The 57,671-nt window shown below is 41.3% G+C and carries 50 protein-coding genes and 1 riboswitch; of the genes, 11 read left to right on the top strand and 39 right to left on the bottom strand.

What is annotated here, in order from left to right:
- Nucleotides 1-544: 544 nt before the first annotated feature.
- From MTBBW1_RS17785 to MTBBW1_RS30015, 14 genes are all read right to left on the bottom strand, one after another.
- Nucleotides 545-976 carry a Crp/Fnr family transcriptional regulator gene (locus tag MTBBW1_RS17785; protein WP_186441446.1) on the bottom strand — a complete coding sequence of 144 codons (432 nt, stop codon included), beginning with the start codon at nucleotides 974-976 and terminating at the stop codon, nucleotides 545-547.
- Nucleotides 977-1,353: 377 nt separating this feature from the next.
- On the bottom strand, nucleotides 1,354-3,165 hold the full coding sequence (locus tag MTBBW1_RS17780) for a Na(+)/H(+) antiporter subunit D (RefSeq protein ID WP_080805476.1): 1,812 nt from the start codon (nucleotides 3,163-3,165) through the stop codon (nucleotides 1,354-1,356).
- Nucleotides 3,158-3,400 (bottom strand): hypothetical protein, encoded by a 243-nt coding sequence (locus MTBBW1_RS17775; RefSeq protein ID WP_080805582.1) that lies wholly within the window; start codon nucleotides 3,398-3,400, stop codon nucleotides 3,158-3,160. Before MTBBW1_RS17775 ends, MTBBW1_RS17780 begins: the two co-directional genes overlap by 8 nt.
- Nucleotides 3,401-3,680: 280 nt before the next feature.
- On the bottom strand, nucleotides 3,681-3,827 hold the full coding sequence (locus MTBBW1_RS29665) for a hypothetical protein (RefSeq protein ID WP_245809458.1): 147 nt from the start codon (nucleotides 3,825-3,827) through the stop codon (nucleotides 3,681-3,683).
- The gene (locus tag MTBBW1_RS17770; RefSeq protein ID WP_245809457.1) at nucleotides 3,827-5,164 is read right to left on the bottom strand and encodes a monovalent cation/H+ antiporter subunit D family protein; all 1,338 of its coding nucleotides are present in this window, start codon (nucleotides 5,162-5,164) and stop codon (nucleotides 3,827-3,829) included. Before MTBBW1_RS17770 ends, MTBBW1_RS29665 begins: the two co-directional genes overlap by 1 nt.
- Nucleotide 5,165: 1 nt before the next feature.
- Nucleotides 5,166-6,758: a complex I subunit 5 family protein gene (locus MTBBW1_RS17765; RefSeq protein WP_080805474.1), complete on the bottom strand. Its 1,593-nt coding sequence runs from the start codon at nucleotides 6,756-6,758 to the stop codon at nucleotides 5,166-5,168.
- A gap of 18 nt (nucleotides 6,759-6,776) precedes the next feature.
- On the bottom strand, nucleotides 6,777-7,262 hold the full coding sequence (locus MTBBW1_RS17760; protein WP_080805472.1) for a cation:proton antiporter subunit C: 486 nt from the start codon (nucleotides 7,260-7,262) through the stop codon (nucleotides 6,777-6,779).
- A 3-nt stretch (nucleotides 7,263-7,265) separates the two neighbouring features.
- Nucleotides 7,266-8,090: a hydrogen gas-evolving membrane-bound hydrogenase subunit E gene (gene mbhE, locus MTBBW1_RS17755; RefSeq protein ID WP_080805469.1), complete on the bottom strand. Its 825-nt coding sequence runs from the start codon at nucleotides 8,088-8,090 to the stop codon at nucleotides 7,266-7,268.
- Nucleotides 8,087-8,332 carry a Na(+)/H(+) antiporter subunit B gene (locus tag MTBBW1_RS17750; protein WP_080805467.1) on the bottom strand — a complete coding sequence of 82 codons (246 nt, stop codon included), beginning with the start codon at nucleotides 8,330-8,332 and terminating at the stop codon, nucleotides 8,087-8,089. The genes mbhE and MTBBW1_RS17750 overlap by 4 nt, the downstream gene beginning before the upstream one ends.
- 11 nt (nucleotides 8,333-8,343) lie before the next feature.
- Nucleotides 8,344-8,685: a monovalent cation/H(+) antiporter subunit G gene (gene mnhG / locus MTBBW1_RS17745; RefSeq protein WP_080805465.1), complete on the bottom strand. Its 342-nt coding sequence runs from the start codon at nucleotides 8,683-8,685 to the stop codon at nucleotides 8,344-8,346.
- On the bottom strand, nucleotides 8,682-8,948 hold the full coding sequence (locus MTBBW1_RS17740) for an MrpF/PhaF family protein (protein WP_245809456.1): 267 nt from the start codon (nucleotides 8,946-8,948) through the stop codon (nucleotides 8,682-8,684). Before MTBBW1_RS17740 ends, mnhG begins: the two co-directional genes overlap by 4 nt.
- A 17-nt stretch (nucleotides 8,949-8,965) precedes the next feature.
- Nucleotides 8,966-9,481: a Na+/H+ antiporter subunit E gene (locus tag MTBBW1_RS17735; RefSeq protein WP_080805463.1), complete on the bottom strand. Its 516-nt coding sequence runs from the start codon at nucleotides 9,479-9,481 to the stop codon at nucleotides 8,966-8,968.
- 642 nt (nucleotides 9,482-10,123) lie between these two features.
- Nucleotides 10,124-12,271, bottom strand: a complete 2,148-nt coding sequence (locus MTBBW1_RS17730) for a peptidase U32 family protein (RefSeq protein ID WP_080805461.1) — start codon at nucleotides 12,269-12,271, stop codon at nucleotides 10,124-10,126.
- Complete coding sequence (locus tag MTBBW1_RS30015; RefSeq protein ID WP_080805459.1) at nucleotides 12,264-14,267, bottom strand: DEAD/DEAH box helicase; 2,004 nt, start codon at nucleotides 14,265-14,267, stop codon at nucleotides 12,264-12,266. The genes MTBBW1_RS17730 and MTBBW1_RS30015 overlap by 8 nt, the downstream gene beginning before the upstream one ends.
- 885 nt (nucleotides 14,268-15,152) lie before the next feature.
- Between MTBBW1_RS30015 and MTBBW1_RS17720 the strand changes: the two genes are divergently transcribed.
- Nucleotides 15,153-15,356: a prevent-host-death protein gene (locus MTBBW1_RS17720; RefSeq protein WP_080805457.1), complete on the top strand. Its 204-nt coding sequence runs from the start codon at nucleotides 15,153-15,155 to the stop codon at nucleotides 15,354-15,356.
- Nucleotides 15,325-15,594 carry a Txe/YoeB family addiction module toxin gene (locus MTBBW1_RS17715; RefSeq protein WP_281255654.1) on the top strand — a complete coding sequence of 90 codons (270 nt, stop codon included), beginning with the start codon at nucleotides 15,325-15,327 and terminating at the stop codon, nucleotides 15,592-15,594. Before MTBBW1_RS17720 ends, MTBBW1_RS17715 begins: the two co-directional genes overlap by 32 nt.
- Before the next feature lie 266 nt (nucleotides 15,595-15,860).
- Here MTBBW1_RS17715 and MTBBW1_RS30010 read toward each other — a convergent pair whose 3' ends face one another.
- The 3 genes from MTBBW1_RS30010 to MTBBW1_RS17705 all read right to left on the bottom strand — a co-directional run bounded on the left by MTBBW1_RS30010 (nucleotide 15,861) and on the right by MTBBW1_RS17705 (nucleotide 18,221).
- Nucleotides 15,861-15,983: a hypothetical protein gene (locus tag MTBBW1_RS30010; RefSeq protein ID WP_281255653.1), complete on the bottom strand. Its 123-nt coding sequence runs from the start codon at nucleotides 15,981-15,983 to the stop codon at nucleotides 15,861-15,863.
- Between the two features lie 106 nt (nucleotides 15,984-16,089).
- Nucleotides 16,090-16,428, bottom strand: coding sequence for an STAS domain-containing protein (locus MTBBW1_RS17710; protein WP_080805454.1), 339 nt, complete (start codon nucleotides 16,426-16,428; stop codon nucleotides 16,090-16,092).
- A gap of 62 nt (nucleotides 16,429-16,490) precedes the next feature.
- Nucleotides 16,491-18,221: a bifunctional sulfate adenylyltransferase/adenylylsulfate kinase gene (locus tag MTBBW1_RS17705; protein WP_080805452.1), complete on the bottom strand. Its 1,731-nt coding sequence runs from the start codon at nucleotides 18,219-18,221 to the stop codon at nucleotides 16,491-16,493.
- Between the two features lie 134 nt (nucleotides 18,222-18,355).
- Between MTBBW1_RS17705 and MTBBW1_RS17700 the strand changes: the two genes are divergently transcribed.
- Together MTBBW1_RS17700 and MTBBW1_RS17695 are read left to right on the top strand one after the other, a co-directional pair.
- The gene (locus MTBBW1_RS17700) at nucleotides 18,356-19,681 is read left to right on the top strand and encodes a hypothetical protein (RefSeq protein WP_080805449.1); all 1,326 of its coding nucleotides are present in this window, start codon (nucleotides 18,356-18,358) and stop codon (nucleotides 19,679-19,681) included.
- Nucleotides 19,682-19,698: 17 nt separating this feature from the next.
- Nucleotides 19,699-20,487 carry an MlaA family lipoprotein gene (locus MTBBW1_RS17695; protein ID WP_080805447.1) on the top strand — a complete coding sequence of 263 codons (789 nt, stop codon included), beginning with the start codon at nucleotides 19,699-19,701 and terminating at the stop codon, nucleotides 20,485-20,487.
- A gap of 307 nt (nucleotides 20,488-20,794) precedes the next feature.
- On the opposite strand, the gene MTBBW1_RS17690 is transcribed toward MTBBW1_RS17695, so the two are convergent.
- The 5 genes from MTBBW1_RS17690 to MTBBW1_RS17670 form a co-directional block, all read right to left on the bottom strand.
- Nucleotides 20,795-23,467 (bottom strand): response regulator, encoded by a 2,673-nt coding sequence (locus tag MTBBW1_RS17690; RefSeq protein ID WP_080805445.1) that lies wholly within the window; start codon nucleotides 23,465-23,467, stop codon nucleotides 20,795-20,797.
- Nucleotides 23,468-23,539: 72 nt separating this feature from the next.
- Nucleotides 23,540-24,454, bottom strand: a complete 915-nt coding sequence (locus MTBBW1_RS17685) for an AEC family transporter (RefSeq protein ID WP_080805443.1) — start codon at nucleotides 24,452-24,454, stop codon at nucleotides 23,540-23,542.
- Nucleotide 24,455: 1 nt separating this feature from the next.
- Entirely contained in the window at nucleotides 24,456-25,184 is a 729-nt protein-coding gene (locus MTBBW1_RS17680; RefSeq protein WP_080805441.1) for an amino acid ABC transporter ATP-binding protein, read from the bottom strand.
- 65 nt (nucleotides 25,185-25,249) lie between these two features.
- The gene (locus MTBBW1_RS17675) at nucleotides 25,250-25,921 is read right to left on the bottom strand and encodes an amino acid ABC transporter permease (RefSeq protein ID WP_080805439.1); all 672 of its coding nucleotides are present in this window, start codon (nucleotides 25,919-25,921) and stop codon (nucleotides 25,250-25,252) included.
- Between the two features lie 294 nt (nucleotides 25,922-26,215).
- Nucleotides 26,216-26,962 carry a glutamine ABC transporter substrate-binding protein gene (locus tag MTBBW1_RS17670; protein WP_080805437.1) on the bottom strand — a complete coding sequence of 249 codons (747 nt, stop codon included), beginning with the start codon at nucleotides 26,960-26,962 and terminating at the stop codon, nucleotides 26,216-26,218.
- Between the two features lie 506 nt (nucleotides 26,963-27,468).
- Between MTBBW1_RS17670 and MTBBW1_RS17665 the strand changes: the two genes are divergently transcribed.
- Entirely contained in the window at nucleotides 27,469-28,209 is a 741-nt protein-coding gene (locus MTBBW1_RS17665; protein WP_080805435.1) for a PAS domain-containing protein, read from the top strand.
- A gap of 1 nt (nucleotide 28,210) precedes the next feature.
- On the opposite strand, the gene MTBBW1_RS17660 is transcribed toward MTBBW1_RS17665, so the two are convergent.
- The 16 genes from MTBBW1_RS17660 to MTBBW1_RS17580 form a co-directional block, all read right to left on the bottom strand.
- Nucleotides 28,211-34,663, bottom strand: a complete 6,453-nt coding sequence (locus MTBBW1_RS17660) for a DEAD/DEAH box helicase (protein WP_080805432.1) — start codon at nucleotides 34,661-34,663, stop codon at nucleotides 28,211-28,213.
- Entirely contained in the window at nucleotides 34,660-36,126 is a 1,467-nt protein-coding gene (locus MTBBW1_RS17655) for a BREX system ATP-binding domain-containing protein (RefSeq protein WP_245809455.1), read from the bottom strand. The genes MTBBW1_RS17660 and MTBBW1_RS17655 overlap by 4 nt, the downstream gene beginning before the upstream one ends.
- On the bottom strand, nucleotides 36,114-37,418 hold the full coding sequence (locus MTBBW1_RS17650; RefSeq protein WP_080805428.1) for a BREX system ATP-binding domain-containing protein: 1,305 nt from the start codon (nucleotides 37,416-37,418) through the stop codon (nucleotides 36,114-36,116). The genes MTBBW1_RS17655 and MTBBW1_RS17650 overlap by 13 nt, the downstream gene beginning before the upstream one ends.
- Before the next feature lie 99 nt (nucleotides 37,419-37,517).
- Nucleotides 37,518-38,357 (bottom strand): hypothetical protein, encoded by an 840-nt coding sequence (locus MTBBW1_RS17645; RefSeq protein WP_080805426.1) that lies wholly within the window; start codon nucleotides 38,355-38,357, stop codon nucleotides 37,518-37,520.
- Between the two features lie 91 nt (nucleotides 38,358-38,448).
- The gene (locus MTBBW1_RS17640) at nucleotides 38,449-38,781 is read right to left on the bottom strand and encodes a type II toxin-antitoxin system HicB family antitoxin (protein WP_080805424.1); all 333 of its coding nucleotides are present in this window, start codon (nucleotides 38,779-38,781) and stop codon (nucleotides 38,449-38,451) included.
- Nucleotides 38,782-39,394: 613 nt separating this feature from the next.
- Nucleotides 39,395-40,537 carry an adenylosuccinate synthetase gene (locus tag MTBBW1_RS17630; protein WP_080805422.1) on the bottom strand — a complete coding sequence of 381 codons (1,143 nt, stop codon included), beginning with the start codon at nucleotides 40,535-40,537 and terminating at the stop codon, nucleotides 39,395-39,397.
- 114 nt (nucleotides 40,538-40,651) lie between these two features.
- Nucleotides 40,652-41,071 (bottom strand): type II toxin-antitoxin system VapC family toxin, encoded by a 420-nt coding sequence (locus tag MTBBW1_RS17625; RefSeq protein WP_080805419.1) that lies wholly within the window; start codon nucleotides 41,069-41,071, stop codon nucleotides 40,652-40,654.
- The gene (locus tag MTBBW1_RS17620; RefSeq protein ID WP_139786806.1) at nucleotides 41,062-41,325 is read right to left on the bottom strand and encodes a hypothetical protein; all 264 of its coding nucleotides are present in this window, start codon (nucleotides 41,323-41,325) and stop codon (nucleotides 41,062-41,064) included. Before MTBBW1_RS17620 ends, MTBBW1_RS17625 begins: the two co-directional genes overlap by 10 nt.
- A 281-nt stretch (nucleotides 41,326-41,606) precedes the next feature.
- Nucleotides 41,607-42,464, bottom strand: a complete 858-nt coding sequence (locus MTBBW1_RS17615) for a hypothetical protein (protein ID WP_080805415.1) — start codon at nucleotides 42,462-42,464, stop codon at nucleotides 41,607-41,609.
- On the bottom strand, nucleotides 42,436-42,843 hold the full coding sequence (locus tag MTBBW1_RS17610) for a hypothetical protein (RefSeq protein ID WP_080805576.1): 408 nt from the start codon (nucleotides 42,841-42,843) through the stop codon (nucleotides 42,436-42,438). The genes MTBBW1_RS17615 and MTBBW1_RS17610 overlap by 29 nt, the downstream gene beginning before the upstream one ends.
- 76 nt (nucleotides 42,844-42,919) lie before the next feature.
- Nucleotides 42,920-43,696 (bottom strand): tryptophan synthase subunit alpha, encoded by a 777-nt coding sequence (gene trpA / locus MTBBW1_RS17605; RefSeq protein ID WP_080805571.1) that lies wholly within the window; start codon nucleotides 43,694-43,696, stop codon nucleotides 42,920-42,922.
- A complete protein-coding gene (trpB, locus tag MTBBW1_RS17600) occupies nucleotides 43,689-44,915 on the bottom strand; it encodes a tryptophan synthase subunit beta (protein ID WP_080805412.1) in 1,227 nt (408 codons plus the stop codon). The genes trpA and trpB overlap by 8 nt, the downstream gene beginning before the upstream one ends.
- A 15-nt stretch (nucleotides 44,916-44,930) precedes the next feature.
- On the bottom strand, nucleotides 44,931-45,677 hold the full coding sequence (locus MTBBW1_RS17595; protein ID WP_245809454.1) for a GntR family transcriptional regulator: 747 nt from the start codon (nucleotides 45,675-45,677) through the stop codon (nucleotides 44,931-44,933).
- A 154-nt stretch (nucleotides 45,678-45,831) separates the two neighbouring features.
- Nucleotides 45,832-46,182 (bottom strand): type II toxin-antitoxin system RelE/ParE family toxin, encoded by a 351-nt coding sequence (locus MTBBW1_RS17590; RefSeq protein WP_186441444.1) that lies wholly within the window; start codon nucleotides 46,180-46,182, stop codon nucleotides 45,832-45,834.
- A 1-nt stretch (nucleotide 46,183) separates the two neighbouring features.
- A complete protein-coding gene (locus tag MTBBW1_RS17585) occupies nucleotides 46,184-46,420 on the bottom strand; it encodes a hypothetical protein (protein WP_080805408.1) in 237 nt (78 codons plus the stop codon).
- A 292-nt stretch (nucleotides 46,421-46,712) separates the two neighbouring features.
- A complete protein-coding gene (locus MTBBW1_RS17580; RefSeq protein ID WP_080805406.1) occupies nucleotides 46,713-47,246 on the bottom strand; it encodes a VPLPA-CTERM sorting domain-containing protein in 534 nt (177 codons plus the stop codon).
- 37 nt (nucleotides 47,247-47,283) lie between these two features.
- Nucleotides 47,284-47,358: riboswitch (cyclic di-GMP riboswitch) on the bottom strand.
- 325 nt (nucleotides 47,359-47,683) lie between these two features.
- Between MTBBW1_RS17580 and MTBBW1_RS17575 the strand changes: the two genes are divergently transcribed.
- From MTBBW1_RS17575 to tyrA, 6 genes are all read left to right on the top strand, one after another.
- A complete protein-coding gene (locus MTBBW1_RS17575; protein WP_245809453.1) occupies nucleotides 47,684-49,144 on the top strand; it encodes an MFS transporter in 1,461 nt (486 codons plus the stop codon).
- A gap of 52 nt (nucleotides 49,145-49,196) precedes the next feature.
- Nucleotides 49,197-50,678 (top strand): efflux transporter outer membrane subunit, encoded by a 1,482-nt coding sequence (locus tag MTBBW1_RS17570; protein WP_186441442.1) that lies wholly within the window; start codon nucleotides 49,197-49,199, stop codon nucleotides 50,676-50,678.
- A complete protein-coding gene (locus tag MTBBW1_RS17565) occupies nucleotides 50,675-51,982 on the top strand; it encodes an efflux RND transporter periplasmic adaptor subunit (protein ID WP_080805402.1) in 1,308 nt (435 codons plus the stop codon). Before MTBBW1_RS17570 ends, MTBBW1_RS17565 begins: the two co-directional genes overlap by 4 nt.
- Entirely contained in the window at nucleotides 51,979-55,227 is a 3,249-nt protein-coding gene (locus tag MTBBW1_RS17560; RefSeq protein ID WP_080805399.1) for an efflux RND transporter permease subunit, read from the top strand. The genes MTBBW1_RS17565 and MTBBW1_RS17560 overlap by 4 nt, the downstream gene beginning before the upstream one ends.
- 117 nt (nucleotides 55,228-55,344) lie before the next feature.
- Nucleotides 55,345-55,800, top strand: coding sequence for a cyclic nucleotide-binding domain-containing protein (locus MTBBW1_RS17555; protein ID WP_080805397.1), 456 nt, complete (start codon nucleotides 55,345-55,347; stop codon nucleotides 55,798-55,800).
- 43 nt (nucleotides 55,801-55,843) lie between these two features.
- A complete protein-coding gene (tyrA, locus tag MTBBW1_RS17550; protein ID WP_080805396.1) occupies nucleotides 55,844-56,992 on the top strand; it encodes a bifunctional chorismate mutase/prephenate dehydrogenase in 1,149 nt (382 codons plus the stop codon).
- 38 nt (nucleotides 56,993-57,030) lie between these two features.
- On the opposite strand, the gene MTBBW1_RS17545 is transcribed toward tyrA, so the two are convergent.
- Nucleotides 57,031-57,600 (bottom strand): single-stranded DNA-binding protein, encoded by a 570-nt coding sequence (locus MTBBW1_RS17545; RefSeq protein WP_080805394.1) that lies wholly within the window; start codon nucleotides 57,598-57,600, stop codon nucleotides 57,031-57,033.
- Nucleotides 57,601-57,671 lie beyond the last annotated feature (71 nt).

Raw genomic sequence — 57,671 nt, 5'->3', positions numbered from 1 at the left:
GCATCAATACCAGTAATGTTGAAAGTCGTAATGGGAACTAACAATAAGTCAACAAAAGTCTTGAGAGAAAGAGTCAATGTTACTCAAATTATGGCAAAAGTTTCTCATTACTAATGTCCTGGCACAGTGCCCAAATAAACGACAAATAATTTAAGACTCTGTTGATTAAGTCCTGTTTCGAGAAATATAACCACAATATAATGGTATTTAAAATTTGCTTAAAACTTCCTTAATCCGTGGCACAAAATTTGAGTGTGTCTGAAATCATTGAAAAAATTCCATTTGTTACTTCACCTGCGAGGTGAAAGCTAAAATCAAGTTTTCTTAATAATTTCAGTATATATCAAAAATCGTGCCACGGATTAAGGTACTTTATATTGTGGTGAATTTCAATAAATAAGCATTAAATCAACATGATCTGGTTTTTACTGAAGTCCTGTAAAAATCAAAAAAAGCTTAATAACTCTATTGTTATATTAATATACAATCGCCTGAATAATTCATAAACCAGCATAAACACTTTAACAACAAGCAAGTATTAAAATTATTCTTTAGGAACTTTCTGGTCATATGATTCCAGTCCATGAATATCTGGATGGGTCCTAAGGGACCTTAAAAACTGTTCAGTTCTCAGCACCCATCTTTTATTTAAAACCCTTGCTGTCTGCTTCATTATTCGGTAACCAAGGGAGTGGTCTTCTTCCATTAAAGCAAGGAGTGAATTCCTGTTTATAACAAAAATTGTGGCACTCTCATTACAAATCGCAGCCATTGAACGTACATCTCGGTTCAAAAGTACAGATAATCCAAAAGACTCTCCAGGATCAATGGAACTTACGGTTACCATTATATCTTCGGAAAGCTTTTGCTCAAGAAGAACCTTGCCAGACTTGACCATGTAGAAATCTTCAGCAGGGTCACTTTCTGCAAAAATAATCTCACCACTGTTTACCTCCAGAACCTCGGTAATAGGCATGAGCTTTTCCAGCATTTCGTCCGTAAGGGACTGCATGAATTCATTTTTTTTAAGTCTGATTTTCTTATCATTTACGATCCTCTCACAAAGCTGTTTCCTGTCAGCATATTACTTTCCCGTGCATTAAGGAATAGACATTATATCGGTTTTCCATAACTTATTGATTTTATTGAAATGGCATTTTAGCCACATCTAATAAAATCAAACACTTAGCCTAAATCGGTATAATGACTAATGAATCCCAAACAAACTCTCCCCTTTCCCCAATACGGCCAAAAAAAAACGGACGATGAGGTAACGGCAACATTATTTAAGATCGGGTCATAAGATGAGAGATTAATCTCATTTGCAAAAAAACAGCTCAATATTTACTTAAGTTAAAGAAAAACGTATAATACAACAATAAACAAACCTGCACAAGCTGCAAAAATGCCCACAGGAGATGTTCCATGGCTGAAATCTGATTCAATCCGCTCTGAACTTAAGCCAGCCATATTGGCCGAAGATTCATTAAAAGAAGTGATTTTACCGTTTTCCCCCCCTCCTTTATTCAAAAGAACAGGCAACAGCAAAATAGATACAATCTTTGATGTGGCAGCCGTGGCAAAATTGTTTACAGCTCCTGTAAATTTTTGAACAAAGATAAGGTCACAAAGTTTATTCAATCCATTAAGGATGTAGGAGACAGTCTCATCAAGAACTTTGAGAGGTTTACGGTAAAACCAGTCAGCATCAATGTTAATTGCCCGCATTTCAGCAGGGTAAATACCTGAAAGCAGCAGCAGAGTAAACGCAAGGGCTGAATAGAAAAGAAGTTCTGTCTGGGTCATTACATGGGATAGTGTGTAAGGCTCATAAAGGGCAGGATATGGGAGAATACTGTAAAGAGGCTTATAAAAAGTCCCATTAAAAATACAGAGAAATGCTGCCATACCCATGGCTATCAACATGTGCCTTGGAGCCTCTTTTACCCTGTGGCCAGCATCATGCCCGAAAAATGCAAAAAACGGTATCTTGATACCAGCATGGTGAAACACACCTGCCGAGGCAAAAAGAAGAACAAGCCATACAAAAACCATATGTTTGTCTCCGGCTGCCGACATTACCATTGATTTACTTACAAAACCGCTAAACAAGGGGAATGCAGAGATTGAGGCTGCACCTACAATACAGAAGGCTGCTGTCCAGGGCATTGACTTGTAAAGCCCTCCAAGGTCAGTGGCATTTATCTTGCCTGTCCTATATATCACAGCCCCCATGGACATGAACAATAGCCCCTTAAACAGAATATCGTTGAAAGCATGTGCAACAGCACCATTTATGGCAAGCTCAGTGCCTATTCCAATCCCGACAACCATAAATCCTACCTGGTTAACCAGACTATAGGCCAGAACACGCCTGAGGTCATTTTCAATAACAGCGTAAAAAATAGGAAACGCAGCCATTGCAACCCCTATCCATATCAGAAGTTCTGTTCCCGGGAATGCACGGGCAAGTGCATAAACAGCAGTTTTTGTTGTAAAGGCACTTAAAAAAACTGTTCCGCCAATGGTTGCTTCAGGATAGGCATCGGTAAGCCATGTGTGCAGAAACGGCCAAGCACAATTAACGCCAATACCCATAAAAATAAACCATGAGGCAGGATCCGAAAGTCCTATTAGATTAAACTCAATGGATCCTGTCTGGATGACACGCATAACAATACCAGCCAACAAGCTTAATCCACCAGTTGCATGGACAAGAAGATACCTGAACCCTGCTGATGCTGATGATTTAGTACCCCTTGCCCATATAAGCATAACAGAGCCAATGGTTAATGTCTCCCAAAATACGAAAAATGTAAACAGATCTCCAGCAAAAATAGTACCAATTGCTGCACCGGCATAGACAAATCCGGCAACATACTCAAGGTTTTTCTTTACATGGAGAATATAAATAACCGTAATAAAAGAGACAATATGAAAAATATAACCAAATGCAAGACTCAATCGATCTATTCGTACAAGGGTCAACTGATAGTCCATAAAACCAACATGCATCATGGTACCAACCGGTATAGTTAAAAGGTTCAGAAAACCTATGACCGGAAGCAGCACCACATACACAGAACGTTTTTTTTCGCTTAGAAAGGGAATAATAAATGCGCCGATTATAAATATCATTGCAGGTGGAATACAGTTATTACTCATAATAATCTTCCTTTCTCTTAACAAGCGGACGAAGAACAAAACGTGAAACAAGAACAAGCAGCACGCATGCCACAAATCCATATACTGCATAAAAAACAGGCCAATGTTCCCATGGGAAATGGGCATGCTTATGAACAAAAAAGTCAAGAATAAATAGAATCAAAACCGAGCTGAAAAAAATAATCAGCAACAGTTTAACATTTCTGGGATTGTCAAAAATATGTTTTTTTTCCATGATCAGCAAATATACCTTTAAATATATCTTTTTAATTATGATGCTTGCAAAAATTCCAAATACCAAAATTAGTTCGATAATTTCAGCATTAACACCGAAGCATTGAGATATTACTTTAAAAAACTCTCAAAATAGGATTTTTTACCTGTTCATCAATTATATGGAGCTGATAAAAACAATGGCAAGGTAGATAAGGCCAGCAGCAAATACTACCTGAAAAACCGGTTTATATCCGGGTACGGCATCATGTGACAATTCATATTTTTCTTCATGCATTTTTTTACCCTCCCATAATGGTTTGAACGGCAAGAGAAGCAAGTTTCAAAAACGGCTGGGGATAGAAAAAGAGAAGTACAGATATTGATGCTGTTATTACAAGGGGTACAACGCACCACAAAGGAGCCTCATCAATCTTGTTTTCAAACATCATCTCCTCTTGGCTGCAGAAAAAAGCATTGTAGAAAACCGGAAAAAATATGCTGCATTCAAAAAAGAGCTGCCCAGTAAAACAAACAGGAAGGCAATATTACCACTTTCAACTGTCCCCAGAACAAGATACCATTTGCTTATAAATCCACCACATGGCGGAAATCCAACAACACTGAGAGAGCCGATGAGAAATGCCGTCATGGTAATAGGCATTCTCCGGCCGATCCCCTTCATCTTGCTTATGTACTTGATGCCTGTAGCGCAAAAAATAGCACCAGCGCAGAAAAACAGGGTTATTTTTCCAAAGGCATGCATCGCAATATGAAGCATCCCTCCTGTCATTCCCGATTTTGTTAAAAGCGCAATACCCAGTACTATATAGGAGAGCTGTCCTATAGTTGAAAATGCAAGGCGGCGTTTAAGCTCATCCTGGGAGAGTGCTATAAGGGACGCGACAACAATGGTAATGGAAGCAAGAACGCAGACAATACCGTTAATACCGAAATCTGATAACAGAGTTGTCCCAACAATACCGGTAAAAACTCTGACAACACTGAACGCACCAACCTTTACAACTGCCACAGCATGCAGAAGAGCACTTACAGGTGTTGGAGCAACCATGGCTGCCGGCAGCCAGGAGTGCATAGGCATTATCCCGACTTTGGCAAAACCAAAAAGAAACATTACAGTCAGAAGAAGGGCAAGGCCGGAATTAATATGACCTGCCATTACTCCCTGGGCAGCAAAATCAAGGGTGCCGGTAAAATGATAAGTTATCATCATCGCGGGCAGCACAAGCCCAATTGACCCCCCAAGAATATAAAAAAGGTATTTCCTGCCCGAGCTTCTAGCCTCTTTATCCTGATGGTGGGTCACAAGAGGAAAGGTTGCAAGGGATAACATCTCGTAAAAGAGGTAAAGAGTCAGAAGATTTGCAGAAAAAGCAACTCCTATTGTTGCAGAAATAGCAACAGCAAAGAATGAAAAGTATCGAGTCTGACTGTGTTCATTCAGGGATCTCATATACCCTATGGAATAAATTGATGTCACAATCCAAAGTGATGAAGCGACAATGGCAAATAGAAGCCCAAATGCATCCACCTTGAATGTTATACCAATATCCGGCAAAACCTGAACAAGGGTAAAAGTTAAAACATTACCATCAAGCACCAAAGGCAACATTGACAGAACCAGCAACAATTTTATTGCTGCCGCTCCAAATGTCCATGCCTCACGTATATTCTGGGATCTGCTTGAGACAATACCTGGAATGGCCACAAGAGAGACAAGAACAGCAAAAAGCGGTTTTACAGAGAGTATGGTTTCCATTGACATGCTAAATAATCCCCGCCGGTATGGCAAAATGAATGATATTGTTTACAATGCTCCCTGAGTAAAGCCCCAGGATCAAAAGCAGCACACACACCCCAAGAAAGGGAACCAGCATGGGAAGAGGTGGCTCCTTTATAACAATTGCACCATGATCATGGGAATCACTGCCGGAATATTGTTGTGCAGATTCAATAACACCAGGATCAACAATAGTCTCTCCATGATGGGATTCAACCTTATCCTCTTCATCTCCAGCATGATGATGGCTTTTGAATGGCTCAAAAAGCGCAATCTCAAAAATTCTGAAAAAAAGCACAGCGTTGATAAGAGAGCTGAAAATCAAAGCTCCCACAAAAAGATACTGCCCCGCAGCAATCCCACCAGAAATAAGATACCACTTACTGAAAAAACCGCAGGTGGGCGGGACACCGACAACTGAAAGTGCTGCCAGTGTAAAACCGGCCATAGTAAAAGGCATCTTTGCATAAAGGCCTTTTAAACTGCTCTGTTTTTCATCTCCGGTTTTCCATATAAAAATACCTGCTGCCATGAAAAGAGCCAGTGTCATTGCGGCATCATTTACTATGTGCAAAATTGCCCCTGATACCCCCATCCGGTTCCCAAGAAAGAAACCTCCTACCATATAGCCAACTTCAGCAATAATAATGTAAGAGAGCATACGCTTGAAATCCTTCTGGGCAAGTGCAGAAAGAGAGCCAAATATAATGGAGGCAACCGCAATAGCAACCATAATATCCGTAGGATCAATATATCCGAAGGTATATTCAGGAGTAAACAGTGTCAGGCATATTCGCACCATAATATATATCGTAACTTTAGTTGTTAAAGGTGCAATCAAACCGGCTGAAACAGTCGAGGATTCTGAATATGCCCCTGGCAACCATCCATGAACCGGAAAAATTGCCATTTTTACAAGCAACCCTGTAAGACAGATAATAAAAGCGAATAAAATAGTTGAAGAGTTCATCATTGAGGGAATAATGGTGGCAAGATCTGCCATGTTCAGTGAGCCTGTGGCAATATAAAGATATCCCACCCCAAGAAGATAAAAGGTGGCTCCAATGGTACCAAGAAAAAGGTAATTAAGTGTTGCAAGAGGAGCTCTACTGCTGCCAAGTCCTATCAATGCATAACCTGAAAGGGAAGCAATCTCGAGAAGAACATAGAGATTAAAGGCATCTCCTGTTGCCGTCATGCCCACAAGACCTGCTGTAAACAAGACATAAAGCGCGTTAAATGCCCCTTCCTTATTCTTGAATTCAGTTTCAACTGCCTGTCTGTTTCCAATCAGATTCACAAAGGCAACAAATGTTATAACAACCAGGACCATGGCACTTAAGTGGTCAATAACATACACAATGCCCACAGGTGCAGGCCATCCGGCCATCTGATATTCAATAGCAACTCCGGTGGCAACCACCTGCGCAAGCAGTAGGACAGAAGATATAAATGAAATTAAAAGTGCAATCACAGCAATGTAAAAAGGCGCTTTCCTGTTGAACCAGCCTGCTCCTGCCGCAACAAGGGAAGCAAGGAGGGGCACAATGATCACAAGCGCAGGAAGATTAGAAGTCATATGATCGGTTCCTTAAAATTATCCGTTCCTTAACTGTTGATTGATCTCGTCTTCCTCCAGGGTTCCATACTCCTTATAAACCTTCATTGCCAGTGCAAGCGCAACACCAAGTGTTGCAACTCCAACAACAATAGCTGTAAGCATGAGAACATGGGGAAGAGGGTTAATATAGTCCATAGCCTTGACAGCAGCTTCACCTGCGTGGGCAACAGCATGTGCAGCCTGCTCTGCTACTTCCTGGGTTCCATGAGCAGCAGCGTGCGCTCCATGGGCAGCAAGCGCTTCTCCTCCATGATCTGAGCCATGATGGAGTATGGGAATGGTGGCACCTTTTTTATAGCCGATTGAGACATAAAAGAGGATTATTGCGGTCTGAAAAATCGTCATACCCACAATTTTCTTCACAAGATTGTTTTTTGCGATCAGTGCATAAAGCCCCACCATCATCAGAATGACATATGCCCAGTAGTCTGCTTTTGCAACAATAAAAGAGAAGAGTTCCATAAATTAAAGCCCCTCATCCTGTTTGCCTGCTGAAGACAGGTTGTAATAGATCCAGATCATGACAGCCATGACAGCCATGGCAACACCTATCTCCACAATGAGAATACCATGGGAACGTGCCATTATGCGATCCGTTCCAAGCAAAGGCCCAAGAGCACTGTAGTTAAGGAACTGTTCACCTATGAATAGACACAATGCACCAGCTCCTGCATAGATAAAAACACCAGTGGAGCTTAAAATCGCTGCTGTTTTCTCTCCAAAACGCTTAATGGCAGCGCGCAGATTACCAGATATGGCAAACAAAATAACAGATGCACCAAGGAGAACTCCACCCTGAAAGCCACCTCCTGGACTGTGATGACCATGTGCAACAACATAAAGCGCAAAAAGCTGAATAAAATGGATCAAAAGACGACAGGTAAAGTTAATAATAAGGTCATAGGGCACCCAGCTTGAATCAATCCGGGTGAATACATTGGAACCCTTAGGATAGCGATCCCCTTCAACACGGATGGTCACTCCCGTGGGTTCATGCCTGTAGTATCTGTGAATACTGTCTTTTCTGGGAATTCTCAAAAGAAGAAAACATGCAAGACCTGCTGTAAGAATAACCGTGGTCTCAAACATGGTATCATACCCCCTGTAGTCTGCAAGAACAGATGTCACAATATTGGGGACAGCAGTATCTTCAATTGTATGTTCAATAAAATAGGGGGAAAGATGGGTTGATGCTGGAGAGTTTACATCCCCCCAGTCAGGGAAATCCGATGTGAAAAAAAGAAGCAGCAGACCACAAATAGTTATGGTGATCTTTCCAAGTATCTTCAATCCTTTGTCCTCCTTGTTGTATGAAAGACTGCGGCCACGCAGAAGACAGTACTGACACCTGCACCCACGGTTGCCTCGGTAAAGGCTACATCCACAGCCCCCATAACCGCCCAGAGCAGGCAAAGAAGAAAGCTGTATGCTCCAAGAAGCACGGCAGCACTAAGCAGATCCTTAACGGTAATGGCGGCCACTGCGCTGACGATCACCAGTCCCAGAATAATTAAATCAATGGGCCATATCATTTTAATTCACCTCATTTTCCAGCTTCGCTGCCCCGTTTTCGCCAGGGTTTCATGCCGGCACGGATACCAGCATCAACAATGGCATGGGTTGCTGTGGGGCTTGTAATAAATATAAAAACCACAATAAGTATTATTTTTAAGGCTGAAAGAACGTTGTTCAATGTCAAATCATGAATAATATAAAGAGCCATTCCTCCCATGGTAAGCATAAGTCCCATGGTATCCAGCATACCAGCTGAATGAAGCCTTGAATAAAAATCAGGTAACCGGATCATTCCGATACTGCCGCCGAGAAAAAAAACAAGGCCGGCAAGTATCATGATTCCGGAGACAAGGGAAGTTAGAATAATCATGATTCCATCTCCTCGGTCAATCCTTTTCGCTTATGAAAATAACGGGATGCCGCAAGCACTGCTATGAAGTTCAGCATAGCATATGCAAGCGCAATGTCTATAAACATGTCAACCCGCTTATATATGAAACCTATCATGATAAGCAAAGCAGTTGTCTGTGTACCTATTGCGTTGACACCCATAAAACGGTCAAGCACGGTTGGCCCCATAACAGCCCTGTAAAGAGGTATGATCATAAACAGGGAAAGAAGAATCGCTGACAATAAAATTAAAGTATCCATCATTCACCAAAAAGTTTTGCAACCTTTTTCTCCATGTCGCCAGGAAGAGCAGCTGCGGATTCGTCATCAATGGCATGAATCACCATATCGCCGTACATGTTGAGAGCAACGGTGATCGTGCCAGGGGTCAAAGTAATTGAGTTTGCAAATGTAACCAATCCTACAGTATCCTTTATTCTGCTTTTAAACTTTATAATCTTTGGATTAATCCGCTTATCCATATCAGGGCTTAATACGAGAACAAGAACATGAATATTGGCAAGAATTATCTGCCATATAAGCCATGGAATATAGATCACAAAACCTGACCATAGCCTTACAAGACGGGAAATCTGTGGCGGAACAATGAGAAGATCCGATGAGGTTGCCCAGCAGATTAGCAGACATGAAATAACCCCAAGGGAGAGATGAAATGCATCAAATTTACCTGAAAAAATGCACCAAAATAGAAAAAGGATGAGAAAAGTGATACTGAATGTGGTAACAAATGCGGCTTTTTTTAGTTTTGTTTTCAATCGTTAAACTCCATCTTAACTTAAGATTTTATCTGCAGGATAAACAAAATTACCGCAGTCTGGAGACAGGAAATTTACACGAGTATGAGTCTAAATATCATGTCTTCCGGCTGAGTTCCCCTTTGCACTCCAAAGCAGACAGTAAGACTTTCAACTCTTCGATTGTGGCGGTGAACCGCCATGTTGGTTATAAAAAAGTCCCCGTCTTTTAAGGATCTGTAGGACTTTCATGCTTCGTTGTGGCAGATGGATCTGCCATGGCCTTTATATGGCAGGTAAAAAACTGTCAAGAGCAGTTAATCTTGCTTTATGTTATCCATAAGACTCGCTTCATGCGAAATAGTGCGAATTAAGATAATGCACATTTAGACAGTGTTTTTTCAGCCTTGATAACTATTAACAAAATTTAATAAAATCACTCGCAGGAGAAACGAAAAAGTACATCCGGAGAAGATGCTTAAATTCACTTATTTAAAAAACCACAAAAGGTCAAGTACTATTTTTTATTTTTTTATTATAGCATTCCAGATAATTAAATTTCCCGATGTGCATGTAGGGGCGTGGCGCTTGGTGTTCTTACATGCAAGATGTTTATCTGGAAATCTATATTAACCAGCCCATTTAAAGGAATGGCTGATATTTCTACAAAAGGCCTAACTCCCAGTTCCACATACCCTGGCGTTTTTTCATATTAAGATTTTTTGGTACAGTCTCTTCGATTTTAAGGAAAAGTTCATACCCAGCTTGTTCAAGCTTCTCCTTATTTGCAGAGAGATCAAGAATCCAGTTGGGATAAACCCAGAAATCATGCTCTTTTTTTGTGACCCAGGCATCCTCTCCTTTGGGGCTTTTAAAAGGTCGATCAAGTTCAATATCCTCGGAGGCAATTCTAGAAATTGCAAGAGGCCAGTTGCCTTCAACAAGCACCCCAAGGGGAAAGTCAACCATGGATGGAAGTGACAAAATGTCCATACCACCCGGCTCTGGCGAGACAAAAGCCCCTGAAAAACCGGTCTGCTTCAAAAAATCAATGGAACAGGAATTTGCAATATTGCAGAAAGGGCCTGCCCATAAATTAAACTGACTCAGTTGATATTCCTTGCCGGCACCCATGCTTTTTCCACAACCTTTTTGTATGTTGTGCAGATATTCAAAAAGAGGTATCTGCCAAAGCATATTCAGAACAAAATTTCTGGCTCCAGCAGAGATGACATCACCAATTGTCTTAAGCAGATCATTTTGATTCTCAGGCCAAATAACCGGAGGAAGAAACCACCATATATCCTTAATTTTAGATGGGGAGCAGCGCTTTACTGATGCAGAGGAAAGCCATAATGCAAAAGCATGTCCAGGTTTTTTTTTAGACTTTACCCGAGATTCTTGACCGAAACCGAAAAGAGTCAAATCAATAGATAGAGCATTGTATTTGCGCTCTTTCTGACTCAAAGAGATAGCACCTGCATTTCCACCTCCTACTGGGCTGAGCTTCTCTTGTGTTCCGCTCCTGAAATTTTTTTTACCTTGCATATCAGCACCAGAATCAAAGGGACGTGTCATAACTACATTCTGGGGTCTAATATCAGGAGAACTAAATTTTTCAAATTCATTTTCAAGTCCTTTAATAAGCTCCCAAACATCTTTTTCTCTTCTGTCAACTATAAAAACAGGAGTCCCTTTCCTGAATTTTCCGCCTTTGCTCCCCTTAAGAACAAAAGTGCCTTTTTTAGGCACAGAGCGGTTAACCCGCTGTACAGAATGAAATGAATCATCTTCATAACCTATTCTGAGAAGATCATCCTTTAAAAGCGCTTCCCTAGTGACAAGATAAGAGTTATCCCCCAGTTTGACACGGCCGGCAAAAAGGCCGGAACCTGTTTCCATATCTTTTTTAAGGGGGTTCTGAGGTCTCTGGGAGAGAAGATTATAATGGGTTGCAGGTCTGCCCATTGCATACTCAAGAAAAGAGAGTGCAATTTTTTTCTTTTGTGGATCATGGCCATGATCCCTGAGCATTTTATACGCCTTCACAGTATAAAATACGTAATGTGGGCTTTTTTTTCTACCTTCGATTTTCCATGTTGTAACCTGGGGAATATCCTTTAAAACCTTTACAAGAACATCCGCAGAGAAATCAAGGCAGGAGAAATATCTTTCAGAAGAGTTTGCGCCTGCACCTTTCTTCTGCTTATAGATTCTCCGGCAGGGTTGAACACACCTTCCACGAAGCCCGCTTCTGCCTCCGAACCAACTGCTCCAGTAACAACGACCGGAAACTGCATAACACAATGCACCATGTATAAAAATCTCAAGGTCAATGTCTGAAGGAGCGTCAGAAGCCATCATCTTAATTTCGTCAATTGTAAGTTCCCTTGGCAACACAACACTTGAAAATCCTGCTTTTCTCGCTGCCTCAAGTCCCATTGGGAAGGAGCAGTTGGCAAGGGTGGAGAGATGGATATCACCTTTAAAGCCACATTGACGGGCAACATCCACAAGTCCAGGATCCTGTAGAATCAATGCATGGGGACGAACATACTTCGCAAGCTTTGCAATAACCCTGGCACTTTTCTCAATTTCGGTCTGTTTTACAAGGGAGTTAAAAGCGACATGGAGTTCGACATTATGGCTCCTTGCAAGTGCATTAAGCCTTGAAAGCTCATCCATGCTGAAATTTTTAGCTTCCATGCGGGCTGAAAAATTTTTAAGCCCACAGTAAACAGCATCTGCACCAGCGGCAACAGCAGCAAAAAAAGAGTATATATCCCCTGCCGGGGCAAGTATTTTAGTCATTTTTTCGGGGTTTCCTGCTTACCCTGTTTCTCGGTTTTTCCTGTACACTCTGTTTTTGTTTTTTCTTCTTTTGGGGAGTACTAACCTTGCAGATATCAAGGGTTTGTCCGGCCACCTTGGCTTTCTTGAGAATTTTGAAAATTGCGTCAGGCATACCATCAGGAAGATCCACTGTGCTTGAGTGTTCTGATATTGTGATATTACCTATAAACTTTGGTTCAAGACCAGCCTTTGATGCAATTACACCTACAATTTCCCCTGGCTTGACATCATGCTCATGTCCAACGGCAATGGAAAAGCGATTCATACCCGTAGGAATAGGGATATCTTTCTCTTTTCTCTTTCTCTCAGCCCTTGGCCCTTTTTTTTCTTCATGGTTCAGGATATCATTTTTTTCATGAGAAACACTTTTTTTAGGCAGTATTGTTTTCTCACTTTTTTCCGAAAGTGTTGTTCTCTCATTTTTTCTTGGTGGTGCTGTTTTCTCACTTTTTCTTGTTGGTGTTGTTTTCTCGCTTTTTCTTGGTGGTGTTGTTTTCTCGCTTTTTCTTGATGGTGTTGTTTTCTCGCTTTTTTCCGGAAGAGTTGTTCTCTCAACGCTTTCTGGAAGTAATGCTTTCTCAATATCCACAGCAAGGGGCTTGTCTTTATGAAGAATTGCGGCAAGCGCTGCTGCAATATCAATTGCAGGCTCATCCCTCTCCTGTCTGTACTGATCAACAATATCGCGATAAAACGAAATATCTTCAGAAGATAGAGCATCGGTAATTCGCTGCTTGAAATCAGCTATACGTCTATCAGCGATATCTCTTGTGCTGGGAAGATTCATCAACTCAAGTTTCTGGCGTGTGGCCTTCTCAATGACTCTGAGCATCCATCTCTCCCGTGGGGATACAAACAAAATAGCATCTCCCTGACGCCCTGCCCTTCCAGTTCTGCCAATACGATGGATATAACTTTCCGCCTCTGTTGGAATGTCATAGTTTATGACATGGCTAACACGGTCAACATCAAGCCCCCTTGCTGCAACATCTGTTGCAACAACAATATCTATTTTGCCTTTTTTAAGGCGGTCAATTGTTCTTTCCCTTGATTTCTGGGCTATATCACCATTTAGTGCTTCAGTTGCATATCCCCTTGCTTCAAGTTTGTCCGCAAGCTCAATTGTAGCGGTTTTTGTACGTACAAACACCAGCATGGCATCAAAATCTTCTGCCTCAAGGATACGTGTCAATGCATCAAGTTTATGGACTCCTTTTACCATCCAGAATCGCTGGCGTATTGTATCTGCCGTGGTTGTTCTAAGCTTTATGGTAACTTCTTCAGGAGATTTAAGATATTGCCTTGCAATGGCCCTTATGGCAGGTGGCATGGTGGCTGAAAAAAGTGCCATCTGATGATCATCAGGTGTCTGCTCAAGTATCCACTTCACATCATCAATAAAACCCATACGAAGCATTTCGTCAGCTTCATCAAGAACCAGACATTTAAGGCTGTCAAGCTTAAGCGTACCTCTTCTCATGTGATCCATCACCCGCCCAGGTGTTCCCACAACCACATGGACGCCACGCTTTAACTGCTTAAGCTGTATCTCGTATGACTGCCCACCATATATGGGAAGAACATGAAAATTTTTAATTCGGGCAGAATAGGCTTTAAAGGATTCTGCAACCTGTATGGCAAGCTCCCTTGTAGGAGTTATAACAAGCACCTGTGGAGCTTGTTCTTTTATATCAATTCGGCACAGGAGCGGCAGCGCAAATGCTGCTGTTTTACCGGTACCTGTCTGGGCCTGCCCCAGGACATCCCTTCCTGCCAGAACATGGGGAATAATACGTGACTGTATAGTTGTAGGGGTCTCATAACCCTGATCTTTAACGGCTTTGAGAACCGGAGCTTCAAGCCCCATTTCAGCAAAGCCAAGGATATCAGAGGATGAATCAATGCTATGAGAATGTGACTCATTACTGCAAGTAGAAGTTTCTTCGATGGACATCTATAGTTATAACCTTATTCTGCTATGAGCACAGCCATATTTGCCAGCAGGATTCAAGGATTCCCTGAATCATTTAAGATGGTCAACCTGTAAAGGAAGAGAATCTTATTCAAATATCTGGCAGCACCCATAAAATAAAAAAACAGCCGTTACAAACCGGCTACGAGCATATATAACTCGGCATAAAAATTTTTGATTATAACAACTTTCTAAAAAAATGTAAAGTAATTCTTCAGAGCAAACCCAGGGCAAACTCATTAAGATGGAATCATAGTCATTTTCCGGTGTACTCGAACTTAAAATGCTCCACCTTTGGCATAAGACGATTCAGGTCAACATGTTGGGTTGTTTTGTGAACAACCTGTTTTTAAAGCCACAACTTCTTCTTATGTTAATCCTGTTTTCATGGATATTGTTTTTACATCAAGAGCATCAATGAGGTTCTTTGCTATTCAATACCTTCGCCAATTAAGATGCCCATTTTTGTGGATGAATGCAGCCTAGATCAGCGTGGTTCATTTGTAATTCTTCAAAAGAACTGGCATCTTTCATATCATCCCCAAAGTAGTTTACACTTTTTTTAGGAAGAATGCCGACAGATGGGAATGTGTCCCTGAAAGTGTAAAGCGGTAAATGAAACATGCCAAAGAACTTACAAATTGTTTAGGAAAATTCTGGCTTAAAAACTCCAAATAGTGCATAATTTTTGACATGAGGAACTCCTTCTTATATTATTGTGTCTCTCAATTCAATATTATCAGATTTGTTCCTCTTCTTACATGGATTTGTGCTTTTAACTCATTACCTCTCTAACATTTTTGGCGAAATTATTGCATAAAGCGCCATAAGTTTGAAGAACTGGCACACAGTTGAAGGAGAACAACAATGAACCATATCCAGTATATTTCTGACGAGCAGAACAATATCACAGGCGTTATCGTGCCCATTGTTCTGTGGAGAGAAATTGAGTCAGAAAAAGAAACCGCCTACCTGCTTAAAAGTGCTGCTATGAAAAAGCGGTTGATCGACGCTAAAAACCGCACGGAAGGAATCCCCTTTGATAAAGCTTGTAAAGACTTTGGAATTTGATCAGGCCGGGTTTGAAGACCTTGCCTGGTGGATTGAGAAGGACAGAAAAAAAGCCAAAAAAATCGTTAAACTCATCAAGGAAGTCCAGCGCCAACCGTTTGAGGGAACGAGTAAGCCCGAACCCCTTAAACATGAGCTGAGCGGCTGCTGGTCACGGCGGATTGACCGGGAACACCGTCTTGTCTACCAGGTACTTAATGAAAAAATCAGGATACTGGCCTGCCGGTATCACTATTGAATCACCAACTTCAAGGGAACCAGCCGCACCGGAAACTTACTGGTTTATAAGAAAGTCCCCGTCTTTTAAGCCTCTAAAGGACTTTCATGATTCGTTGTGGCAGATGGCTCTGCCATGGCCGTTATAACGGATTTGGGGGGGGCGATTTAATATACTGAAATAACTGCATTGCATCGTGCCTCATTTCTCTTGATTTTGAGTTCAAATTACTATTTGGGGTGCAATAACATTGAAATACAAACAATTATATGTTACATAAAATCACATTAAATAGCCCCAATAATCAATCCTTTTATTGACATAATTGACACCCCCCCAAATCCGTTATAATCAGCCATTTTGGCTATCATATCAGCGATAGTTATTACTAACGCTGCTAATGCAGCCACACCAGCGTACTCTCCCGTTGGAACAATAAGGTTGACAGGGTTATTTTGACCTGTGTTGATTCATGCCACCTTGCACAACTATCAGAGGACTTAACTCATTCAAACATCAAGAGTTGAATTCAGCAACAGCCTCATCAACTGTATCAAATATTTTAAGCAAGTTTGAAAATCCGGAAATTTCAAGGACATCAGCCACACCCTTCTGAGCATCTGCAATGTAAAGATCTCCACCATCTTTTCTGGCAGCCTTCAATATTGTAAGAACAACCCTCAGTCCCGCACTGCTCATATAGTCAACACCACTTAAATCAAGCACAATGCTTTTATTGCCACTCTGAACCTGTTCATTCAAAACTGTTGTAGCACTATCTGCTGTAATTGCATCCATTCTGCCTGTAACACTGACAATGCTAATTGAACCAGACTGCTTAATATTTACGTCCATTATTCATCCTTTCTTTTTAATTTGAAAAACTCATTAAACATTTGAAAAATATAGATTAATAATCACAAATAACCTTTTTGTCCCACAAAAAGAAGAATTTCATGGGCTGCTTCATCTGGTGTAATATTTGTCGTATCAATTGTGATTTCATTATTCTCAGGAATCTCATATGGATCATCCACACCAGTGAAGCCCTTTAAAAGCCCTGCCCTTGCCCTTGCATACATCCCTTTACGGTCACGTTTTTCACACTCATCAATGGGTGTGGAGACATGAACCTCAAAAAAACCTCCATACTCTTCAATGGATTCCCTTATTTCAGCCCTGGTCTTTTTGTATGGTGCTATTGGCGCACAAATTGCCACGCCTCTGTTTTTTGTAATTTCAGTTGCAACAAATCCTATCCTTCTGACATTTATATCTCTGTGTTCCCTGGAAAAATTAAGCTCACTTGAAAGATTTCTTCTTACAATATCACCATCTAAAAGGGTGACAGGCCTTGTACCTATCTCCATGAACTTGGCATAGAGAACATTTGCAATGGTGGATTTTCCCGCACCGGACAATCCTGTAAGAAATATGGTCAGACCCTGGCCTGAAGGGGGTGGATAGGATTTTTTAAGCTCCTCCACCACTTCAGGAAAAGTTGCCCATTCCGGAACATGCTTACCTGCTCGGATCCTCTTTCTGATATCTGTGCCTGACAGAAAAATTGTTTCACTTTTTTCCGGCACATTATCTTCAAAACGATACTCATCCTCAAATGGCAGATATACCATTTTTTTGAAAGATATAACCTTAACCCCCACTTCAGGAGCAGCTTCATCTGCAAGGGCGGCAGCATCCTCACTGTTATAAAATGGCGTTCCATTACTGTTAATACCAGGACTTGAGTGGTCATGGCCGATAATAAAATGGGTGCACCCGAAATTTTTTCCCATAATCAGATGAAGAAGTGCATCTCTTGGGCCTGCCATACGCATTGCCATGGGTAAAAGATTAAGAAGAAATGAATCAGGCGGATAGTGAGAAGAGACTTTTCTGTAGCACCTCATACGTGTAAAATGGTCAAAATCCCCTGGTTTTGTCTCACCTGCAACAGGAAGCAGCAGCAGATTTGCACCTGATTTCTGCATGGCTTGAATGGTCATCTCAAACTGTGGCCTGTGGATGGGATGGCGTGTCTGGAATCCCACAACCCTTTTCCAGCCAAGCTTTGCGAAAATAGCCCTGACTTCATTTGGAGTCCTTCTTAACTGCCTGAAATCAGAGTGAATTGGAAGATTCATGGCTTCAATTGTGCCACCTATATAAAACCTGCCGGATCGGGTATAAAGATAGTTTACCCCTGGATGTTTTCTGTCACGGGTGCCAAAAAGGGCAACTGCTTCCTTTTCCATGTCAACCGGCCAGATATCCTCAACATTCATCATGCCAAGGAGAAATCCTTCAGGATCCCTTAACATGACAGACTGTCCTGCCTCAAGGCTTTCTCCAAGTGAATCCGGAACATCAAGGCAAATGGGAACAGGCCAAAGCTCCCCTGTTGAGAGGCGCATACGATCAAGTACAGTTTCATAGTCGATATGCTTCATAAAACCTGTCAAAGGGGAATATGCTCCAGTTACAAGCATCTCAAAATCACACAATTGCCTCTGGTTCAAAACAACATCCGGCAATGTGGAAGAGAGTTTTTTAAGTATATTATAACGTTCCCTGTCAACTATCAAATCCACAAGTTGATTCTCCTTTCCATGTGGAAGTGTCTCCTGTTGTATCACATTACTTTCCATAACGGGGGTTCCTGGTATTTTTAGTATGGCAATATTTTTAAAGATATTAAAAATTGAGTTTCATAAAATCATTTTTACTGTTAGAGTTAATTACAGCATTACTCACTTGATAACAATACAAAAGAGCCAACAATTTGAAAAATACCATGCAATATTTTATCACTGTTCTGTTTCTTGTATCACTTGTTATTCCCATTAATGGATATTGTTCAACAAGTATCACACCAGATGAGAACTATGACTATCCATTTGTTAACCCCTATGAAGCAACTGTTCTTGGTACACCATCTCTTTACAAAAAAGCTTTTCCAGATAAAATACGAAAAAAAGAGTTTGAACTGATAATATTTAATGACCGGACAATTCCAAAGGTCTTCTGGTATCATGACAAACTGCAATACTCCCTTGCATGGCATAAGAAAAAAGCCCCTCTGATATTCACAATTGCAGGGACAGGTTCCGGCTATAACTCCCTTACCATGACAAGCCTGCAGAAAATATTTTTTAATGCCGGATTTCATGTGATATCACTCTCATCTCCCACCTATCCAAACTTTATTGTCACTGCCTCTGAAACCATGGTACCAGGATATATTGAGCAGGATTCAGCAGATCTTTACAGGGTAATGCAAAAGGCATGGCAGCAGATAAATGAAAAAATGAAAGGCAAAGTTGAGGTATCGGATTTTTATCTTGCCGGATACAGTCTTGGTGCTGCACAATCAGCATTTGTTGCCAAACTCGATGACACTGAAAAAAAATTCAATTTCAGGAAGGTATTGATGATCAACCCTCCTTTAAACCTTTTCAATTCCGTCTCAATCCTTGACGAGATGCTGGATGAAAATATCCCTGGAGGCCTCAGCAATTTCAACTCATTTTTCAACTCTATTTTTGATCAATTTGCCGACTACTACAAAAAAAATAAAATAACCCTGTCGGATCCAGATTGCCTATATGAAATGTACAAGGACAATCCAGTAAAAGAGACAGACCTTGCAGCACTAATTGGCGTGGCATTCAGAATATCATCAGGAAATATGATCTTTACATCTGATGTAATGACCCAAAGCAGCTATATAGTACCTGGAAACAAACAACTGACCCCTTTTACCTCCCTTACCGATTACGGAATTGTGACTTTTCATACAAGCTTCACTGATTATTTTGAGGAGTATTTCTACCCTTACTTCAAAGCTCGGACACCGGGTCTTACACGTGAAATATTAAAAAGCAGGACAAGCCTTGAAAGCATTGAGTCATACCTTAAAGATACTACTAAAATTGGAGTCATAACAAATAATGATGATATAATCCTGGAATCAGGTGCAATTGATTTTTTTAAAAAGGTTTTCAGGGAACGTGCTTTCATATATCCCAACGGCGGTCACTGCGGCAACATGGAACATATTGTAAATGTAGCCAATATGATTGATTTTTTAAAACAAAACAGACCCTAAAAAGGAGTTTTAAGGAGTTGAGAATATTCAGTACTATTATTGTAAAATATCCTGTTGCATTGCTGCTTGCATTTATGCTCTTTTCTTCAGCTATTTTTTTTCCATGGTTTCAACACCATGCTGTTGCAGATGAGATACTTGATCCTGTAAAAAGACCTGCATCCCTATACACCAATCCTGACAACCCCAATGTCATAAAGGATGTAAGTGACCCCTTTGAAGCCATTAACCGCAGAATGTATATGTTTAATGCCATGTTAGACAAACTGGTTTATCTGCCGGTACTGAGAACCTACCAGATGATATTGCCGGATCCTATAGAGATCTGTATTTCCAATTTTTACAATAATGTTGGGGAAATCTATACTCTTGCAAACTCAATATTTCAGTTGAACCGGAAAAAATCTGTGGAGACAACATACCGAATTGCAATTAACTCCACAATAGGTGTGTTTGGGCTTTTTGATGTTGCAGCCCTAAATGGTGTTACTCGCCATGACGAGGATCTTGGTCAGACCCTTGGATTTTACGGAGTAGGGCCTGGGCCATACCTAATGCTGCCGATACTTGGGCCTTCCAATTTAAGGGATGCTCTTGGCGGAGGAACAGAAAGCCTTGCTTTTAATATACTTGATCCATTTAACTTCGGGGACAATACAGAGGAGTCAATTATATACAGCTCAATGCAGGTTGTGGATTCAAGAAACCAGGTTTTTTTCAGATACTACATGACAGGTTCTCCATTTGAATATGAGATGGTCAGAATGCTTTATGACCGATCACGGGTGGTCGAAATTGATAAATGATGAATTATAAATGATGAATTATAAATGATGAATTATAAATGATGAATTATAAATGATGAATTATAAATGATGAATTATAAATGATGAATTATAAATGATGAATTATGAATGATGAATGGTGAATGGTGACTTATGAATAATAGACATTATATGGATTTTCCATAACCCGTTGATTTTACTGGAAGTTGCATTTTGAAAAATTTAATAAAATCAGCTACTTAGCCAAAATCGGTATAATGACTAATGAATTTTCATTCACCACTCAGCATTCTTATATTTTTGTCAGCTTCAAAGTATTATTGAAAGATCAGCCATATGCCCTGGAAACAGATGACAGGCGTATTCTTTTTTGGTTTATTTCAAGAAGCTTCCAGAGAATTATAGGAGCATCCACAATCTTGTCCCAGGGTATGCATAAAATTTGACAGTCGCCTCTTGCCTGAAATCTCCAACCAAGGTCAACATTTGCCAGATAATTGTGTTCTCCAAAAAAAGCTCCTTTGACCAATTTGTCTATTTTACCCCCATGGGCATCCATCATTTCAATTACACCTTCATAAATAAGCCAAAGGCATGACTCTTTGGCCACATTAGCAAACTCTCTATCCTTTAACAGTAAAGTTTCAATTGACTTTGATAGTTTATCCAAAAACACAAAGGATGTCTGTTCGCCAAACAGCCATGTACTTCTAAGAAATTCAATGGTTTTAAGCCTTCTGCCAAGTGTTTCAAAAATCCCGTTATTTTCCAGAAATATTTTAAACAAAGATGGTGAAATCTCAATGGTTGCTGCATGTGAAAATGCACGGTATATCCCGTCATCCATTGTGGTATGGCAAAATATCTGTCCAAGGCCCATAAAAGAGCCAAACCTCAGATGGTTGTGTACCCAGCGAGTGGCATTAAGGTAAAGAACCTTGCCTGCAATTATCATCTCAATGCATGCACTTGTATCGTCATTGCGGCGAACAATTGAACCGGCATTGTACTCTTTCATCTTGCCGTTGATCAACATGCGGATCTCGTCATTGGAACTTTCAGGAAAAAGTTCTTTGAGGTAATAAAATGATCTCTGGCGAAAATGATCCTGCTCCCCTGGAATCAGGATATCAATGGCGCCAAAAGATGTTTCTGACCCTATCTCCATCTCTTCGGTTGTCAAAGTTCTATTACAATGGGACAATATCAGGCGTCCTGAAGTATCCGTAATAAAATCCCGAGCTGCCCCATGTATAAGCCCCCCTCCCACGTCCAGTTTTTTAAGATCTGCCCTGGAAAGATATGAAGCTTTAACCTTTTCAATGAATGAGAGCGGGATATCGTTTTCACCATTGCCTGCCATACCTTCCAAAACTTCAAATGAAGATAAATCAGCCCAATGTGCATATGTTTTATAACCATCTCCATCAAGGGCACGGAACATAAAAAGATTTGTCTCCACAGGATGAGGAGAGTAAAAAGGCATCACCTCAAGGCCACCAAGACGATTCCATGTATCAAACTCAAGGTCATGTATCTCAAAAAACTGTTCAAATTTATCCACATCAAGGGACATAAGAGCTGTAAATTTTCTTGCAACAGCAGAACGAACAAGTGGAGTTGCAAAGTATTTCATACGACGGTCGTTGCGTATCAGATCCGGCAGACCTGCAAAGTGATCATCATGGGCATGGGTGTGAAAAACACCTTCAACTTCACTTATGTCAATTCCAAGGGCAGTAAGGGTATTGATGACCCCTGGAGATGCATCAATAAGATAAATACGACCCTGGAACATAAGAAGGCTGCTCATGCTTGGATGCTCTGTGTTCCATCCATCTCCTTCCCCTGTATGTACCACAGCAAAGTAATGGCGCTGGACACGATAATATGGCAGAGGATATGGTGAGGGGTAAAAAACCTTTCTTGGAAGATTGAGATCAATGTCAGAAAACTCTCCCCTGTAGGTGAAACGGAATTGATTAAATGCAATCCGCTGAACAAAAACACCATTACTGATCTCTCTCTTTTTTTCATCAATTGCAATTGTATCAAGAAGCTGATCCGGATTACGGATGGTGCCAAAGGCAAATTTGAGCTTGATACGCATCATGATATCAGCCATCTCTTCATCAATGCCAGCCGCCATGATCTCTTTTTTTGAAAGCAGGCCGTAATTGCCACGATGTATATATTCAAGCTGTGCTTTAAGCTGATCTGCCGAACCTATCAAAAGAGGCTTGCGACCTGAGTTGTTAGGATGCCCCGGAATTGCCATTCCCTGCCTGTAAAGCATCTGCAAAACAGGAAATTCTGCAAGGTTTGCAAACCTTCCATTCTGTATCAGTAAATCAGAAAGAAGAATGGTATTTGGCCCTGTTTCAAAACTTGTACCTCCTTTCACAGCAGGGTTGTTTAGTCCTTTACGCATAAGAAGTTTTACAACCTCACCAGGACAACCGCACAGGATCCGCAAATCTGCCTCCGGTACCTGAAGCCAGTAAACCCCTGTGCATACCTTTATGGTCAAAAGGTTGCCCATTGCTTTTCTTAAAGCATCCTGGGTCTTTAAAAGCTGCTTTGTTCGCTCCTTCATCTCATTTTCAAGAAAAAGCTTATGGTTTGCCATGGCAAGATGAGTCTGCAAACGGGCTGTGAGAATTGCAGGGCTGAAAGGCTTGCTAAGATAATCAACAGCACCGATTTCAAATCCTCTTGCTTCATCGCACTCTTCGTCTCGTGCTGTAATAAATATAACCGGAATATCCTTTGTCGAATCATTGGATTTAAGACGCTCACACACCTCAAAACCATCCATTTCCGGCATCATGACATCCAGCAGAATCAAATCAGGAGCAAAATCAGAACCGGCAATTTTCAATGCCTGTTTGCCATCCTTGGCAACCGCTATTCGATACTTATCGGATAGAAGATTCATTAATATATAGATATTTGTTTTCTCATCATCAACAACAAGAATTTTAGGTTTTATTTCTGTCATATATGGGTATCCCTATTGTTCTTTCAAGGTTTGATCGTCGTGTAGAAAAACCCCGAACCATCTTACCCGGGATTACATGATACTCAACACCATGGAAAGGGAAAAAATTGACATCATTGTTGAAAATACAATGGATGCAGCAGCAAGTTCAGTGTCACTGTTCATCTGTGACGAGAGTACATATATTGCCGTTGAAGTGGGAAGGCAGAAAAAAATCAGGCCGGTTTTAAAGGATTCACCTGTAACTCCAAAATGAATCATAAAAAGCAGACCCGCCAGGGGAAGCATCCCCATTTTAAAAAGAGCCGAAACAACCGACAAAGCGATATTGCCCCTGACAGCAGCAAAGGAGAAAGTGCTGCCGATGGACAAAAGGGCAAGGGGAAGAGTCACCATGGATATCATGCGAAAAAAATTATCAATGGCTGGTGGAAAAAAAAGACCCAGGCGGGAAAAGATAATTCCGCTGATACATGCCACAATAAGGGGATTTGAGAGTAACGCTTTTAACAATCGTGCAAAGCGTGCCCTTGAACTGTAGTTTCTACCGGAAAACCAGATAAGAATTGATATGGAAAGTACATTGATAACCGGAATAAGAAAACCTGCCAGAATGCCAAAAGTTACAACACCTGCTTCACCCTGGGCATTCAGAACAATGGCAAGCCCTATATATGTATTAAAACGGTAACAGCTCTGTGAAAATGTCCCTGCCTGAAAATCAGGAACTCCTGTAAATGCGATAAAAAGTGTGGTTATACTAAAAACAAGCATCACAGCGCATAAAGCTGCAAAAGGCAAAGAAGGATCAGGAAGTGCATCGGCGCTGGCACCGCCTATCTTCCAGAAAAGCATACAGGGGAAAAAAATATAATAGACAAGCCTGTCGGCATTTTTGAAAAATTCCTGACCTGTAAAGCCAGTCAGTTTAAGAAGCCTCCCCATTAGAATCATTGCAAAAACAGGAAAAAGCGTATTAAAAACCATTTTAATGTTCTGCGACCTTACCCAGAAAATCCCTTAATCTTGGATTTTCAGGATTGGAAAAAAAGGCATCAGGAGCATTATCTTCCTGAATCACACCTTTATCTATGAAAATAACCCTGTCAGCAACATCCCTTGCAAAGCCCATTTCATGGGTTACAACAACCATGGTCATACCCTCTGATGCAAGCTGTTTCATTACCTCCAGAACCTCCCCTACAAGCTCGGGATCAAGAGCAGATGTTGGTTCATCAAAAAGAATCACCTTTGGCTTAAGGGATAGTGCCCTTGCAATTGCCACCCTCTGTTTCTGGCCACCTGAAAGCTGTTCCGGATAGTTTTTAGCCTTGTCGGCAAGCCCCACTTTTTCAAGCAGGGAGCGCCCCAGTTTCTCAGCTTCAGTTACAGATATTTTTCTTACTTTTACAGGGCCTATGGTAACATTATCAAGAACTGTCATATGTGGGAAAAGGTTAAATTGCTGGAAAACCATGCCAGCTTCTGTACGAACATGGTTGATGTCTGTTTCGGAATCCATTATATCCTTGCCATCAACGATTATGGTTCCTGAGGTCGGAGTCTCAAGGCGGTTTATACAACGAAGTACCGTTGATTTACCTGATCCTGAAGGGCCTATAATACAAACAACTTCGCCAGCCCTTATTTCAAGATTGATTCCCTTTATAACCTCCAGCTCACCATAATTTTTATGAAGGTTTACAATTTTAATCATTTCCGTAGATTCCATTCTTTTTACACCCTCGATTGTGGTTGTGTTTCAAATTTGTTGACCGTTTTTTAACGTTTGGTTTTCATTTCAAGGTGATTTTCAAGTACCCTCAGCCCCCTGGCAATTGTGAGGGTCATGACAAGATAGACCACAGCCACTGCAAGATAGACCTCAAACGCCTTAAAACTCACTGCCACAATCTCCTGTCCTGTTCTTAAAAGTTCTCCTACACCTATTACCATAAGAAGAGATGTATCCTTAAGGCTTATTATAAACTGATTGCCAAGGGGTGGAATCATTCGTTTAAATGCCTGGGGCCACACAATGTAAAGCATGGTCTGGGAGCGTGTAAGACCTATGGAACGTCCGGCTTCAGTCTGTCCGGGATCAATTGACTGCACAGAACCTCTGACGATCTCTGCAATATATGCACCTGAATTGATAGCAATAATAATAATACCCGCAGTCAATGGTGGTATCCTGAGTCCCATTGCCATTGGCACGCCATAGTATAAAAACATGGCCTGAACAAGCATTGGTGTTCCACGGATAGCCTCAATATAAGTAATGGCAAGGGTTCTGGGGACAACATGGCGGGCAAGTTTCATAAGGCCCATAAAGGCACCAATCAAAAAACCAAACACCAGGCCTCCAATGGTTATAACAATGGTAAACTTGATTCCCCGCATCAACATGGGAAAACTTTCAAAAAAAGCAGACCAGTCAAACTGAAATTGCATTATGACTCCTTAATTGTTAGACTTTCCCTCCTTGGCCAGAACAATTTGTTGACTTAAGCTCATAGGAGATCACCAACTATTGCTGCTGTAAGGCTTGTCCCTGAATACTTTAGGAATTGATTTTTAATAACTTGCCCATTAATATCACCTCCAGCCACTTCTTACAGGCTTACGATGGGGAGCTTGGGTAAGTTAATTAAACCCAATTACTTATTACTTTGGATATCCAAAAGAGATCCTTAAATCAACAGTATCTTCCTTGACCTGAGGAGGGAAAGTATAAATGATTCATCTCTATTTGGGTTCTGTATTAAACCATTTAAGATAAAGCGCACGGTAAGATCCATTTTCCTTAAGTGCCTTTAGAGCCTCATTTACCTTGCCAACAAGCTCACTTCCCTTTGGAAAACCAATGCCGTAAGACTGTCCCATATAAAGAGGCCCTACAACTTTTACACTATCTTTTCCAACTTCACGTACATAGTTTGCAATAACAGGAGAGTCAAACATAACAGCGTCTGCTCCGCCCATCATCAACTCCATGAACATTGCATCATTGTTTGGATAAAGTTTTACCTCTTTTGCCTTTGCATTTTTCTTGAGAAAATCCTCGCTTGTTGTGCCAAGTTTTGTGGCCACAATCTTGCCTTCAAGATCTTCAATTTTTTCAATGTCATTTGTGGTTGCCTTGACCAGCAGAAGAAGTCCTGCATTGTAGTAAGGATCAGAAAAATCAACAACCTCGGCTCTCTCAGGCTTGATTGTTATACCTGCAATACCTGCATCAAGCTGTCCGGACTGAAGGCCGGGAATAATACCGTTAAAATCCATGGGCTGAAGGTCATATTCAATCCCGATATGTTTTGCAATTGCATCCCACAATTCAACATCAAATCCAGTATGGTTACCTGTTTTTGGATCTTTGAACTCAAAGGGAGGGAAGTTGGTGTCTGTTGCAATTGTAAGATTTTTGGCAAAGCCATTTCCAGCAAATGAGAGCGCCACCATAAATGCAACAAGAATGGTCATAATTTTTTTCATCTATTTTCTCCTGTTTAAAAAATATAATAAGGATTCGGCATCCTTCATTCCCCGCTTCACACTTTTAAGAGAGTTCTATCCATATCGTGGTAAGCCTGGCTCAAAAAAGCGTAAACTACTTTGGAGCAAATATGAAATATGCCATGGATTCTTCTGAAAACTGCTGTACAGAATGTGGATGTTCCCTGCCGTAAGCAGACAAAAGAATGTTAATAGTTGTGCTTGTAATATGATGCTGTTAAAGCTGTCAAGATATTTGAGCTTTCAGTGCTTACCTTGTTGGGGATATAACTCCATTCTCACTTAACAGCGGTGCATAAGAAAGTGGATTTTAGCTTTATTAAGTGATATAAAAATGTTGTTCTTGTTAACAGATGACAAATTATCCAAAAATAATAAAAATGCCTAATCAATAACCACAAATGATACAAAAATATTGTTCTTGTGAACAGATGACAGATTATTCAATAACAATGAAAAAATTTAACCAATAACCAGGAATATTCATGGCAAAAAAAAATGACCCGGCATCTATTTGTTCTCCTGCCTGCAACAATGCAATGCAGTACGAATCAATGATCAAAAATATCCCAGGCGCCATATACAGATGCAGAGTTGTAAAAGATGCTGGCTTTGTCATGGATTTCATGAGCTGCGGTGTGGAAGAGCTGAGTGGCTATCCAGCCGATGACTTTCTTAATAACAGAGTACGCAGCTTCAACAGCATTATTCTGCCTGAAGACCGTGAAAAAGTTGTAAAAGCCCTTTTTAATGGCGTTGCCAGAAGGGAAATTTTTACAGTTGAATACAGAATCAAATGCCTTGACGGACAGATAAAATGGATTTCTGAAAGAGGAAAGGCACAATACGACGCTAAGGGAAAACTGCTATGGATTGACGGAGCTTGTTTTGATATTACAGAGCAAAAAGAGATGGAAGCAAAGTTGATCCGAAGTGAAAAACTCAAAGGTGTTCTTGAGATGTCAGGTGCTGTGTGCCACGAAATGAACCAGCCCATGACTGCTGCCATAATCCTTCTTCAGCTTCTGGCCGACGATATTTCAAACGAGAATGATAAAGCCCCTTCATTTCAGAAAGATATCATGGAAATCCTTGAACACCTTGAAAAGATGCGCGTTATTACCAACAAACTTATGAATATTAATTGTTACAAAACCCAGGAATATATAAAGGGCCAAACCATTATTGACATTAACAGCTCCTCCAGTGAATGCGAACTGGATTGAATCAACAAAAAAATTCAATAATGGCACCCTGCTCCCTGCAATATGAGAGCAGCTCCTTAAAACAACGATTCCTTTCCAACATATGCTCACTTTCAGGTATTGCATGGAAAAATGCCCTGCTGCCGGTAATAATCAGTTTCTTTTTTGCTCTTGTCATGGCAACATTCAAACGATTTGGGCTGTTTAAAAATTCGCTCAGCACATGGTCAGGGTCGGAAGAGGTGATTCCAAACAGAATCACATCACGCTCCGCTCCCTGAACCCGCTCCACAGTATCCACAAGGGGTAGGGGCAGGCCTGTTCCTGCAAGCATCTCTGCAACTCTTCCGGCAATGGCATTGTTCTGTGCTCTATGGGGAGATATCAAAGCTATCCTTTGAGCTTCAATTCCATAACGAACCATCAGCTCACAGGCAACAGATGCCATGATTTCAGCCTCCAATCCACATTGCTGGGAACACCCTTCATGCTCTGCAAGCATAATCACTACAGGCTTTTCCGGGTCAAGAATTTTATATAGCTGACTTGAAAATTCCCCATCACAAACTTCATATGAATCATTAAAATCATTGAGCTTCAAAACTGCATCAGCATTGAGAGGTGCAGGATGAAGCATATTTTTGTACCACATCCTGCTGGGGAAGTCGCAAATGGCCTTATTCATTCGGTATGTTATATCAAGGCTTACCTTATGTGAATCCGGATAAATTGCCATAAGCCTTGAAAGGAGAGAGTCATCAAGCTCTCCGTAACTGCCCATGACAACCGGCGGCAACTGATGAACATCCCCAAGAAAAAGAAAATTGCCTTTAGCGTAAACAATTGATAGCAGAGCCTGGGGCAAAAGCAATTGTGAGGCTTCATCAAATACAACCCAGTCAAGCGCATCCGGAAAATCTCCGTTTCGGCTGTTAAAAAGATTGTAAAATCCAAAACCAGTGGCTCCTATAATACTCCATGTTCTGCCAAGGGTCTCATCTGCATCATCCATATATTCAACGGAAAAGCTCTTATCTTCACAATAAGAATTCCCATCTTTAGTTTTACCTTCAGGGGATTTTCCCCATTTTATACATGAGCCTGGAAAAAAATTTCCTGGCATATCACCTGGCAACCACTGAGTCACAAGGGATGCAACCTTTAAAAGAACATTGTCAATGGCCTGGTGTGTCAGGGCACTTACCCCGATCCTTAGTGGAATACCTCTGTCAAAGGCACACATTATAAGGGATATCAAAATCCATGCAAGAAGGTGTGTTTTTCCTGTTCCGGGTGGGCCTTGTATCATTACTGCCTTGTAATGAAATGGCAAAGAGAGTGCTGCCTGTTGATAAGAATTAAGGTCAATATCGCATTTTTGTATCCATTTTTCTATCCACTGGCTTGACTCCCTCTCCTGCCTGCTGCACAGTTTACCTGCCAAAAGATCATGAACAGGATGAAACAAAGCATCTGAAAAAACATAATCTGCAACATGTGAAAGTTTGGCCTCTGTAAAATCAGCAATATCCTCCTCAAGTGAATATAAAGTTTTTTCACAAAGGTTAAGTCTGCCTGATCTTGATTTAAGGGAAATCTCGCCTCTATCCATCTCATATCCTGCAACAATAACAGGAAAGCCCCCCTGAAGATCTCTCATACCATGGGATACAAGCCTCAAAAAATCACCGGCTCTGAATTTTGATGGCATTGTTTTTTTTGTGGTACTAAAAATGTACAGAGAATTTCTCTCTTCATCCATACGGGTTTTCCGGAATCGAAGATAAGCAAGGGATCTGAATTTTTCCATCCTTTCGTGCAAAGTGAGTTCCTGAAGGTCAAGTATATCCTCTTCTTTAAGACGCCTCTCCTCACTGATAAAGCGGGCAACCGTTGCAGACTCTGAATCAGAAGATACCTCCCACTCATGAAACCACTGGCTCTCAACCATTTTGTCTGCTTTTTTAAAAAGCTCAATCATGGTTTCCAGTAACAACTTAATCTCGAAATTTATCTCCTGATTGTCTGATTCTCCATCACTATTGGCTCTTTTATCGCCTGTGCGATGAACAGAAGATGTAAAAGAGATATTATGAAAAAGACTTTCAGGCTTTTCAATGCCTTTGTTGCATCCCAAAATATGAGCAAGGGTGAAAAGAGATAAAGTCCCGGGAGCTGGCATATGAAAATGAGTCAGAAATAATTTCTTCAGATCACACCACATGGATGGCTGTGTTTGCCACAAGAATTCAGGTTTTTTGAAACTATCTGAACTAACATGATTGAACGTACTAACACGATTGACCGAACTGATACAATTGACTGAACTAACACAATTGACTGAATGGAGATATTCAAGAACCGACTCCCCCCATTCAAGAATAGCGTGCTTTGTCTGCTCTCCAAAATGAAAAAAGAACACCCCTTTTCCTGAGCTAATGTGCGAGTTACATATCCTGGAAACAAAATCAGAAAATTCAAGCCACACAGCTATTCTGCTATCATAGTCCCCATGAAATGTTGAACATTTGCGTTCATCAGGTAGATCTTTCATAGCACATAATTTCCCATCAATAACCCAGGACTTTTCATCAATAACACATAATTTCTCGTCAAAAACACATAATTTCTCGTCAAGAACCCAGAACTTTTCATCAATAACCTTGAAATGTTCATCAAGAACAATCAACCCCAATTCCGCAGGTTTTTGCGAAACTCTATCCTGGATCAGATGAATAAAAATATAAGCTGAAATATCAACAGGATAGAGTCTGGTTCTATATTTATTAAGTAGAATGTGGTTATTTAAAAAGGCATCACATCTGCCGATTAGAACCCGCATTTCTCCTGTGGAAAAAAAATTTTTATCAATTAATTCAATATTCTGGGGTCGTTCTTCTGGCCTTATATCAATCTCTTCAATGTCTTTGTTAAATGAATCAATACTGACATCAGATACTTCAAAATTTTGCTCATTTTTCTCATCACCAACCTGGTTAATGATAGTACAATATCTTTGGCTAAAGTTTTCATGAACCTTTTCAATTGTGTAAAGCCCCATCTTTCTGAGTTTCAAAAGGGCTCCATGAGTGATGCCAGGCAGGAATTGGATATCTTCATTTTTAAGGGCATTGCTGTAGCATCCTGCAAACCACTCACATGAAGTACAGTGTGACTGAAGCCTGTGCTCTGCAAGTTCAGGGTGGCTTAAAAATGTTCTGTCAAAGTTTTCCAGAAGCATGGGAAATGCTGCCATGAAAGGCTCAAGATCAAAAAAATGCTTTTCATAAACAGAATTAACCTGTTCATCTCCCAAGAGGAAATCGCCATCTCTCCCTGATGGTCGGGTCATGAGAAATCCCCTTGATGACACTTTTACGCCAAGACCATGAAAATCAACGATCTCCTTTAAAAGAAGTGCATAAAAAGCCACCTGCCATTTATGGTGGTATCTTGGATGATTACTGCTTTTGATATCTCCTACTTCAAGTTTATCACCATCCACAAAAACCAAATCAGGAACCCCAATGGCATGGAGGTCAAATCTGTCTTTATATATGGAATCAACTTTTAAAAACGGTTGAGAAAGATATAAGGGGGGTGACTGCCCAGATATTTTTTCCAGAAAAGCCTGTAAACGATCTTCAGCGCTGATATCTTTATGGGAAGGCATTCGGAACACATTAATACCAGAAGCCTGTAACGCTTTCATAACATTTTGTTCATGCAAAACCCCCCGAGCCAGTGCCGATTCTCTAAGAGCTATCTCTTCATCAGACCTTACAAACATTGTATCCGGTGCATCACAACGATAATACTTAAAGTATAATCGTCGGTTGCACTGAGCGTGAATAAAATAGTCACTCACCATTGTGGCTGTGAGAGTTTTCGGGAACTCTTGATTATTTTTTATTCTTTGATGATCTTTTTCCGGAATTGAAGGTATATCAATTTTTGACCACTTTGTTTTCTCAAGCTCCAGAAGAGATGGTGTAGATGGAGTTATCTCAACAATACGATGATAATATTCTGAAAGTTCTATGCCCCGTTCATGGCCATGTTCAACAAGCTTTTCAAGGTTATTGAGATAATCGTCCCCGACTCTTTTTCCACTATCGAGAGAGTATCTATCTGTTTCACTTTTCATGGAGTATCCATCTGCAATGGCTGACAAATCTCCGGAAACTACCTCTGAGGTATGGCAACGATATTGGAGAAAACGCTCAATGACTTTTTGGTGAAAAAGAAAATCAGTCACCTCTTCTGCCAGAAGCTCATGGGGAAGATATTTACTGAACAGATTCAAAGGGATGATATTTCTGACAATATTAATATTGTCTCCCACCCATTTTTTTAAACTATCCCTGCTTTCAGGAAGCTTGAGCTTTTCAAATTTCACCAACCTTGAACATTCAATGCCTATTTCATTGGAAGCGACAAAAACATCCTTATTGTCAATATATTTTCTGATGCACCACTCCAGGACAATGTTGCCGGCTGTTCCAAGAAAGGTTAAATATAAAAAGGTGGTCTTTTTACCTTGAAGAACTTCAATTCCATTATCAAGAATAACTGCCATCTCCTGCATATTAAGCTCACTTTCAAGAAGAGAGCGGGTTCTTGAAAAAAGCGAAGGATCATCTATAACAGAAATGCTCTGCAAAGGTTCATCTATAACACCAACACTCTGCGAATGTTCATCTATAAGATCAACACTCTGGCTTTGCGGGAATCCATCTTTATTTGAAAAATCATTTTTAAGTATGGTTCGCATCATTTGTGCAACTTCAAATGATACATGTGCCCCCATGCCCAACCAGACAATATCTTTATCTGTTGAGGAATTTGTTGAAACAGCAAAAACCCTTCTCCTATCTTCATCACTATCTATTTTTACAATCTGAAGGCGTCTTCCAACAATATAAACCCTGTCTCCAACGTCCATCTGATTGACAATGGAACGGGGGATATCAGCAATTGCCTTTGGTCTGTCAACCTCAAGATTTGTTGAATGATGCTTTATTAACTCCAGAATATACTCATCATCTGTCTCCGGAAAATTGCCCCATATTCTGTACTCTGAAAGATGTTTGCCATATTGAAATCCACCGGAAAAAAGTCCGGATACAAAGGCTTTTTTCAGCCATTTTGTTTTCTCAAGGGATTGAAAAATGGCCTTCATAGCTATTTTGCAACTGGAGTTTATTGAAGGCATGATAGAGTTTTTTTGTGAAAGAAAAAGCTCTTCAATGGCAGGAAGGGATATTATTTTCTTTTCGTAAAGGCATGAAATGATCTGCTGTACCATGACACTTGGCAGGGTTCTTGCCGAAGGCGACTCAACAACTCCCCCACGGGCAAGATGAAGCAGTGCAAGAAAACGCACCACCTGAATGGATGCCTGCTCGCCCCGGCAGATACCCCAGAAGTTGACTTTGTTCTCCCTTCTGTTGGCACGCCCGATGCGCTGGAGAAACGCTGATACCGAATCAGGTGGTTCATACAAGATAACAGCATCAACATCTCCCACATCAATGCCAAGCTCCAGGGTACTTGTTGCAATGCATAGTGCCTTATTGCCTTTGCGAAATCTATTTTCCGCATTTTTTCGCTCCCCGGGCTTCAGATTAGAGTAATGAAGCTCTGATACTCCCTTAAAGCGCCCCATTCTATTGGCAATGGCAAAAAGCCTGTCACAGGCCCCGCGGCTGTTGGCAAAAACAAGGATCTTCCTGTACCCCCAGGTATCATGAAGATCCTTTAAAAATCTTGTAAACTCACGGTCTTCATTTTTCAGATGGATAATTCTTGCATCTATTTTACGGTTTACAGAGGTCGTTATGTGGGTGGTAAAAGGGAATGGTCGAAAATGAAAGGCTTTAATGAGAGCGTTAACATCTGCAATTGTGGCTGACATTGCAATGCGCTGAATTTTACTACCTGTACGGCGCTCCAGGCGAATAAGAAGGTGTGCAAGGTGAACACCCCTGTAACTGAAAATCAGAGGATGTATCTCATCAATAATTACACATCCCACTCTGCCCAGAAACGCCCTTATCTCGCCATTGGTACTTCCAAGCATCACATCGAGAGATTCAGGTGTGGTAAACATTACATCCGGCCTTTTACCACCGGAACGTTTCAAGTCTCCGGTTCTGATGGCAAGATTTAAACCTAATCTCTCTGATATAACAGGCTCAAAACGTCTTATCAGATCAACAGCAAGTGCCCTTGTTGGAATGATGTAGAGAAGAGATGTTTTTCTGCCGCCCCTTATTATACTCTCAATGCATGGAGCAAGAACAGCCTCACTTTTACCGGATCCGGTTGCTGCCTGGAGAATCAGATCCCTGCCATCAAGAATCGGTGATATGGCCTCAAGCTGGGCAGAATAAAGACCTGGAAAGGCGCCATAAAAAGGACGAAAGGTGTTTGGAAGCTGCATAAGAGGGGAGAGGTGTTCCCCTTTTTTCATGGAGAAACCTTTGAAAAATGTAAAGCATCACCGGATGCAAGCACCATATGCTGCTGCTTGAGATCAAGAAGGTTGACAATTAGCTTAAGCTTCATGCGGGATTCAGCACCGGACTGTTTGAGAAGCCTGGAGAATATCATCTTATCTAAGGCATCCACATCAGGCTGCCACTTGTATGCACTGGCATGTATCAGGATAAGTTTTTTTATGAGAATATGCCACTCCCTTGAGGTAAGTTCCCGTAATCTGTAAATGTTGATATCTTTCCATGCAGCACTGTAATCTCTCTCAAACCAGGGCACTTCCCTTGGATCTTCGTCACTACCTTCAGAGGGTTCTTTCTCATTCTCTTTTCCAGAAACAGATAGGCTCTCAACCTCTTCTTTCACCCTTGCCCCTCTTTTTCTTTTACGTACTATACGGGTGCGTTCAAAATCCTCATCTTTAAGAAAGGTAAAAAAATCATGGGTAAATGCAAAAACCGGCAGAAAACCAGGAGCAGGAATCTTGGGACAAAATATTTTATGCAAAAAGGCATAACTTTTACTTCTCTGCATTATACGGGTGAGCATAATGGATTCAGCCTCATCAAAAAGCAGAACCCAGCCTTTATAGCCCATGACCTGAAAAAGCTCTGCATATCCCTGTATGGCTTCAAGGTACAAATCATCATCCTTGCACACAAGGCTCTCATCCTGGTAAAAATTCACCTGCCGGTAACGCATTGCATTGCGAAGTTCCACCACAGGCATATCCTTTCCCATGAATGCATTACCAAGTATCCAGGGAAACTCCCTTGGCTTAAATCGAGCATGTTTTTTAAGTTTTCGCTTGCTGTATGGAACAGCTTCGGTCTGCTTTGCTATGGCTGCAAGAATTGCCTTGAAACGATGGGGAATCCTCTCAGGGATTATATCCTCAACATCCCTTTTACTGTTTCCATCCAAAGAGAGCCACTGCTGAACCTTTTTTCTCCAGATATTCACAGGAGCCATACCGTCATCCTTAACAGAAATCTCCCCTGTTACCTCATCAGGAAAGCTCAAACCGTTCATCAGGGAGAGATAAACCATTTTCTGATTATGAAAAGGTACCTCCCTTGGATCAAGATTAATGTAGCTTACAACAAAATTCTCCTCCAATGCCCTGTGCCGGATATATGTAAGTGTGTGGGATTTTCCCTGTCCATAGGCTCCACAGACACAAAGATGGGAAGGTTTTCCCTTTTCAACAGCATCTGTCATGCTTTTGATATTATTGTTAAGGGCGTTGTCCCCGCTTGAAAGCAGTTTGACTCCAAGTGGATCAAAAAGCCCCTCTCTGAGGCGCTCCACCGCCCGGCGCAACTTAAAAGGTGATGCTTTTTCAAGCAGATTTTCAAAAGAGTTATCACCTGTTAAGTCAGGGCTGCCACCACCGGAATTATTTTTATGATAAATATTGTTCATGATCAACTGTCCCATGATGGTTGAAGCTTCTCCACCTTTTCCGCATCCATTTCACGGCGGCTTTCAACTATCTGCTTCTGCATATCCATATTGTCAGTGGACTCTCCCTGTTCAGCCATATCAAGAACACGTATAAGCTGCTTTATAAAAAGACGCACTTCGCTTAAAACCCCCATTCTCTTCTGGTTGATACATATCTGCTCAATAACATTATCCTTTACCGCCTCATCAGAATCCCAGCGATAGGAGTTACCATGAATACCTCTGAGAATACCGCCAAGTGATACAAGTTCCTCTGTAGTTAAGGGCGTTCTGTGTATGTCAACAAGCACTCCCCTGAAATTGAGGGTGCTGCTCTCCTCCCCAATTGAACGAACTCTGCTCCAAAGAGCATCATAGGATTTAAAGCCTTTTTCTGAAACAAGTACATCAGGAATAATTGAGAAAAAAATGTGTAGAAAGGCCGAAGAGTCACTGTTATCAATGAGAAGCCGGACATTTTCATAGGCAGCATTTCGTATTGATGCTCCCTGGGCAATTACGGTTTCCATCTCGTCAAAGAGAAGTATCATCCCCTTGTGCCCTGTATGCCTTAAAAAAAGAATAAGGGAGTTCAAAAGCTGTTTGCTGTTGGTCTTGTTGAGAAGTTCATATATCTGAAATGGCTTCAGCTCCTTTTTGGCAACCTTGCCCCCCTCAAACCAGTGAAAAAGCACCTCACGCTCCCTTTCACGCCTTGACTCTTCATCCTCTGTATCCGAAGGGGCAAAACGGTTGTTAACAATTGCTGAAAGAGCATTGGCAAAATTTATATCCATCCCTTTTATCTGCTGGAGCTGATGGCCAAGGGCAAACCTTGCGTTTTCACCTTTTTCGGATTTGTCACTGACATCTGTCTTTTCAAGCTGTGTCAACCAGGAGTCAAGAAGGCTTCTTATGCCTATGCCCTCAAAATTGCCGCGGATCTCCCTTACAATACTCTGATAAACAATCTCAAATTTATGAATCGGAACCTCTCTTGTCAGAACAACAAAAGAGACAGCGAAGTCTTTTGCAAGCGCAAGGTGCTGAATTACTGACATAAAGTGAGTCTTGCCATCGCCATAATCCCCACTTATAAAACGAACCTTTGCTCCTCCCTCTGCAATATAATTTTCAAGATCATCCTCAATAAAAGCAAGCCAGTTAGTACGCCCCACAGTAAAAAGAGGCACAAATTCAACAGGTACGCTGCCTTTGCGAAGCGCTTCAATTATTGAACGTGCCTGGAAGGGTTTGAGTTGCTGAATTTCTTCCTTTGATATCATTCATATCCTCTATTTTCAGGGCTGACATAGAAGTCAGCACCTGACAAATTTCTTTAAATTAGCGCCCTTTGGACGGGCTTTTCCATAAGCAATAGAGCATCAATTTACAGGTTCAAACGAAATACTGCTCATCTGTTTGACTTCACCATTTGTATCAAGCAACCACAATGCCTTGTTGCGTCCACCTGTCAAATCAAGCCTGTAACCATCGGATGTAGCCTCAACTTCAGATTGATAGTAGCGCCATAGATCAACGGAAAACTGATCAAGTGTATAACCTTTGAAACGCGACTTATCCATATTAAGAAGAAAAGGGGCACTCTGCAAAGAGATCACATGTGATATATAGAACTGCTGCATGGCCACCTTGTCCCCCATTTTCCCGCTGTTTTCCTTTAAAATATCCCTGTATGTTTTCAAAAGTCCGTCAATGAACTTGATAGGGTCATATGGGCGATCATACAAAAAGCGCTTTTGCTGCTGGATGGCAGTGACAATGCGCCTGGGATCAATGGATTTAAGTACCTTTTTGTTAATGGTGGTTTGACGGTTTGCAAAGTCAAAGGTTCCGGTTATCCCTTTAGTTGAGCTAAATTTGTTGGCATCAATCTCTATCTCAATCTCAGCTTCCTGGCAAAGGCGTGTGAGATCATCAATAAATTCAAGGCGATAGCGCTCAACCTTTTCAGCGGCATACTCTTTCAGTGATTCAAATGTGGCAGCACACCCTGCAAGTGCTTCATCTTCAGCAATATCACTGGCTATTTTTGTTTTAAGCTGCTCATCAAGCCCAAGAAAGTCATCCCTGCCTGCAAGGCGAATGCATAGCTTTATAAACTCCGCCTTTTTAAGCTGCTGATTCAATTCTTTCTGAAATGGTTGAACAATTTCTTTCAGGGTCTCCTGGGCACTATCAAGAAAATCAGGGTGTTCTGTCATATCTAACCTTTCTTTAAAATTTTTTTGAGTTTCAACTTTTAAGTTTCAATTTATCATTTATTGCTTGTTTTTTTAAATATGTGCTTATTCTTTAAATATGTGCTGCTTTTTTTAAAGTATCTGAAGCCCATTGATTTATGCTTTTCCCATGCACTTGAGCAGCAGTAGCTACAGCCGCATGTACTTCGGGAGGAATTCTTAACATTAACTTGCCGGAGTAAGGCTTTTGGGGTGACCTACCAGACTCTTCGCTTATCGCAATGTAGTTATCAACGGATTCATGAAACGCACTCTCCAACTCGTTTACAGTTGTACCGTGAAAACCAACAATATCCTTGATACCAGCCAAATGTCCCACAAAAATACGGTCTTCCTCATCATATTCTATTCGGGCAATATAGCCTTTATATTTCATCATGTTCATGGTTTTATACCTGCCAGTTTCAAAAATCTACGTGCATCTTTAACACGATACCTCAATGCAGCCTTATCTGGATGTGGACGGTGGAAATCTGCCCGGATATCATTCAGGACTCAAAATCGACACCTATGATCTTGTAAGCCTTGTCAACACTGTCTGAATCAGGATTCCCAAGATTAACAGGATAAGGCAGGATTATCTATCCTGAGCATCCTACCCATCCTGGTTATCCTGGTTCAGACAACTGCAATAACTTCTAAAAAAGCAATAAGATGTCGATTTTGAGTCAGGACAAAGCTTACAGCAGAGCCAGATCTTGCAGTTCGAATCGCTCGCAAAGCCAGAAATAATGACTCAATTTTGCGCCATGCAATATTCCCATTGATCGGATCGGTGAAAACTATGTTGAGTGTTTTTCTATGCTTGCGGTTCATGCAACTAACAATATCACATGATGATATCTTTACAAGCAAAATATGGCTCTTTCATATCGAATCAAAAGTACTTTACACTTTTTTGAGAAAGAATCCTTAAACTCAAAAGCTTGCTTCCATAGAGAGTGTAAAACGGTAAATAAAGCATGCCCCTTTTTTATTAGAAAGTCTCCATAACATGCTTATATATAACGACTTTCATGTTTCGTTGTGACAGATTGACCTACCATGGCCGTTATATTCAACGCATCATCTGAAGAACTCACATATACAGTATCAAACCCTAGAATATAACCTATCTTTCTGACAAAATCAGATTCATCATCACAATGCACAATTTCTCCCTGCCAGACAAACCTGTATTCATCTATCATGTGATCAAGACAGGTAATAACAAGATTTTGATCTTTTGTTGTACGTATAATCTCATCACGCTTCATTGCATACTCGATTAAGGATAGATCAAGAAGGGTGCGCCTGAACTTCCCCTGGAATGCGTTAGCCACATTTGTTTCTACAGGGTTTTTACGGATATTATGGGGTAGATGCTCATTTGACATCGGCCCCTTTCCATGCCGTGTCTGATATGCCCTTGTGACAAGAAATATCTCAAGGTTATTACTGCCGGCAATTTCTGCCGCATTTTTTGTTCCTGTGCTGGCTCTTGTTACATGGGGGAAAAATCCAAAATCCTGATCAAGGAGAAGTCCCTGGGAGCCCTCGTATATGTAATCGCTGTATTCTCCCTCTGGCATACCATAACTTTTTTCAATCAAAGATGAACTTGTGATGATTGAACAGCACTCAAGAAAATCCTCAATATCAACATCTGTATATCCATCATAATACTTTTTTATCAAGTCAAGGCGGGTTTTAAATACAAATGGATAAAAAAGGTCTCCAAAAACAAGTGAGTAGTGATCAAGTTGCCGCCTTATGGTATCACCGACTCCAACACCGCAACTTCCATGTGGATGATTATTCTGGTTATACTTGATATCATAGGGAGTTGTAACAGGAGATCTTTCATCAATATATAATTTGGGTTCCACACCTTTTTTCAGAAGAGACTCAAGCTCATTGACAATACCGACAGGATCTATTGTACAAAAGTGAGAATAATAACAAGGTGCCCCCTGCAATGTACCAGCCCCAAAGTTGGAAAAAGTATGCCGGATACCGGAAGCAACAACAGTATGCCCTGCCTGTTGGCCGCCGGAAAAGCGTATAACCAGGGGATTTGATGATTTACGGCAAAGATAATCGGTAAAAAGACCTTTACCTTCATCTCCAAAATTAGCTCCAATTACTACTTTATGACTCATAAATCTCTAAAATTAGCTCTGATTACAACTCTACCGTGAAAACACATTCTATTTTCATGATCGGAGGTGGTCGTAAAATTCGGCCATGAAGGTTTAGGAAGTTAATATGGTAAGTCACGAGCGAATAAAATCAGCTAAACATTTACCAGTGCGTACTCTTTCAATTGATTTAAAATACTTATCATATGTAAAAACAGTTAGATTGTATTGAAGTGCTGTTGCTGCAATCCATAAATCATTTGTAGGAACTGGCCTTCCTTTTGCTCTCAACTCTTTGTATATAGCTGCATAATACTCTGTAGTCTCATGTTCAATTGCAAAAAAATTTACCCGAGGGGATTTTAAAAACCCTTCCAGTTCCTGCCTATTATGTAATTCGCGGTTACCAACAGCAAAACCTGCTAATAATTCACCAAGAACGATAGCATTGAGACCGATAAAAGGAGCGTATCTTATAATTTCAATAACTTCTGAATCACCTTGCTTGAATAAAACATAAGCATTAGTATCAATGAGAATGTTATCTACTGCCATAACTTTTCATCTACCTGATCGAATTTGTCAATTGACTTTAGGAATTCATCAGCCTCTTTTCTGTTCCATGTGCCTGCCAGTGGATCCAGATCATTATACTGCACCAACTCTGTTTTTTTTTCGCCTGCCCTTATTTGATCATGAATAAGTTGAACAATTATATCTTCAAAATTAACACCTTGCAGTTTTGCTTTTTGATTTATCCATTCAATGGAGAACTCATCAAGATTTTTAATTGTAATGGTTGTTTCCATAAGCACCTCTAAAGTGGCAGATGGGCCTGCCATTGTCGTTTTATAAGAAAGTCCCCGTGGTTAAAGGTTTTTCAGGGCTTTCATGCTTCGTTGTGGTAGATGAATCTGCCATGGCCGTTATAAGAAAGTCCCCGTTTTTTTAAGATTCTTGAGGGCTTTCAGGCTTCATTGTGACAGATGGTTCTGCCATGGCCGTTATATTAACGAGGTTGCAATGCAACGTCTCTGAGTTCTGTTTTTAAACCCATCCCTTTGATTGTGACGGCAAATCGCCATATTGGTTATAAAATAATCTTGGTCTGGGAAATATCAGGTATTGAAGGAGTGGAAGTGGATACACTACGCGTGGTATCTGCGACAATTTGAGGAATGACCTTTGAAATCTCTTCATGACGATCAAGCACAATAAGGTGATCTCCCATCAACTGCTTCCAACCGTCAATGGTCTCCTGCAAACCTCCGGCATATGTCTGTTTAATGTGCAGATGAAAAACATGATACTTTTCCCTTGCCTTATCAAGCAGAACAGTTGCATGGTAGGTTTCGTACTGCCCATCCCCCATGATGTTTTTCAAAGCCTTTGCAGGGATATCATCAAGTGTTGGCTCATCACCAATGGTAAATAAAAACCCCTTTCTGCCTCTTTTTTCAAAACAGTCAATTGATGTATGAAAGGCTGCAAAATACCAGGCAAGCAGATAGCTTTCGCCCTTGTTACCACCACCGCCACCTTCGAGATAGACATCGGTGAGCCACTTATCTAAAAGCTCATCACTTGATTCAAACTGCCCCACCTGCAAGGGGCTGTTATCACATTCGTGGTCACCAACGGCAAGAAAAAGAAGCTGTGGATCCCGGGTCCCCCCCTGTATAATGTTTCCCATGATTTTTGGAAGCCCTTCTTTGACAAGATGGTGGGGAATGGAACCCATTGAACCTGTTACATCAAGTGCAAGTATTATTGAAACTGTGTCAGGATGTTCATCAGAATCCCTTGACTCCCTTATCTTGACTCCATAGGGATTCATGGCATTGTTTATAGAGCTTTGCGAGAATATCTCGTTCACTGATTTTGTGGCATAACCCATTGCCACTGACCTTGCAGATCTTTCACTTACTGAATAAGTTCCCCTTCCCATGATTTAAGCCCCCCCGCCAAAAAGAATACTCATAACGCTTCTGTGCAATTTCAAGGGTGATCTCGGTATTTCTGATCTTGATACCAAGATCAATATCCTTTGCAACATACTCTTCACAGTTGAAATCACTTGCAAGAATAAGACTCTGTGTTGATGTTGGAGAGAGGTCAAGCATATACTCCTGCTCCCGTTTCATCTTTTTGATGCTGATTTTAAGATCCTCGATTTTCCTCTTATAGACAAGCTCTGTATCCTCGGCAATTGTGGTTGCCCGGTCATCCCTTATCTCCCTATTGTTTCGTTTAAGGGAATTGATAAATGCACCTGACAAACCTGTTTCCAGAGCATCGTCTGATTTTTCTTCATTATTGCTTTCCATTTTATCCTCCCTTGGGTTAGAAACATGAAACTCTATTTTTCGGGGCTGGAAAGATTGTATCTCTCCCATGCTCCTGCTACAAAACCGATCTTATAAAATCCCCTGCTGCCCTGCTTCCACTCTCTTCCACAACCCGTATTGTCTGGGAGCCTATCACAGCAATATCAGCCTTTCCTTTAAGATAATCAACATCAGCTTTCTCTTTTACACCAAAGCCAACAGCAAGCGGAAGGTCTGTGGCTTTTCTGCATCTTGACAGATAGAGGGCAAGATCATCTGAAAATGAAGTATCCTTTCCGGTAACACCCTTTCTTGCAAGGCAATAGACAAAGCCTGAAGCAAAGGATGCAAGATAGCCAAGCCTTTCATCACTTGTTGTTGGTGAAAATATATAGATTGGGTCAAGCTGCCTCTTTTTCATGGCTTCAATATAATCCTGCCCCTCCTCTGGTGGCAGATCAGGAACTATTGACCCTTGAAGGTTTATCTCAGCCATTTTAGCTGCAAATTTTTCCATTCCATATCTATAAAGTATATTGGCATAACTCATAAAAAGAAAGGGAATGGGGAAATCTGACGCAACTTTTTCTGCAAACTCAAGGCACTTTTCAACTGTGGAGCCATTGTCTATGGCCTTCTGGTTGGCCTTTAAAATAACAGGGCCATCTGCCATTGGCTCTGAAAACGGTATCTGAAGCTCCATGAGATCCACACCTGCTTCAACCATCTGTTCAACGATCTCATAGGATGCATCAAAGGAAGGATAACCCATTACAATATGGGTCATCAACAGAATTTCACGTTTTTTCAGGCGCTCTTTTATATATAATTGCAATTTAAGTGATTCAGCCATTGTAAGATTTTGCCTTTCCAATAATAAATTGTTTCCATTTGGGGTCATCAAATGCATCTGCCACTGTAAAAATATCCTTGTCCCCCCTGCCGGACTGGTTGATAATAATAATATCATCCTTAGAAAGAGATGAAACCTCCCTGAAAGCTCCGGCAAAGGCATGGGCAGACTCAAGGGCCGGAATAATTCCTTCATGGGTCATGGTAAGCCTTAGGGCATCCACAACTTCATCATCTGTTGCACTTTCAAATCTTGCCAGCCCCTTTTCATGCATGTCGGAAAGAATGGGAGAAACTCCAACATAATCAAGACCTGCTGAAATCGAGTGGGTCTCCTTCATCTGCCCGTCACCATCCTGTAGAAAATATGTCTTGTACCCTTGAGCAATTCCAGGGCTTGCATCCTTTGAGCAAAGCCTTGATGCGTGCATTCCGGAATTAACTCCATGCCCTCCTGCCTCAACACCCACAAGTTCAACAGGGTCATCCCTGAAGCCTGAAAAAAGCCCCATTGCATTGGAACCACCCCCAACACAGGCATATACCCTTGACGGCAGCTTGCCTTCAATCTCAAGGATCTGTTTTCTTGCCTCCTTTCCTATAATGGATTGAAACCATGAAACCATTTCAGGAAAAGGGTGTGGGCCGCATGCAGTACCAAGGACATAGTGGGTTGTATCCATATTGGTTACCCAGTCACGGAAAGCCTCATTTATGGCATCCTTTAATATACGCGTGCCATCTGTCACAGGAACAACCGTTGCACCAAGCTGCTCCATCCAGAAGACATTGGGACGCTGCCTCATGACATCAACTTCACCCATATAGATAGTACACTCAAAGCCGAACTTTGCGGCCATTGTAGCTGTTGCAACTCCATGCTGACCTGCACCTGTTTCAGCTATCACGCGTTTTTTGCCCATCTTTTTGACAAGAAGCCCCTGCCCCATTACGTTGTTGGCCTTGTGTGCTCCTGTATGATTCAGATCTTCACGTTTGATATATATTTTCGCACCGCCAAACTTGCGGGTGAGATTTTCCGCAAAGGTCAAAGGGGTTGGCCTGCATGAATATGAAGCCATAAGAGTTTCATAGGTTCGCCAGAATGAGGGATCACTCTTGGCATTTTCAAAGGCATCTTCAAGTTCATCAAAGGTGGCAACCAGAATTTCCGGCAAAAATGCACCGCCATAGTTACCGTAATATCCTCTGTTTTTCATGTTAATAACTCCTGATTAAATAACAATTGTCTGGGAAAAGGCAAATTTCTCTGTGCGGCAGTACAATCTTGAAAAAAGAGCCTGCCGGACTCCTGGAAAATGGAGGGTTCTCTCAACTTCAAGTACAGGATCTGTCTGTTTCATAGAAAGCAGGTTTGCCTGCTTTTTGGATAAAAATGATATTTTAAAGGATTGACGACCGCTTTCAGGTTTAAGGTAGTAGTTTTCTGATATCACCTGTGAAAGGGGGAGATGGTCAAGATCAACTTTGTCAAGCCCTGGAAAAAGCTCAGGGTCAAGGTAGATATCTTCAAGTAATACAGGGATATCTGCTAATTCCGGCTCATCATGGACAAGGGTCAATCTGGAAAAAAAGAGTGCGCTTTTGCCCTGAAACGGATTTGTAATTTTATCTTCAATCTTTTGAAGAGACAACTGCGATACAATTTTTGAACGAGTAGCAATCCCCTGCTTAAAAAATGCCTGTGATGTGCCGGCAAGGGAGAAGAGATCAACCTCGCAACTGTTATCCTTTACAAAGGTACCAGAGCCTCTCCGCCGCTCCACCATGCCTTTTCTGACAAGAATCTCCATTGCCTGACGAACAGTTGGGCGACCTATCCCATATTGCTTTGCAATTGTGGTTTCAGATGGTAGCATCTCCCCGGGAGAGCAGGCTGATCGAATCTGTTTAATGAGAATCTCTGCAAGTTGATGATATAATGGTATGGGAGAGTGGGGATTGAGCATCATATTCCTCATTTAAGGATTTCCATTTATGCTTTTCCGGCTCAATAAAAAAGATCAGGCTAATCAGTGATCTCCATGAAGCAAAAAAGTTTTTTTTAATAAGGATTATGATAAACAAGTTAAGTTGTCAAGACATATTAACAAAATAATTTAGTATGGAATATTATCAACCAGAAAGAAGCATATTTATAAAATCTTTGATTTCCTGCTTCTGTTGATTTGTAATATCTTCTTGGGATGATTTGGCGTATGCTGTCATCATGTAAACAATACAGTTTTTTGTGACAACATAATAAATAAAGCGAAACCCGCCTCTTTTACCTTTCTGTTGGTCAACTGAAGCGAGCCTAACCTTATAAACTTTTCCTTGAAACCCCTGAATTTCATCGCCATGAAAATATCCCTGTTCTAAATCATCAATTAATTTTGAAAAATCTTGTTTGATTCGAGGATATTTTTTGGAAAGCTTTTTTATCCTTCGTTTAAAAATTGATGTAAATTTTATTTGGTATTTCATTTTAGAGTTCATTTAAAAGATCTCGGGCGTTTGGTAATTCAAATCCTTTTTTTTGAGCTTCAACTATTTCCATGAAACCCTCTATCAAATCATCGCCAACGCTTACATCTTCCTCTGGATCAATGACTGCTTTCACATCAAATGTGATGGTGAACCTCTTCTCAGGTGTCAATTGATATTGTTCCTTAAGCATTTTATAAAAATCATCTATACCTGTATTCTCAATTGTGATCAGCATTGTTTACCTCTCTAATATTTCGTTTTCGTAAAATGGATTATTATAAAGCAGATAAAGCCTCAAAAGATATATACGGAGCAAGCACGAAATAAGACACCCAGTTAAAATTATCAAACATGTAACTTACATTTGTCACCTTTTTTGAAATGGGCAAGTTATTTAAGACTTATTGTTTAAACATAATGATTTCATTGATGCCCTGTCAAATTAAAATAATTTCCCGGAACAAAAAAGGCAGTGCCATTTCTGACACTGCCTTTCTTTCTGTTAAATCTGAACTTCAATAATTATTTTAGAGCATCTGACTTTTTTTTCTTCTAAGTCCAATAAGTCCAATCAAACCTGAACCGAAGAGCCATACGGCAGCTGGGACTGGAACAGCAGTCTTCCCTACACTTGCCCATAGATCATTATAATCACGATCGCTATCTGAAACAGTTATATCCTCCATCAACCAGAAATATCCACCTGTTGTATCGTTGTAATAGGCTTGAAATTGTGTTGGGGAAGATGATGATAAAAAGTTATAAGTTTCTTCACCATATGAACTGCCGGTAGTATCTACCGACAAATTAAGAGAAAATGTGCCATCATTATTATCAATCCAACTTAATTGATGGTTATATGAGGCAGTTCCTTTGTCCCAATCAAAAGTACTGAAATCAATGTTGTTAGAAGACCACTTACCAGTGTTGTTATCCGAGATTAATGCATACCCTGCAGGAACTGGTATTGGTGATTCAGTGGCAGTGGCTGTCCAGACATTTCCAACAAAAAGAACTAAACCTGCAAAAACAATTGTAAAAAGTAAAGATTTTTTTTTCATAATGCCCCCTAATTATTTATTGTAGTTAAATAATAATTGAGGCAACCCGGCTATCTCAAAGAGACCCGTGGTTTTCCGTCCCAGTTTCACAACTGGTTTGGCTTTTCAAATTAATTGTCTATGATTAGCAGAATATACTGTTTTTTATTAAATACAAGGGGGATATTTTAGCCAAAACAGTGGGTATTTTATATACCCATTGTTTGTTTATATATTTGTTTTTATTAAAATAAAAAATTAAAACCATATACCCATTCCATCCCGAAAAAATATTTTTTTTGCATAAAAAACCATTCTTTATTTGCGTTTTCATTAAAAACAACTATAGCTTTCCGGAAAACAACAGTTTAAAATGGGGTCTCTATTCATTAGCCTGGGCAACTTATCCAGACAAAAGAAAACAATCAAAAGATAAATCAAGGAACAGCTTAACCACAATGATTTCCCCAGCAGAAAAAAATAAAGCAGATACAAAAAAGTGTGACGACTCGATTCAAAGTAGTTCAGAAAAGAGCAGTGAAAAAAATACAAGCGAAGCCATGACCACAGCGGTTGTGTGCATTGTACAGTTTATAACGCCTTTCATGATGTCAGGCGTAGGTGTTGCCCTGCCATCCATCGGCCGTCATTTTTCGGCAAGTGCTTTTCAGTTGGGACTTGCCGAGATGGTATATATGCTTGGAGTGACTCTTCTTCTGATGCCGGCAGGTCAGGTTGCAGATATCATGGGCAGAAAAAAGGTTTTCCTTGCAGGGCTTTCAGGATTTACAGTTACAACGCTTATGCTTGCCCTTTCAGGTTCCATGGAGATGTTTCTTTTTATGCGCTTTTTCCAGGGACTTTCCGTATCGCTCATCACCACCACAAGCGTTGCAATACTCTCTTCTGTTGTACCGCCCTCACGACGGGGGCGCAGCATGGGCATTATTGTAGCATCTGTCTATGCAGGACTTTCCGCAGGCCCTGCACTTGGTGGATTTATAGTCTCCCACGCAGGATGGAGAGCCCTTTTTATACTTACGACATTGGTGGCTGCTGCTGCACTTGGATTAAGCATTGTGCAGCTTAAGGGCGACTGGAAAGGAGCACCGGAACAGCAGATTGACTACAGAGGCTCCCTTATATATATGGTATCCCTCGGGCTTTTGATTACAGGAATTTCCGGTGCTGATATTTTTCCTCAATCCAAATTTCTTACAATAACCGGAGTTCTCGGACTTATGCTGTTTCTTTTTGTGGAATCAAGGGTAGCCTTTCCGCTTCTTAATATAAAAATGATAATGAAAAACCGGATACTTGGCTTTACGGTGATTGCAACCCTGATAAATTATGCTGCAAGTTTCGGGATTATTTTCTTTTTCAGCCTCTACCTTCAGGGAGTCAAGGGGCTTTCTGCCAAAACAGCCGGAATGCTTCTTATTATCCAGACCATTGTGCAATGCCTTCTCTCTCCTGTTGCAGGAAGACTTGCTGACAGGATTTACCCCGGTCGTATTGCAACTTTTGGCATGGCAATATGTACAGCAGGGCTTTTACTTGCAACAGGCATCAACAGCGATACATCCATACAAAAAATAATTACGATTTTTGTACTGATGGGAACAGGATACGGATTTTTCTCTTCGCCAAATATAACTGTCATAATGAACAGTGTGCCCCAGAATGCATATGGCCAGGCATCAAGCCTTGCTGCAACAATGAGAACACTTGGAATGCTTGCCAGCATGACAATTTCGGCTGTACTGATTGCCAGATATATGGGGGATTCTCCTGTTAATCAGGCTACATCATCACAGTTTCTCCAAAGCCTGCAAAGCGCAATGATGCTTTTTGCAGGAATGGGATTTGCCGGTGTTTTCCTCTCAATGGGGCGTGTCATACCTGCTGAAAACAATTGATATTGCTTAAATAATGGCGTATGAAACACTCTCTATACCAAGGAATCATGACATGAAATACAACCAACTAACATGTTCAAAAATATCAATAATACTCATCTCTATTGTTTTTATTTCAGCAGGATTAATGTGTTTTACAGGATGCTCTGGAAGATCACTTAAGGAGATTAAAAACCTGCCACCCCTGCCACAGGCAACTGAAACCATGCCTGCACACTATACCTTTAATAAAAATGACAAGCAGAACAGCATCTCCGCAGAAACTAAATCTCCCTGGTGGGAAACATTTGGATGCAGGGAATTAAATGAGCTGATTGAAAAAGCACTTGAAGGTAATTTCACAATAAAGGAGGCATCTGCAAGGTTAAGGCAGGCAAAAGCCTCTGAAAATTCCGGCAAAGCAGCCCTTTTTCCATCCATAACATACAGTGCATCAGCTTCAAGGCAGGAGAGAGATGAGTCAGCAGACTCAAACAACTATTTTTCGATAGGGCCTGCCGCTTCCTATGAAATTGATCTTTGGGGAAATATCAATGCAGCAATACAGGAGGCGGAACACAAGACCATGGCCACAGGATTTGACCTTGAGAGTGCTGCCATGTCAGTGGCAGCAGAAGTTGCCGGCAACTGGTTTTCATTGATCTCTGTTCGTGAAGAGCTTGCTCTTATCAGAAGTCAGGTTGAAATCAACAAAATGATCCTTGATCTTCTGGAGCTTCGTTTTAGAAATGCAATGTCAACGGTTCTTGATATTCTTCAGCAAAGGGAAGTGCTTGCAAGAACCCTTGCAAAAATCCCGTCTGTGGAGTTAAGAGAGAGGAATCTTATCAATTCCATAGCTCTTCTCACAGGAAAGGCTCCGGTTGAGATTACTTCTGTTGAGACCATTGACCTTAAAAATATGCCAGGAGATTTTCCCCCCTTACCGGATGACGGCCTTCCTTCGGAGCTTCTGTTTCAAAGGCCGGATATAAGGGCAGCTTACATGAGGTTTGTCTCATCCAGGTGGAACCAGTTGCAGGTTATGAATGAGCGTCTGCCATCCCTCAACCTGACCGGAAGCCTCCTTGTTCAGCACACTACCCTTGACAACATTTTAAAACAATGGGTTTTGTCACTTGCTGCCCATGTTGCTGGTGATATTTTTGACGGTGGAGCACATAAAGCATCCCTTGAGATTGCAGAAGCTGTTGTTGATCAAAGCCTTATAAACTACAGAGAGACAGTATATACAGCCATTATGGAAGTGGAAAATGCAGTGGCATCTGAAAAGTCACGCATAAAATGGATAGAGCTTATGGAAGCAGAGCTTGAAGCAGCCAAACTTGCCATGGAAGAGGCAAAAAACCGCTACATAAACGGACTTGATCCCTTTCTTCCCTTTGTAACGGAACAGATCAATGTACAGAACCTTGAACTATCTCTTTTAAAACAACAGGTACTCCTTTTCCAGGATCGGGTTACCCTTCACAGGGCACTTGGAGGTAACTGGACAAAAACAAGATACTCGTTTGAAATGGAACAAATAAAATGACAGATCAACAAATCAGAAAAAGACCCCACTTGATTGTACGTCTTATCAGGATTTTGCTCCCTCTCCTGATAGTTGCAGCAGGTGTTGCAGCTGCAAAGCACCTATATGATACCAAGCCTGTTGCCATGCGGCAAAAACCTGTTCCCCGCCCCCCACTTGTGGAGACAATGATTCTTGAAGAAAAAAGCCACGCTGTGGTTTTAACAGCCATGGGAGAAGTTGTCCCATCCCGCAACCTTTCACTTGGCTCAAGGGTCAGCGGATATATTGTTGAAATGGCAGACTCTTTTATTCCAGGCGGCATTTTTCGCAAAGGTGATGTGATGCTTAAACTTGACAGGGAAGATTATGAGCTGACAGTAAGGCAACAGAAGGCTCTTCTTGATAGTGCAAAGGCATCCCTTAAGCTTGAAATGGGGCGTCAGGAGGTGGCAAAGGCAGAGGTTCAGCTCATGCAGCGCACAACAGGAAAATCAATCAAGGACAGCAATCTTGCCTTGAGAGTGCCTCAACTTGAGCAGATAAAGGCAGATATTGCAGCCATAGAAACAGATCTTGAACGTGCAAAGCTTAACCTTTCAAGAACTGTAATTCACGCTCCTTTCAATTGTATGGTGATGGAAGTCAATATAGAGACAGGTTCAACCATATCATCACAGCAGGCACTTGCAACTGTCACAGGTACGGATTCATATCGTGTGGAAGCTGCAGTTCCCGTTGATCATCTTAAATGGATATCTATTCCCCTAACAAATGCAAATGAAAAAAAAGGGATAAAAAAGAGTATTAAAATAACAGAAAAAGTTAGTTCCAAAGAAAAAGATACCTTGAAAGAGGACGGCAGCATCACGGAGAATAACACCATAGAGAAAGGCAGCACAGTAGAGATCACAACAAAAGAGGGTGTAATGCACAAGGGAGAAGTTATACGGCTTCTTGGAGATTTAAGTGATAAAAGCAGAATGGCAAGAGTTCTTATCCGTATCATGGACCCTCTGGGACTTAACGAGGATAAAAAATCTCCACTGCTGCTTGGTAGTTATGTCACAGCCGATATTAAGGGAAAAACCATTGAACATATCCTACCTCTTCCCAGAAATGTTGCAAGGGATGGAGACAAGATATGGATAGTAAAGGATAATCGCCTTTTTATAAAGGATATTGATGTGATCTGGAAAAACAGGGACTATTTTTTTATAGCCCAGGGAAACGGAATTGCATCAGGAGATGAAATTGTTATCTCAGAACTTTCTTCACCTGTGGATGGCATGGCCATAAGCAAGCTTTCCGGAGAAAAACCATGACAGACTCTAATAATTCCGGATATATATCAAATTCAAATGAAGCCAAACCAGCCTCGGATGAACACAAGTCAAATCCAAATGGATACAACCCAGATCCAAATGGATACAGACCAGACAAAAACAGAGAGATTGTCAGTTACAAAGGTGCTATTCCCTGGATGGCCGGCAACTCCGTTGCAGCAAACCTTATGATGCTTGTTCTTCTTGTGGGCGGACTTTTTATGGCAAGTTCCATCAAACAGGAGGTTTTTCCTGATTTTGAAATGGGAATTGTCAATATCTCTGTAAGCTATCCAGGAGCAAGCCCGGAAGAGGTTGAGCGTGGTATTGTGCTTGCTGTTGAAGAGGCGGTACAGGGTCTTGACGGCATAAAAGAGATGAACTCCACAGCCTCGGAAGGAAGAGCAATTATCTCCATTGAGGTTCAGGACGGTGTGGATGTCAGAAGTTTTGCCCAGGAGGTTGAAAGCGAAGTCAAGGCAATTTCATCCTTTCCAGATGAAGCTGAAACCCCAATGGTTACTGTGGCAACAAGACGAAGGCAGGTTATAGGGTATGCCATTTACGGAGATATTCCCCAGGCTGTTTTAAGAGAGATCGCAGAAGGATTTAGGGACATGCTTCTGCAGGATCCGGATATCACCCAGGCAGAGCTTGTCGGAATAAGAGATTATGAAATCCATGTTGAGGTTCCCCAGGAGAATCTTCGGCGTTATGGTCTTACCCTCAGAGATGTTGCAAATCGTATTCAAAACGCCTCTGTTGAACTTCCCGGAGGGAGCATCAAAAGCCGTGGAGGGGAGATAATGGTGAGAATGAAGGAGCGGCGGGAGTTTGCAATGGAGTATGCCCGTCTTCCCATTATAACCCCCGAAGATGCCTCTGAAGTACTGTTAGAAGATATTGCCACAATTAAAGAAGGTTTTTCAGATTCCAACAGCTACGGCACATTTAATGGCAAACCATCCATAGAGATAGAGGTTTATAGGGTGGGAGATCAAAAACCCCTTGAAGTTGCAGAGGCTGTTAAAAGAGAGGTTGAAATTTTTGAAGCGTCACTTCCCGAAGGAGTTGCAATTTCCCTTACAAGTGACAGATCAGAAATCTTCAGACAGCGTGCAGAGCTTCTTGTAAAAAACGGATGCTTTGGTCTCTGCCTTGTATTTATATTCCTTGCCCTTTTTCTGGAAATAAGACTTGCATTCTGGGTTGCTTTGGGAATTCCAATCTCTGTACTTGGATCATTTACCCTGCTTCCCGTAACAGACTTTTCCATAAATGTTATTTCAATGTTCGCTTTTATTGTAACCCTTGGTATTGTGGTGGATGATGCCATTGTTGTGGGCGAAAACATATATTCACAAAGGGAACAACAAAGCTCTTTTCTAAATGCTGCCATTGCAGGTACAAAGGAGGTCGGGGTACCGGTTGTCTTCAGTATTCTTACCAATGTTGTGGCATTTATGCCCATTATGTTTGTTCCGGGCATGATGGGAAAAATATTTAAAGTGATTCCCATCGTTGTGATTGTAGTTTTTATGGTATCCCTTGTTGAGAGTCTTTTCATACTTCCGGCACACCTTTCACACAGAAGCAAGCCTGGAAAAATTATGAGCTGGCTCATCAATAAACAGCAGTACGTAAGCCGGTGGCTTTTAATTTTCATAGAAAAAATATACGGGCCATTTCTTAATTTTGTGCTTGCAAACCGATACATTACCCTTTCTGTTGCAATTGCCATTCTCTTGATTGTGGGAGGGTATGTCAAAAGCGGCAGAATCACAACAACTCTTATGCCAAGGGTTGAGTCTGATTATGCTTATGTCACAGCAACACTGCCCTACGGAAGCTCTGATGAAAAGGCGGCTCATGTGCTGAATCTCATATCCAATGCTGCGGAAAAGGTAATTGCTGAAAACGGGAAGGATATCCTCTCCACAGGATACTCAGCCATTGTAAACGGGAACTCCATATCATCACGAATCATCATGACTCCACCTGATATCCGTCCCCTTTCAACCACTAAGGTTACAGAACTGTGGCGCATTGCAGTGGGGGATATCCCGGGCCTTGAAAGTATTCTGTTCCAGGCAGACAGAGGCGGCCCAGGTTCTGGCTCTTCCCTTGCCATAGAGTTGAGCCACCGTGACATTGATACCCTTAAAGCTGCATGTGCTGCCCTTGCTGATGAACTATCCTCGTTTCCATCAACAAAGGATATTGATGATGGTTCCGCAAGAGGAAAGGAGCAGCTTGATTTCAAAATGCTGCCACTTGGCCGTTCAATGGGTCTTGGCGCAAGGGATGTTGCACTTCAGGTTAGGCATGCATATTACGGCACAGAAGCAATGGCCTTGCAGAGGGGCAGAAACGAGGTAAGCGTCATTATACGCCTCCCTGAATCTGAACGTATCCATGAAAACAGTCTTGAGACTCTTATAATACATGCACCTGACAACAGGGAGGTTCTGCTTCGTGATGTGGTCACCATGGAGAGAGGAAGGGCATATACATCCATTGAAAGGCGAGAAGGCCGAAGGGTAAGCACTGTTTCGGCAAATGTTGTACCAAGGGACGAAACAGACCGTATCATAACAGAGATAAATATAGATATCATGCCAAGACTAAAGCAGCAGTTCCCGGGACTTACAAGCCAGCTTCAGGGACGCCATGCCGACATGCGGGAGAGTACAGACAGCCTTGTTTCCGGACTTTACATGGCACTTTTTGGCATATATGCACTTCTTGCCATTCCCTTTAAAAGCTATATTCAACCAATGGTTATCATGTGCTGTATTCCTTTTGGTATTGTGGGGGCAGTTCTTGGCCACATCATGCTTGGCTTTTCACTATCTCTTATGAGCCTCTTCGGGCTTGTTGCCCTTTCCGGCGTTGTGGTAAATGATTCACTTGTGATGGTTGACTTTGCAAACAGAAAAAGAAGAAACAAGGATATGTCTGCCCGTGAAGCAATTTTCCAGTCAGGAAAGCAAAGATTCAGGGCTATCATGCTGACAACCCTTACAACCTTTGGCGGGCTTGCCCCCATGATCTTTGAGACATCAAGACAGGCAAGGTTCATGATTCCCATGGCAATATCCCTTGGATTTGGCATACTATTTGCGACTATAATTACTCTGGCTCTGGTACCTACATTCTACATGGTCATTGAAGATATCATTTCAATTTTTCATGACAATGATGATGATCTCGTAAAAAGTCTGCAACACCAAGATCGCTATTAATAATTTCAATAAGTTATGAGTTATAAAATCTTGAAATCGGCAATTTTACAAATTTATTAATAAAAAATTTTATTAACAATTTCATCAAATCTTTCAAGAACAACAGGGAGGACACTAATGGTAAATATTATTGAATATATCAAATCAGTTTCACTGTTCCAGTCTCTTAAGGAAGATGAAATGGAACTTCTTGCCACCCGTTTTGTTCTGATTGACGAAAAACAGGGAGACACAGTTATAAAGGAATCTGAAAAAGCCAATGCCCTCTATATACTTATCAAGGGAGAGGCCAATGTTGTCATGGAAACTGACCAGATTGAATTTGTCATTGATGAACTCCAGCCTGGCCAGTTTTTCGGTGAAATGGCACTTCTCGACAACAAGCCAAGATCAGCAGATGTTGTCTGCAAAACCGACTGTAAACTGCTTCGCCTTGAAAGCAGTGACTTCTACAATCTTCTTGAGCAACATCCTTCAATATTAAAGGGACTTGTTGTGGAGCTTTGCAGCAGGTTACGAAAAGCTAACGCCAAACTAAAGGGAGAGAACAATCCCCGACTATATATTGACTGAAAAGACAAATACACTCAAAAATACAAATGACCAAGGAAACTTAATGAGCGCAGAACAAGATCAAACTCCTTTTGAAGCAGAGATAAAAAATCTTCGTGACACCATTGATGACATTGATGAACAGATCCTCACCCTTATTGCAAAACGCCTCAAAGAGGTTAAAAAGGTTGTTGCACTAAAAAAAGAGCACAATATGCCTGTATTTCATCCGGCAAGGGAGGAAGATCTGATATCCAAACTTCGCAGCCATGCCAACAGCTCCGGCGTGGATGCTGACTTTATTGAAGATCTTTACCGTGTTATTTTAAGAAACTCCAGAATCCATCAGACAGTTGAGATGAAACAGCAAGGGATCAAACCTGGCGGAAAAGTTTTGATTGCAGGTGGATATGGCCAGATGGGAAGCTATTTTGCAAATCTTTTCAGGGCATCAGGATATGACGTAAGAATTCTGTCAGAAGATAACTGGGAAAGTGTGGAAACGCTCTGCCAGGGTATTGATCTTGCCATTATATCTGTTCCCATAAATGTCACCCTTTCGGTGACTGAACGCCTTGCACCACATATTCCTGATGATGCATTGCTTGCAGATTTAACAAGTATAAAAAAATTTCCCATGGAGCAGATGTTAAAGCAGCATCAAGGCCCTGTTATCGGGCTTCATCCTCTTTTCGGGCCAACCTGTGCCACCCTTGACAAGCAGATTATTGCAATCACCCCTGGCAGATATGGAGAAAAATGCCAATGGCTTATTGACCAGCTCATCCTATGGGGAGCTGTGGTTGTAAATTCCGATGCTTCAGAACATGACGAGATCATGGATATTGTCCAGGCACTTAGACATTTTGCAACCTTCTGTTTTGGCAGGTTTCTTTCAAAAAGAAAAATTGATCTTGGCAAAACCCTTGAATTTTCAAGCCCGATCTATAGGCTTGAGCTTGGTATGGTGGGGCGTCTTTTTGCCCAGGACAGTGGCCTTTATTCTGAAATCATCTTTGCAACCCCTGAAAGAAGAGAGATTCTGAAGGAGTTTGCAGCGTCGCTCAATGATCAGATTGAGATGCTGGACAACTGTGACAAGGAGATATTTACAGAGCGATTCCGTGAAATCGCCCAGTGGTTTGGCCCGTTCAGTGAACAGGCCATGCGGGAAAGCACATTTATTATTGATAAACTGATTGAGAGGTTTTAGTTCCCTGCCTCAGCATTCTTATCAAAAAATCAGGATTGTCAGAATGGGATATCATCTTCAGGCACTCCCCCCTGATTTCCAGGAGAAACAGGAGACTGAGATGATGCAGAGTTATTGGAGCCAGCGTTGTTCCAGCCACCGCCCTGATAACTGTTACCGCCTTGTGCGCCTCCTCCCTGACTGGGGGGAGGAGCCTGTCTCTGTGGTTGATAGCTACCACCCTGTCCTCCACCAAATGAACCGCCTCCCTGTCCTCCACCAAATGAGCCACCATCCTGTCTTCCACCAAGGAACTGGACTGTATTTGCAATAATACCTGTTGAATAATGAGTCTGGCCATCTTTCTCATAGCTGGATGTTTCAAGTCTGCCCTCAACATAGACCTGTCTGCCTTTGGCCAGAAATTTTTCACAATTTTCAGCCTGTTTTCCAAAAACAGTAATCCTGTGCCACTCTGTTTTTTCCTGCCTCTCATTGGTATTTTTGTCAATCCAGACTTCAGATGTGGCAACAGCCAGCCTTACAACAGCAAGTCCCTGCTGGGTGTACATAATCTCAGGATCGCGTCCAAGGTTTCCTATGATAATAACCTTATTAACTCCTGCCATTACAAAATCTCCTTATCAAGCGGTTTGTTTTTTGATTAAAAAATTTTATTTTTCCGGTGGGATATGTCATT

This window comes from Desulfamplus magnetovallimortis (genome assembly GCF_900170035.1).
GTDB classification, from domain to species: Bacteria; Desulfobacterota; Desulfobacteria; order Desulfobacterales; family Desulfobacteraceae; genus Desulfamplus; species Desulfamplus magnetovallimortis.
The sequence above is the reverse complement of the archived record's forward strand: the minus strand, read 5'-3'. Positions and strand labels throughout refer to the sequence as shown.

Bases quoted from the DNA above. Each gene is read 5' to 3' on its own strand.
- MTBBW1_RS17785 (WP_186441446.1), bottom strand. From the start codon at position 976: ATGCCTATTACCGAGGTTCTGGAGGTAAACAGTGGTGAGATTATTTTT.
- MTBBW1_RS17780 (WP_080805476.1), bottom strand. From the start codon at position 3,165: ATGAGTAATAACTGTATTCCACCTGCAATGATATTTATAATCGGCGCA.
- MTBBW1_RS17775 (WP_080805582.1), bottom strand. From the start codon at position 3,400: ATGGAAAAAAAACATATTTTTGACAATCCCAGAAATGTTAAACTGTTG.
- MTBBW1_RS29665 (WP_245809458.1), bottom strand. From the start codon at position 3,827: ATGTTTGAAAACAAGATTGATGAGGCTCCTTTGTGGTGCGTTGTACCC.
- MTBBW1_RS17770 (WP_245809457.1), bottom strand. From the start codon at position 5,164: ATGTCAATGGAAACCATACTCTCTGTAAAACCGCTTTTTGCTGTTCTT.
- MTBBW1_RS17765 (WP_080805474.1), bottom strand. From the start codon at position 6,758: ATGACTTCTAATCTTCCTGCGCTTGTGATCATTGTGCCCCTCCTTGCT.
- MTBBW1_RS17760 (WP_080805472.1), bottom strand. From the start codon at position 7,262: ATGGAACTCTTCTCTTTTATTGTTGCAAAAGCAGACTACTGGGCATAT.
- MTBBW1_RS17750 (WP_080805467.1), bottom strand. From the start codon at position 8,332: ATGATATGGCCCATTGATTTAATTATTCTGGGACTGGTGATCGTCAGC.
- mnhG (WP_080805465.1), bottom strand. From the start codon at position 8,685: ATGATTATTCTAACTTCCCTTGTCTCCGGAATCATGATACTTGCCGGC.
- MTBBW1_RS17730 (WP_080805461.1), bottom strand. From the start codon at position 12,271: ATGACTAAAATACTTGCCCCGGCAGGGGATATATACTCTTTTTTTGCT.
- MTBBW1_RS30015 (WP_080805459.1), bottom strand. From the start codon at position 14,267: ATGTCCATCGAAGAAACTTCTACTTGCAGTAATGAGTCACATTCTCAT.
- MTBBW1_RS17720 (WP_080805457.1), top strand. From the start codon at position 15,153: ATGAACCATATCCAGTATATTTCTGACGAGCAGAACAATATCACAGGC.
- MTBBW1_RS17710 (WP_080805454.1), bottom strand. From the start codon at position 16,428: ATGGACGTAAATATTAAGCAGTCTGGTTCAATTAGCATTGTCAGTGTT.
- MTBBW1_RS17705 (WP_080805452.1), bottom strand. From the start codon at position 18,221: ATGGAAAGTAATGTGATACAACAGGAGACACTTCCACATGGAAAGGAG.
- MTBBW1_RS17690 (WP_080805445.1), bottom strand. From the start codon at position 23,467: ATGACAGAAATAAAACCTAAAATTCTTGTTGTTGATGATGAGAAAACA.
- MTBBW1_RS17685 (WP_080805443.1), bottom strand. From the start codon at position 24,454: ATGGTTTTTAATACGCTTTTTCCTGTTTTTGCAATGATTCTAATGGGG.
- MTBBW1_RS17680 (WP_080805441.1), bottom strand. From the start codon at position 25,184: ATGATTAAAATTGTAAACCTTCATAAAAATTATGGTGAGCTGGAGGTT.
- MTBBW1_RS17675 (WP_080805439.1), bottom strand. From the start codon at position 25,921: ATGCAATTTCAGTTTGACTGGTCTGCTTTTTTTGAAAGTTTTCCCATG.
- MTBBW1_RS17670 (WP_080805437.1), bottom strand. From the start codon at position 26,962: ATGAAAAAAATTATGACCATTCTTGTTGCATTTATGGTGGCGCTCTCA.
- MTBBW1_RS17665 (WP_080805435.1), top strand. From the start codon at position 27,469: ATGGCAAAAAAAAATGACCCGGCATCTATTTGTTCTCCTGCCTGCAAC.
- MTBBW1_RS17660 (WP_080805432.1), bottom strand. From the start codon at position 34,663: ATGAAAAAAGGGGAACACCTCTCCCCTCTTATGCAGCTTCCAAACACC.
- MTBBW1_RS17655 (WP_245809455.1), bottom strand. From the start codon at position 36,126: ATGGGACAGTTGATCATGAACAATATTTATCATAAAAATAATTCCGGT.
- MTBBW1_RS17650 (WP_080805428.1), bottom strand. From the start codon at position 37,418: ATGATATCAAAGGAAGAAATTCAGCAACTCAAACCCTTCCAGGCACGT.
- MTBBW1_RS17645 (WP_080805426.1), bottom strand. From the start codon at position 38,357: ATGACAGAACACCCTGATTTTCTTGATAGTGCCCAGGAGACCCTGAAA.
- MTBBW1_RS17640 (WP_080805424.1), bottom strand. From the start codon at position 38,781: ATGAACATGATGAAATATAAAGGCTATATTGCCCGAATAGAATATGAT.
- MTBBW1_RS17630 (WP_080805422.1), bottom strand. From the start codon at position 40,537: ATGAGTCATAAAGTAGTAATTGGAGCTAATTTTGGAGATGAAGGTAAA.
- MTBBW1_RS17625 (WP_080805419.1), bottom strand. From the start codon at position 41,071: ATGGCAGTAGATAACATTCTCATTGATACTAATGCTTATGTTTTATTC.
- MTBBW1_RS17620 (WP_139786806.1), bottom strand. From the start codon at position 41,325: ATGGAAACAACCATTACAATTAAAAATCTTGATGAGTTCTCCATTGAA.
- MTBBW1_RS17615 (WP_080805415.1), bottom strand. From the start codon at position 42,464: ATGGGAAGGGGAACTTATTCAGTAAGTGAAAGATCTGCAAGGTCAGTG.
- MTBBW1_RS17610 (WP_080805576.1), bottom strand. From the start codon at position 42,843: ATGGAAAGCAATAATGAAGAAAAATCAGACGATGCTCTGGAAACAGGT.
- trpA (WP_080805571.1), bottom strand. From the start codon at position 43,696: ATGGCTGAATCACTTAAATTGCAATTATATATAAAAGAGCGCCTGAAA.
- trpB (WP_080805412.1), bottom strand. From the start codon at position 44,915: ATGAAAAACAGAGGATATTACGGTAACTATGGCGGTGCATTTTTGCCG.
- MTBBW1_RS17595 (WP_245809454.1), bottom strand. From the start codon at position 45,677: ATGAGGAATATGATGCTCAATCCCCACTCTCCCATACCATTATATCAT.
- MTBBW1_RS17590 (WP_186441444.1), bottom strand. From the start codon at position 46,182: ATGAAATACCAAATAAAATTTACATCAATTTTTAAACGAAGGATAAAA.
- MTBBW1_RS17585 (WP_080805408.1), bottom strand. From the start codon at position 46,420: ATGCTGATCACAATTGAGAATACAGGTATAGATGATTTTTATAAAATG.
- MTBBW1_RS17580 (WP_080805406.1), bottom strand. From the start codon at position 47,246: ATGAAAAAAAAATCTTTACTTTTTACAATTGTTTTTGCAGGTTTAGTT.
- MTBBW1_RS17575 (WP_245809453.1), top strand. From the start codon at position 47,684: ATGATTTCCCCAGCAGAAAAAAATAAAGCAGATACAAAAAAGTGTGAC.
- MTBBW1_RS17570 (WP_186441442.1), top strand. From the start codon at position 49,197: ATGAAATACAACCAACTAACATGTTCAAAAATATCAATAATACTCATC.
- MTBBW1_RS17565 (WP_080805402.1), top strand. From the start codon at position 50,675: ATGACAGATCAACAAATCAGAAAAAGACCCCACTTGATTGTACGTCTT.
- MTBBW1_RS17560 (WP_080805399.1), top strand. From the start codon at position 51,979: ATGACAGACTCTAATAATTCCGGATATATATCAAATTCAAATGAAGCC.
- MTBBW1_RS17555 (WP_080805397.1), top strand. From the start codon at position 55,345: ATGGTAAATATTATTGAATATATCAAATCAGTTTCACTGTTCCAGTCT.
- tyrA (WP_080805396.1), top strand. From the start codon at position 55,844: ATGAGCGCAGAACAAGATCAAACTCCTTTTGAAGCAGAGATAAAAAAT.
- MTBBW1_RS17545 (WP_080805394.1), bottom strand. From the start codon at position 57,600: ATGGCAGGAGTTAATAAGGTTATTATCATAGGAAACCTTGGACGCGAT.